The following is a 55865-nucleotide window of genomic DNA, read 5'->3' as shown; positions in this document are numbered from 1 at the left end:
GCCCGAACGCAAAGCCGATGCTGCCGCCGATCAGGAAGCCGACGCTGGCGCGCCAGAAACTGACCCAGATGTTGCGCACCAGTTCACCCGACAGCAGCAGCTTCCATCCCGCCAGCGCCACATCGCTCGGCGCCGGCAGCACCCGCGCCGAGACGAAGCCGGTGACGCAAGCCACCTGCCAGATCAGGATGATCGCAAGCGGCACGATCCATGGAATAAGGCCGTCGGCTCGCGGCAAATGCAGGCGTCGGACACGCGGAAGACTTTCGATCAGACTCATGATTGCGATGCCTTGACGAGGGGACGATGTTCGTTGGCGATGGTCTCGCCGAACGGGCCGGTATTGACGCGGATCGGCGTCACATTGTTGGGCTGCTTCAGCGACAGCAGCGGAAACACCAGTTCGGCGAAGCGATAGGCTTCCTCCAGATGCGGATAGCCCGACATGATGAAGGTATCGATGCCGACATCCTGGTATTCGCGGATCCGCGCCGCCACCGTCGCGGGATAGCCGACCAATGCCGTCCCTGCCCCGCCGCGCACCAGACCGACGCCGGCCCAGAGGTTCGGGCTGATCTCGAGCTTGTCACGCCTGCCGCCATGCAACTGCGCCATGCGCTGCTGGCCGACCGAATCCATCCGGGAAAATATCTTCTGCGCCGAGGCCACCGTCTCGTCGGTGACATGCTGGATCAACTCATCTGCCGCCTTCCAGGCCTCCGCGTTGGTCTCGCGGACGATCACGTGCAGGCGGATGCCGAACGAGAGTTTTCGCCCGCGCGCGTCCGCCACCGCTTTCACGCGGTTGATCTTCTCGGCCACCTGCGCCGGCGGTTCGCCCCAGGTCAGATATTTGTCGACGGTGTCGACGGCGACATCGATGCCGGCATCCGACGATCCGCCGAAATAGAGCGGCGGCCGCGGCGCCTGCACGGGTGGAAACAGCAGGCGGCCATCCTCGATGCGGATGTGCTTGCCTTCCACATTGACGGTCTTACCCGCGAGCAGGTCGCTATAGACGTTGAGGAACTCGCGCGTCACCGCATAGCGCGCGTCGTGATCGAGGAATATCCCGTCGCCCTTGTTCTCGACGGGATCGCCGCCGGTGACGACGTTGACCAGGAGGCGCCCGTTCGACAGCCGGTCCAGCGTCGCGGTCATGCGCGCGGCGACGCTCGGCGATTGCAGGCCGGGCCGTACCGCCACCAGATAACGCAGCCGCTCGGTCCAGGGCGCGACGGCCGACGCCACCACCCAGGAATCCTCGCAGCTTCGCCCGGTCGGCAGCAGCACGCCGTAATAGCCGAGCTGGTCCGCAGCCTGCGCGATCTGGCGCAAATAATTGAAGTTCACTTCACGGCCGCCGGTGGTGGTGCCGAGATAGCGGCCATCGCCATGGGTCGGCAGGAACCAGAGGATGTTGGCATTCGCCGATGTTTGGTTGCTCATGAGCCCGGCCTCCGCGCCGCGTCGGAAATCTTGATTTGCTTGGGAATAAGACCGAGCGCGAAGAATGCGTCGGCGACCTGTTGTTGATCGGCGATCACGCTGTCGGTGATCGGCTTGATGCCGTAGGACTGCCGCTTCAATGCCACTTCAACGACGGGCACCGGAAGCCCGATCGCCGGCGCCAGCTGTTCGGCAACGGCGCGGATGTCGCCCTTGGCCCAGTCATCGACCTCGCTGAGTTGCGCCAGCACGAGATCGACGATGTCAGGGTCGGCGCCAATGAACTTCTTCGAGGCGAAGTAGAATTGATAGTTCGAGACGATGCCGGTGCCGTCGGCGAGCGTCCGCGCGCCGGTGGCGGCTTCGGCGGCGGCCTGGAACGGATCCCAGATCACCCAGGCATCGACCGCGCCACGTTCGAACGCAGCCCGCGCATCGGCCGGCGCCAGAAACACCGGCTCGATCTCCGAGTATTTGACACCAGCTTTCTCCAGCGCCTTCACCAGCAGATAGTGGACGTTGGAGCCTTTGTTCAGCGCCACCTTCCTGCCTTTGAGATCCGCGACCGAAGCGATCTTGCTGTCCTTCGGCACCAGGATGGCTTCGCCCTTCGGCGCCGGGGGCTCATAGGCGACATACTGGATCGGGGCGCCCGCGGCCTGCGCGAAGATCGGCGGCGCTTCACCGGTGTTGCCGAAATCGATGGCGCCGACATTGAGCGCCTCGAGCAGCGGTGGCCCGGAGGGAAACTCGGTCCACACCACCTGATAACCCGCGGCCTTCAGCTTGCTCTCCAGCGTGCCCTTGCTCTTGAGCAGCACCAGCTTGCCGTATTTCTGGAAGCCAATGCGGACGACCTTGTCCTGCCCGTAGCTGAGGCCAACCGTCGAGCCGACGATGGCGAGAGACAGCATGGCACTCGCGATCATGCGCTTGATGAAACGCTTCATGATGAATTCCCCTGCGTTGATTGGAATGGCTTTTCTCGAAGTCAGGTCTGGGTATTGCGCCAGACGATGTCGCGAACCACGATCGGCTTCGGGATCAGCCCGAGCTTGAAGAAGCGATCGGCGACGGCCTGCTGGGTCTCAATAATCGCCTCCGTCACCGGTCCGATCGCAAACGAGGCCCGGTTGGCCGCGACGGCCTGAACTTCCAGCGGAATGCCGGTCACGGCGGCGAGCGCGCTTGCCACGGCGTCGCGATTTGCTTCCGCCCACCGGGCGGCTTCCGCCAGGCCCGCGATGATGTCGCGGGTGTGCTGAACGTTGGTGTTCGCGAAATCGCGGTTGGCGAGATAGAACGAATTGGTCTTGGCGACCTCAAAGGCGTTGATCAGGATCCGGCCGTTCTGCTTTTTCTCGCCGATCGCGAAGTACGGATCCCAGATCGCCCACGCCTCGATGCTGCCATTGGCGAATGCCGGCCCCGCATCAGGCGGCGACAAATAGACCGGCGTGATATCGGCGTAGGTGAGACCGGCCTTTTCCAGCGTCGCGATCAGAACGTTATGCGCGCTGGTGCCCTTGGCAAATCCGATCCGCTTGCCCTTCAGATCGGCAATCGTGCGAATGCTGGAGCTGGCGGGAACCAGGATGCCCTGCCCGTTGGTAATGGGCGATCCTGCCACATAGACGATGTTCGCGTTCGCAGCCTGGGCAAAGATCGGCGGCGTATCGCCAACCGCGCCGAGATCGACACTGCCGGTGCTCATCGCCTCCAGCAACGGCGGGCCCGACGTGAACTCGATCCATTTGATGACAATTTGTTTCGCGGCGAAGTGCTTTTCCAGAATAGCCTGCTGCCGTGCGATCACGAGCACCCCGGTCTTCTGATAGCCGATGCGGATTTCCTTGACCGGTGCTTGCGCGCGCGCACCTGGCGACAGCGCGACAACGGCACCGGCAACCGACAATCCGAGAAACTCGCGACGCTTCATCACATTCTCCTGAACGATCATGTTCGCGGCGATGCGCGATCATGCGATGCAAGAGATGATGGTGGCGCTTTGAAACGCTGTCGAGTGCTCCGCGAAAATAGCAATGACGGCACTGCTGGTCCGGCTCGCGACGACGCGTTTATTGCCGGAACACGATTTACAACGACGCATTTTTCTTGACGCTTGTCCGAAGCCAATTCGTTAATCTTGCATTAGGCAGTGACGAAACCTGTTCCACCCAGAGTCATAAGCGACCGCCGCTGGGATCGACGAGCGCCTATCAAATATGCGCTTGGAATTTCTCTCTGCGAATGCCGACCGGCGTAGCATCGTCATGCGGATCGCGTGACAACAAGAAAGAACGGTTCTATTGACCGCCGTTGCGCGGCCTCTAGCTTGTTTTGATCCCTTTAATGTCAGGCAGATCAAACTCCATGGGCAACCGCACCGCATCCATCATCAGAGCCATCGCAGCCATCGCGGTCGTTTCAGCCACATCCGTGGCCGCGCAGACGCCGCCATCCGATACGATTCGTATCGGCTATCAAAAATCCTCGACGCTGACGGCCATCCTGAAAACCAATGGCGAGTTGGAAAAGGCGCTCGCGCCGCTCGGCGTCCGCGTCTCCTGGCATGAATTCACCAGCGGCCTGCCGCTCTTGGAGGCGATCAACACCGGCAACATCGACTTCGGCGCTGACGTCGCCGATACCGTGCCGCTGTTCGCGCAAGCCGCAGGCGCCAGGCTTGCCTATATCGCGGAAGAAGCCGCTTCACCCTCGGCGCAGGCCATTCTGGTCGGCGCGGAATCGCCCATCAAGACGCTGGCCGACCTGAAGGGCAGGAAGGTTGCGGTGACAAAAGGCGCCGGCAGTCATTTCCTGCTGCTCGCCGCGCTCGCCAAATCGGGCCTGAGCTTCAAGGATATCTCGCCGGCCTACCTGACGCCGGCCGACGGCCGCGCCGCGTTCATCGGCGGCAATGTCGATGCGTGGGTGGCCTGGGATCCGTTCCTGACCAGCGCCCAGCGCCAGTCCAACGCGCGGGTGCTGACCGATGGCAGCAGAGGCCTTGCCAGCTACAAGCGCTACTATCTGTCGTCGGCTGCGTTTGCCGATCGGCGCGGCGACGTGCTGAATGCCATCTTCGGCAAGCTCGACGAGACCGGCAAATGGGTCAAGGCGAATCAGGACGACGCGGCCAAATTGCTATCGGGCCTCTGGGGCATCGACGCGGCGACGGTGAAGGAAGCCAACAGCCACCGTTCCTACAAGGTCGGAATTGTCACGGCGCCCGGCCTGTCCGAACAGCAGCGCATTGCGGATGCGTTCTTTGCGGAGGGATTGCTGCCGGTAAAGGTCAACGCGGGCGATGCGAAGATCTGGACGCCGAAGCGCGATTGAGCGAGGCGGCAGACTCGCTGCACCTCTCCCGCTTGCGGGGTCGAGACGAGCGAAGCTCGCTCTTAGGTCGGCGCGAAGCGCCGGGTGGGGGCTCTCTCCACACGGGGAGTGTCAATTGTGGAGACACCCCCACCCCAGCCCTCCCCCGCAAGCGCGGGAGAGGGAGCGCAGTTCCTTCGCGGCCGCTATGCCGCCTCGAACGCCGGAACCGGCAACGCAGTAACCGACTTGATCTTTTCCATCGCGAACCGCGACGTCACATTCTTCAGCGCGACCGCGCCGATCAGCTTCTTGTAGAAAAGATCATAGCTCCGCATGTCGGCGACGACCACGCGCAGCACATAGTCCACGTCACCAGCCATGCGATAGAACTCGATGACTTCAGGCATGGCGCTGACGGCGGCCGCGAATTTCTTCAGCCACGCATCGGAATGATCGTCGCTCTCCACCGACACGAATACCGACAGCCCGAGGCCGATCTTGTTCTGGTCGACCAATGCAACCTTGCCGGTGATGATGCCCTCGTTCTCCATGCGCTGGACGCGCTTCCAGCACGGCGTAGACGAAAGCCCGACGCGCTCCCCGATCTCGGCTACCGACAGCGATGCATCCTCCTGAAGCACCCGCAGGATCTTGCGGTCGATCGCGTCGATGCGGCGGGGAGGTTCCGAGGCGGTGACAACGTCGCTCATGTGTAAAACTTTCTTCCAAATGCATTGCTCTCAACAATGCTATTCAGAAAATAATTCCACACAAGCCGGTCGCCGTTTCGAAATTTGGCGTCGCCAGAGAAAGACTTGCTGCGCGGACCGCCTTCCAAGGTTTAAAGACCCGCGCCCTTGCCTATGGCTCCGGAAAACGAACGGTCGACGATGTCGGCGGCGTTGAGCTTCTGCTTGATCAGGCCGGAGCGGAAATAGAGATCGATGGTTTGCTGTTCGTCGGCCACAACGCCGTCATCGATTGGTGCAACACGAACCTTCGCCCGGCTCAGCCAGTTCAGCGGCACCGCGGGCGGAATGTTCATCAGTCTGCCCCACGTCTCGGCATAGGCACCGACATTGGTCTGCGACCACGCCCGCGCGGCCGTCAGCCGCCTGACAAAATCTTCCAGTTCCGGCCGCTTGTCGCGGATCGCGTTCGGTGTGGCGACCTGGAATCCCAAGCCGGGCGTAAGCCCCTCCGCCGTGATCACGCGCCGCGACTGGAACAGGACTTCTTCCTGGCTGACATAGGGCTCCCATGTCGACCAGGCATCGACGGAGCCTTGCGTGTACGCAACCTTGGCGTCCGACGGCGCGAGAAACACGATCTGGACGTCGCTGGTCGACCAACCCTTCGATTCAAGCGCGGCAAGAATCAATTGATGTCCGATCGAGCCACGGCCGGTGGCGATCTTCTTGCCTTTCAAGCTTTCGAAGTCAGGGATCGGCGAGTTTTTCGGGACGAGTACCGCGAGCCCTTCGCGCGTCTGCCGGATCGCGGCGATGGCTTTCACCGGAACGTTGGCCGCCGCAGCGAAGGTGAACGGCGCGTCGCCGACCAGGCCGGTTTCAATCGCGCCCGCGCTCAACGCTTCCAACAGCGGCGCCGCTGCCGCGAATTCCTTCCACTCGATCTTGTATGGAACATCCTTCAGCACGTCGGCCGCCTCCATTACGGCCTGCGAATTCCCCTTTTGATCGCCAACCCGCAACGTGGTCTGGGCATCCGCTGAGGCAATCGCACCCAGCAGGAGGCCCGCAATGAGAATATTGCGCATCATTCTGCGGCCACTCCCCGGGCAACACTGCGTCCGGCGATCAGCTGACGCGTCAGCGGGATCAGTTCGCGGCCGTAGTCGATGGCATCGGTCAGGGGATCGAAGCCGCGAATCAGGAAGTGGCTGATGCCGAGATCGTAGTAATCGCCGAACACTTCGGCGACCTGTTCGGGTGTGCCGACCAGCGCCGTGGTGTTGCTGTTGGCGCCGGTGAGCTTTGCGATTTCGGTCCACAGCCGCTTGTCGATTCTTGTCCCCTGCTCGGCCAGCGCCAGCAGCCGTTTCGCGCCGGCGGTGGCATGGCCGTCCGCCGGCTTGCGATATCCGGTCTTGTCCTGCAGCGCGGTGGCGCGGGCCAGGATTTCATCGGCCTTGACCCAGGCCTTCTCCTCGGTATCGGCGAGGATCGGGCGAACCGAGAGGCTGAAGCGCGGCGTCGGCCGGCCATGTTTCGCGGCAGCCGCGCGAACCCGCGACGTCACATCGCGCACCTGCGCATAGGATTCGCCCCACAACGCGAACGTATCGGCATGCTTGCCCGCGACCTCGATTGCCGCGTCCGAACCGCCGCCGACGAAGATCGGAATGCCTTCGCTGCGGTAAGGTTTCAGCTGCGAGAAACCGTTCTGCACCTGATAATATTTGCCCTCATAGTTGAACGGTTTTTCGCTGCTCCATTCGGCGCGAACTACGTCCAGAAATTCGCTGGTCCGGGCGTAGCGTTCGTCCTTGTCGTCAATGACATTGCCGTCCTGCCGCAGTTCGGTGGCGTTGCCGCCGGTGATGACGTGCAATGCGACGCGTCCACCGGACAGTTGATCGACGGTCGCAAGCTGCCGGGCAAGCAGCGTCGGCGCGGTGAAACCGGGCCGCTGCGCGATCAGGACGTTGAGCTTGTCGGTGACGCCGAGCACGTGCTGGCCGATCTGCAGACCATCCGGCGTGGTCGAGTGAAATGCCAGCAGGGCGCGATCAAAGCCTGCGTTCTCATGCGCCTTCGCAACGGTCTCGATGTAGTACCGGTCGAGAATCCCGCCGTTCCGCACGACGGTTTCGGAAGAGTAATTGCTGCCGATGTATCCGATGAATTCCACTGACATGGACTTGCTCCAGAGTTTGGGACTGGTTCGTTGATACTCAGACGCCGAGCACGAGGCGTCCGGCGTTGACTCGCGTGGCGTCGTCCTGCGGCGTGTGAACCCGTCCGCACAGGACATCGCGATAATGCCGCTCCAGCGGATTGGCACGGGTGAGACCATGATTGCTGGTCAGCGACAGCGCGTCTTCGAGAATGGCGACCGCATTGTTGGTGACCGTTAGCTTGACGATGCTGGATTCGGACGCGCTGAGCTGCACGCCATCGTCGAAATCGCCGGCGAAGCTGTCGATCAGGCGGGCATTGACGGCAAGACGCGTCTCGATGCCGCCGACGATCTCCTGCACTCTCGGCAGCGTTGCCAGGGATGCGTCGAGGTTGGACGGCTTCCGATTCCTCAGGAACTCGACCAGCCAGTCGCGAGCGGCACGGGCGACGCCGTCATAAATCGCGGCGACGAAGATCGCATGCACCACGGACTGGGTGAAATCCGGCACCCGCCAATCCTCGGGCGCGCGGACGTCGATCTCATGATCCAGCGGAAACACGACGTCTTCGAACACGATATCATGGCTGCCGCTGGCACGCAGGCCAAGATGGTCCCACGTTTCGATAATCCGCGTGCCCGGCAATCCCGCGGGCACCAGGAACAGGCCGACGCGCGTTTCCGACTCGTCGGTCTTCGCCCACACCGCATACCATTTCAGGATCGGCGCGCCGGTGGAATAGATCTTGCGGCCGCTGAGCCGCCACCCCGTCTCGGTCCTTCGCGCGGTTGTCGCCGGCAGCCCGCCACGCGCGGGCGAGCCCAGATCCGGCTCGACCCGCAGCGCATTGATCAGCGCCACGCCGTCGACCGCCTCGCGCGCCAGCTTGCGCGACAGACGCCCCGGCCAGCGCGTGCTGCGCGCCATCACCAGGTGCTGGATGTAATGCATCGACAGCACCAGCGCCGTCGATGGATCGGCCTTGCCGAAAATGCCGAGGATGCGCGCCGTGTCGAGCGCACCCGCGCCGTGGCCGCCCAGCGCGGTCGGTACGGTCAGCGCCAACAATCCCGCCTCGGCAAGCTCCTTGAAATTCTCGTGCGGAAAGCTGGCCTCCCGATCGTGCTGCGCGGCCCGGGCCGCAAACTCGGAAGCGAGCGCCCTCGCGCAATCATACGGCACCGGCGCGGCCTCCACCGGCGGCTCTTTACGTATCGAACTGTTGATAGCACTCACCATGTCGCGTCCAATCCGAGCAGGCCAAGGATGCTACGGCGAAGCTCCGCCAGCCTGGGATCGCCGCGGTGCCGCGGATACGGCCGATCGACCGCGATGTCGGCCTTGATGCGCGCCGGACGATCGCTGAACACGATGACGCGGTTGGCGAGGAACAAAGCTTCCTCGACGTCATGGGTCACCAGCAGCGTGGTGAATCCCTTGCGCTGCCACAGCGCCACGATTTCGGCCTGCATCGTAATGCGCGTCAGCGAATCCAGCTTGCCGAGCGGCTCATCGAGGATGAGGATCTTGGGATCGTTCACCAGCGCCCGCGCCAGCGCGACACGCTGCGCCATACCACCAGACAATTGATGCGGATAGGCGTTGCGAAACTGCGACAGCCCGACGAGGTCAAGCGCGGCGTCGACGCGCTGCCGCTGGCTCTTCAGGATGCCCTGCGCCTCGAGCCCGAGCGCGACGTTGTTCCAGACGGTTCGCCACGGAAACAGCGTCGGATCCTGAAACACCACCACGCGGGACGGAAACGGTCCGGTGACGGGATCGCCGTCCTCGCGCAGCACGCCCGACCGCGGCGCCTCCAGCCCCGCGACCAGCCGCAGCAAGGTCGACTTGCCGCAGCCGGACGGACCGAGCAGCGCGATAAACTCGCCGGGCTTGACGCTGAAATTGACGTCGTCGAGCACCGGCAAGACGCTGCCGTCGATATCGAAGGCGTGGCTGATGCGTTCGACATCGAGCGAGGCGCCGACGGCCGGATAGGTGACCGCTTCGGCCAAAGCATGGGCTACCATTTGACGACTCCCTTTTGCCAGATCAGCAGGCGGTCGCGCGTCCGGAACAGCAACGTGATCGCGCCCGAGCACAGCAGCGACATCACGATCAACGCGGCATACATGTTCGCGTACGCCGCCCAGCCCTGCGCCCATTGCAGATACCAGCCGAGCCCGGCCTTGACGCCGATCATTTCGGCGACGACCAGCACCGCAAACGAGGAGCCGAGGCCCATGAACAGGCCGACGAACACATGCGGCAGCGCGGCGGGAATAGCGACCTTCAGCACCAGGAACGACGGTTTCGCGCCGAGCGTCCGCGCCACGTCGTAATAGGCATTGCTGACGCTTGCTACGCCGGACCAGGTCAGCACCGTGACCGGAAACCCGGTCGCCAGCGCGATCAGGAACGTGCTCGCGCTCCAGCTCGACGGGAAGGTGAAGAACGCGATCGGCAACCACGCCGTCGCCGGCAGCGGGCCGATGAAGCGCAGCACCGGATGCACCCAGTAACCCACGCTGCGCGACCAGCCGATCGACACGCCGGTCAGGAAGCCGACGGTGGCGCCGATGACATATCCGCCGAGTTGAAGTTTTACAGAAGCAAGGATGCTGTCCAGCAATTTGGGCAGATCATCGGTGTAGACCTCGATGATGGATTGCGGCGGCGGGAAGAACGGCAGCGGCAGCCACCCGAACTTTGCGGTCGCGACTTCCCACAGCGTCAGGAACAACGCCGAGACCAGCAGCCACGGCGCACGCCGTTGCAGGCCGGCATTGAACCGCCCGAGCCGGCTGCCCGCCACCGTCGCCAGGAAAATGGCGCCTGACATGACGAAGGCAGCGGCGGCGAGCTGATGGGTGCGCGTCCAGTCGCCAATATCCGGCCACCACAGGCACGATATGCCAAACCCGACCCACGCCAGGCTTGCGAACACGCCAGTCCCGCCTGGCGGAAACGAGAACGCCAGCGACAATGGCCGCCCTGAAAGTGCTGCGCCTTCCTCCGCCGATTGCGCCAGTGCGACCGTCTTAGACGCCGAATACGTCGACATAGATCCGCTCCGCAAATTTCGCCGTATCGGTGCTGGCCTTGAAGACCGAAACGCTCTTCAGGTCGTCCGCATAAGCCTTCAGTTCCCGCTTCAACACTTCGCCGACCGGATGGTGATGATGGGTGTGGTAGCGGACCATGGCCTGCAGATCCTGCAGGCTCGCCGTCTTGGGGGCGTAAGGCTGGAACGAAGCCGCGGCGACATCGGGATTTTGCGCGGTGAACATCGCGGCATCGAGCAGCGCTTGCGTGATGGCGCGCGCGACCTGCGGCTCTTCGCGAACCAGGCTGCCGCGCAATCCGAGGATGCAGCAGGTCTTGTCCTTGTATTCACCGTCGAGGTTGGAAGCGACCTCCTTGTAGGCGGTGTCCTTCAGCCAGATATGGGCAATCGGATCGGAGGCGAGGAACGCCTGAACTTCGCCCTTCTCGACGGCGAGCTGCAGCAGATTGCCGGGATAGGCGCGCCAGTCGACATCCTTGTTGGGATCGATGCCCTGTTTGGCAAGCTGGATCGAAAAGAAATTCTTGTCCGGCCCGCCGAGATCGCCGACCGCAACGATCTTGCCCTTGAGGTCGGTCAGCTTGTCGACGCCCGAATTGACGCGCGACAGCACCCGCATGCAGCCGCCATGGGTGCCAGCCGCGATCTTGACGTCAAACCCCTGCTCCAGCGGCTTCAGCCACCGCAACGCCATGCCGAGCCCCGCGTCGCTCTTGCCGGTCGCGATCGCTTCCAGCAGTTGATCGGTCGAGCCGCTGTAGTTGATCAGTTCGACGTCGAGATTGTGCTTCCTGAAGATGCCCTGGTCGATCGCCACTGGCACCGGCACGAGGCAGACCGCACCGGCATTCCATGACAATTTCAGCTTTCGCGGCGCTCCGGTGAGAGCCGGCGCGTTGGAGGCGGTTCTGCAGATCGGGAACTCCGAGAAATCGATCCCGGGCGTCACCGCACGAAACGGAAAGGCCTGCGCGCCGAACACGCCGAGCGGCGCGGCGAGCGCCGCGGCGGCCCCGCCGCGCAGCAACGTTCGGCGATCCAGCCGCGTTGCGCTATTGTTTTCATCTCGTGACATCCTGCACTCCTGCTCTCAAACGGCATGACGCCGCCGTCGGCGCAGCACGTCGGTGCTGCGGCCCGTTATGTTCCACACTGGCGATCGGTTATTCGGTTCAATCCCCGCGAGACTCTCATCTCGCACCGTTGATTTGACGTTCAAATGATGCGCGGCAGCAACGCCATCGTCAATGAAATGGAATTTTGAATGTGAGAGCGAACGGAGAGATTATCTCCACACCGATATCGTCGTGCGATGAAACGGTTTTCGCGCGCTCGCAAAATATGCAGCGACCTCGCATCGATTCAATTCTGCTGATCGTGAACAATCAAGCCGCGCAGCAGACACCTTTCATTCGCGGGTGAGTAACGAGACGATCATTACCGGTGCATCAAAATATTCAGTCAGCCATTTCATTGACTGCGCGCCTTTCGCTCGTACGCTTGGCGCATCGCTGATTGCCTCATGCAATGCGGCGGATCATACCGGAAAGAACAAAGGCATGAACAAACTCGAATCAACGGCGCGCTCGCGCATCCGCAAATTCGGCGCCACGCTGTTTGGCGCGGCGCTGGGGCTGGCGATAACGGCTTCGGCCATGGCTGCCGACACCGTGACACTGCGCGTCGGCGACCAGAAGGGCGGCAACCGATCGCTGCTCGAAATCGCCGGATTGGCGAAGGATCTTCCCTACAAGATCGAGTGGTCGGAATTTCCTGCCGCCGCGCCCATTCTCGAAGCCTTAAACGCCGGCGCGCTCGATGTCGGCTACACCGGCGACCTGTCTTTCCTCACCGTCTATGCCACCGGCGCGCCGATCAAGGCGATCGGCGGCACGCGCTCCAACGCCAGCACGCAGGCAATTCTCGTTCGGCAGGATTCGCCGATCAAGACGGCCGCGGATCTGAAAGGCAAGCGGCTCGCGGGAACGCGCGGCGGCTGGGGCCAGTTCCTGATCGACGCGACGCTGGAAAAGGCCGGATACAAGGTCGACGACGCGACCTTTGCGCCACTCGGACCGGTCGATGCCAAGATCGCGCTGGTCGCCGGCTCGATCGACGGCTGGGCGGTGTGGGAGCCCTACGTGTCCTACGCGACGCTGAAGGATAAGGCGCGCATCGTCGCCAATGGTGAAGGCCTGACGCCGACCATCACCTTCATCGTGGCATCCGATTCCGCCATCGCCACCAAGCGGGCGGCCGTGCAGGATCTCGTGCAGCGGCTCAACAAGGCGCGGCTATGGTCGCTTGATCACCTGCCCGAATATGCAAAGAATACTTCCGAGCTGACCAGGCTGCCGGAAGACGTGCTGCTCAGTGCTTACACCGCACAGAAAACCAGCCCGATCGTGATCGATGCCGGTATTGTCAAGGAAGTGCAGGAAGCCTCCGACCGCGCCACCCGCTACGGCATCCTTTCCAGGACGCTCGATGTCGGCAAAGCCGTCGATCGCAGCTTTACGGCGGCGGCCGCCGGATCGAACTGACGCCAACGCATCGACTCGAACGAACGGGCCGGCATCGAATGCCGGCCCGTTGCACTTCGCCCGTCGAACTCGCTATCCCGCCGCGGCAACTTTCTGCGGCGCAACGCTGACCGCCAGTTTGCCGTAGCGGTCCTTGAACGCCTCGGTATCGATCTCCTCGAGCTGGATCGCGCCGCTCATCACGCCGGCCTTCCAGACCTCGTGCTCGGGATCGTGCTGGAATTCCGGCATCACTTCCCTGGCGAACAGCTCAAGCGAATCACAGATGTGCTCGTGGCTGTTCTTGCCGGCCTGGTTGAGCAGGATCACCTGGTCGATGTGTGAGGAACGGAAGCGCCGCAACTTCTTGCGGATGGTTTCCGGCGAGCCGATCAGGCCGCCACGAAGCGCCGCCTCCTGCGCCTCCGGATTTTCGCGCTTCCACTTGTTGTATTCGTCCCACATGTTGACGGTGCCGGGGTCGGGGCGCTGCCGGTTCTGCGACGCGCCGTAATAGCGCAGCGCGAACTGGAAGAAGGTGGCGCCATCGGCACGCGCCCGCGCCTCCTCGTCGGTCTTGGCGCACATGAAGAACGACACCAGCGCCATGTTCGGGTTGATCTCGTAATCGGCGAGTTTCTTCAGCCGCTTGGTGATCGCGTTGTAATAGGCGTGCACCCAGGCGTGGGCCGCTTCCGCGCTGACGAACTGAAAGCCCAGCGCGCCAAAGCCGTTCTCGCCGGCGCGTTCGATGGTCTGCAATTGCGAGCACGCCATCCACAGCGGCGGATGCGGCTTCTGCACCGGCTTCGGCACCACGTTGCGCAAGGGAATGTCGAAATATTTGCCGTGATGCTCGGTGCCGACCTTGGTGAACATCGGAAAGATCGCCGCGACAGCCTCCTCGAACACCTCGCGCTTGGTTTCCATGTCGCGGCCGAACGGCGTCAGCTCGGTGATCGAGGCGCTCTCGCCCATGCCGAATTCGCAGCGCCCGTTGCTGAGCAGATCGAGCACCGCGACACGTTCGGCGACACGGGCAGGATGGTTGGTGGTGAGCTGGAAAATGCCGTGGCCGAGCCGGATTTTCTTGGTGCGCTGGGAGGCGGCGGCCAGAAACGATTCCGGCGACGGCGAATGCGAATATTCTTCCAGGAAGTGATGCTCCACCACCCAAGCGTGGTCATAGCCGAGCCGGTCGGCGGTTTCGAGCTGCGTCAGGGCATTCTGATAGAGCCGAAGCTCATCGCCCTCTTCCCACGGGCGCGGCAGTTGCAGCTCATAAAAGATGCCGAACTTCATGACGTCGCTCCCGATTGTTGTTTTGCGGCAGTGTATTCGCGGCGGGGACCAAGTCCAGCCTCGGGCATGAAACTCCAATTCCGCGCCGCGGAAGCCGGCTTGCATGGAACGCGCAAATGATTAGCTTGAGTTTCCGTTGAGTCGTGGCCGATCACGGCCCGCTCGCCCCTCCGCCGAGACCACATGACCACGTTTACGCCGCATCAGGATTCCGCGCTGAAGGCCGTTGCCGACTGGATGAATGCAAAGCCCGGCAAGAACGGCACGCCACCGGTATTCCGGCTGTTCGGCTATGCCGGAACCGGCAAGACTACGCTGGCGCGGCACATCGCCGACGGCGTCGACGGCGAGGTGAAATTCGCGGCTTTCACCGGCAAGGCCGCGCTTGTCATGCGCAACAAGGGCTGCGACAACGCCTCTACCATCCACTCGCTGATTTACCGCGCCCGGGAGTCCGGCGTCGAGCAGCCGAGCTTTGAACTGTGGGACGACGCGCCGGCCTCGAAGGCGAAACTGATCGTGATCGACGAGTGTTCGATGGTCGATGCCGAGCTCGGCCGCGACCTGATGTCGTTCGACTGTCCGCTGCTGGTGCTCGGCGATCCCGCGCAGCTGCCGCCGATCCAGGGCGGCGGGTTCTTTACCGATTGCGAGCCCGACGCGATGCTGACCGAGGTGCATCGCCAGGCCCAGGACGATCCGATCGTGCGGATGTCGATGGATATCCGCGAGGGCCGCGAACTCGAAATCGGCCGCCATGGCGAGAGCGAGGTGGTGTCGCGGAGCGAACTCGACCCGGACCGGGTGATGAAGGCCGATCAGGTGCTGGTCGGACGCAACAATACCCGCCGCGCCTACAACATGCGGGTGCGGCAGAAGCAGAACATCGAGGATCCGTTGCCGGTTGCCGGCGACAAGCTGGTCTGCCTGCGCAACAACCGCAAGAAGGGCCTGTTCAACGGCGGCCTGTGGCGGGTCAAGTCGCGCGCGCAGTCGAAATCGAAAATCATCACGATGCGGTTGTCGCCCGATGAGGACTTCGGCCACAAGGTGACCAAGGTCTCCGTGCGCGGCGACTGCTTTGGCGGCGCCATCGAGACCATCCCGTGGGAGCAGCGCAAGCCCTATGACGAGTTCGACTATGGCTATGTGCTGACCGTGCACAAGTCGCAGGGCTCGCAATGGGACGACGTGGTGCTGTTCGACGAAAGCTTTGCGTTCCAGGACAGCCGCGCGCGCTGGCTCTACACCGGCATCACGCGCGCGGCGAAGCGGCTGAGCGTGGTGGTGTAGGCTACTAGATGCTGGCGTTCCCCGGACGCTGCGCAGCGCGAAGCGGTGCGCTGCAGAGCCGGGTCCATGCCGCACCGTCATTGGGTCGCGGCACTGCGGAGCAGCGCCAAGAGCGCTGCACCGCGTCCGGGACACGAGACCTACTTCTCCGCCACGAAATAAAAATCTTCCCTGCCCGGCGGCGAGCCGTAGGTGAAGGGCTGTTGCGCGCGCTTGGTCATCGTCCAGACGTCGTCGCGGACGATATCGAACAGTTTCCGCACCTCGACCTTGGGCGTCTTGAGTTCACGCGCCAGCACGGTCGCGAACGGGCTGTTGACGGAATCGCCGTCGAGCGCGGTCTCGCCGTGCTTGGCGGCGTAGACCACCATGAAGCCGGCCTCCGGCTCGATGTTGGAAAAGCCCTTGTTGACCAGCTTCAGCGCAATGGTCCGCTGCATGTTCTTTTCGAACGGATTGTCGCGGCAGGCATCGAGTATCACCAGCCGCAGCTTGCGCGCGCCGGAGACCGCAGCGATCAATTGCTCCAGCGCGACGGCTTGCGTCTCCGCATCGCGGTCGGCGGCGAGCTTGGCGTCGGTCGGGATCAGGTAGTTGACGCCACCGATCTCCATGCCGTGACCGGCATAATAGACCACCGCCCAATCGGCTTTTTCGGCTTGCGTCCCGAACTCATGCAGGGCCGCGAAAAATCTGTCGCGGGTGAGGTCCGGCGCCAACGTCACGGTCGCAAAGCCGAGGTCGCGAAGCGTGGACGCGATCAATTTGGCGTCGCGCGCCGGATTGGCGAGCGGCTGCACGTTCTTGTAGGCGCTGTTGCCGACGATCAAGGCGACCTTGCGCGGACCTGATGATGCAGGGGCTGCGGCCGTCAGCGCCGCCAGCCGCTCCTTGGCGAAGCGGCGGGCAATGGCGGCGTCGATATCATCGAACTTGGTCAGGGCCGCGCTCGCCGAGCGATATTCGCTGCGCGCGCCCACGAGGTCGCCGCGCTTTTCGAACACCTTGCCGCGGTTGGCACGGGCGCGGATATTGTTCGGGTTGATCTTGAGCGCCTCGTTGTAATCCTTCAGCGCCGCGTCGAGGTCACCCTTTGCCAGATAGACATTGCCGCGGCTGGTCATCGCATAGACCGAATTCGGCGTGTGGGCCAACGCCACGTTGCAATCCGCGATCGCTTCGTCGAACTTCCTGATCTCGGTGTAGGTGATGCAACGGTAGGCCGCGACCTGCGGGGCATCGGGATTGATCTTTTTCGCCTCGGCGAAATCGGCGAGCGCCGCATCATATTGCTTGCGGTACGTCTGCACGCGCCCCCGGTTGAAGCGGTGATTGTAACGGCTGGCGTCGTTGTTCGCGAGCCTGACGGCGGAATCGAGTTCGGTGAGGGCGCGCTGCAGGTCGCCCTGACGCATGAAAATAAGCGCGCGGTTGTTGTAGGGGCTCGAGAAATTCGGCTGCAGCTTCGAGCTCTGCGCGTAGTCGGCCAGGGCCCGTTCGTCCTCGCCCTTGCTGCTATAGGCGAGGCCGCGCATGTTGATGTATCCGGCGTTATCGGGAACCAGATCGATCGCCGCGGAATAGGCAGCGATCCCGCCGTCATAGTCGCGCTTCTTGATCAGCGCCTCGCCGCGAACGGCGAGAGCGCCCGCCCTGGCTTTGGCGGGCATTTTGTTGTCGGCAATGACGGTCTCGCAGGCGGCCAGTCTTGCGACCGGTTCCGCATCCTTATTCCGGCAGGTGTCGATTTCGCCCGCCGCCTGCGCGGAGCCGGCGGCGACAAGGGTGACGATGACCAGGAAAAAGGCGCGCAACATCAGTGAAACGCTCCGGCGCATGAATTTTGGTCGCCGGAGGCTGCCGGCGGTTCATTGTGGGAAGCTGCGCCGGATTCGGTCAAGCGTGGCCAAACATCGCGCCTAACGTGTTGCGCCGGCGCGGTTTTATTCACGAACTCGTGTGCCGCCGGCCGTAACAAAATGAGCCCTTGCCCGTATCTCGGCGTATCGGAGGGAGCTGCGCCGATTGCGAAACGCGGCTCCCGCTCTAAACTGCCTTCCAACAGCCCCAAGAGGAAACCATGTCCCCTCGCCGATTCAGCCGCCTTTCGCTGTGCGCCGCCGCCATCGGCGCGCTCGCCATTGCCGCGTTCGCCGTCACCCCCTCGCGCGCCGCGGAAGAAGCCGTGATCATCCCCCCGCCCGCCGCCGACGTGCAGCCGGCCGGCGGCCTGCAGACCGCGGTCCTTGCCGGCGGTTGCTTCTGGGGCGTCCAGGGCGTGTTCCAGCACACCGCGGGCGTGGTCAACGCCGTGTCCGGTTACGCCGGCGGCACCAAGGCGACCGCCGACTACAATCTGGTCTCGATGGGGACCACGGCGCATGCGGAAGTGGTCGAGGTCAAATACGACCCGAAGAAGATCAGCTACGGCAAGATCCTGCAGATCTTCTTCTCGGTCGTGCACGATCCGACCCAGCTGAACCGCCAGGGCCCGGACACCGGCACGCAATATCGCTCGGCGATCTTCACCACCAGCGACGAACAGAAAAAGGTCGCGGAGGCTTATATCGCCCAGCTCAACGCCGCCAAGGTCTACAAGAAGCCGATCGTGACCAAGGTCGGCCCGCTGGAGGCGTTTTATGCGGCTGAGGCCTATCACCAGGACTACATGACGCGGCACCCGAACCAGCCCTATATAGCCTTCAACGACATCCCGAAGGTCCATAACCTCAAGAAGATCTTTGCGAGCGACTATCTCGACAAGCCGACGCTGGTCAGCAGTGCGAAGGCCAGCAACTGAGGGACCAAATTCAAAGGAGACTCCATGTCCGACACCAAGACCAAGGTCGAGAAGAGCGAGGCCGAGTGGCGCCGCGAGCTGACGCCGATGCAGTATGCGGTGCTGCGCGAAAAGGCGACCGAGCGGCCGTTCTCCGGCGAATACGAGCATGAGCACCGCAAGGGCACCTATACCTGCGCCGGCTGCGGGCAGACGCTGTTCGAATCCGATGCCAAGTTCGATTCCGGCTGCGGCTGGCCGAGCTTTACCGCACCCGCTGTCGACAGCCATGTCGACGAGGAACGCGACATCAGCCACGGCATGATCCGCACCGAGGTTTTGTGCTCGAAATGCAATGGCCATCTCGGCCACGTCTTCGAGGACGGCCCCGGCCCGACCGGCCTGCGCTACTGCATCAATTCGGCCGCACTGAAGCTGCAGCCGAAGTAGCTTCAGTCGCCGTTGTCTCCTACTCGTCATGCCCGGCCTTGTGCCGGGCATCCATCGAGAAGAAGCATTTCTCAAGATGATGGATTGCCGGGTCAAGCCCGGCAATGACAGTGGTCGGTCTAAAGGCCTCTTTATCTTCAACTCCATTCGAACTCATTTCCCACCCCGTGCGACCAAGAGCTGGTCGCGCGGGGTTTTTCATTTTTCAGGGGGGCTTCTCCGGTTTGCCCGGCGCGCAAACAAGGAAAGTTCAGATGCAATTATCGAAACGTCTGCTGCTCGGTCTCGGCGCAGCCACCCTCATCATGGAGAGCGTTGTGATCCAGCCCGCTTTTGCCGCCGACAAGGTCTCCCTGTTCAAGGTCATTACCGCCAAGGATGAAATCGTCATCGGCATCGCCGAGGACGATCTGGCGCAGATGGACGGCAAGAACGCCGGCGGCATCGCCAAGATGCTGGTGGCCAAGGGCTCGATGAGCGTCTGGCGCTACGCCGTGCACAAATCGGCCTCGGGCAACCTCGAACAGGCGCCGCTGCACAAGATCGGCCTGCTCGCGTCGGACTCGCTGCGCGTCGAGCCCTATGCGACACCGCTGAAGGTGCTGCCGATCGACGAGACGAAGAAATGATCTCCTTCCTTCTCCCCCTGTCGGAGAAGGTGGCGCGAAGCGCCGGATGAGGGGTTTGCATCCGCGGAGACAGACCCCTCACCCGTCTCGAATGAGCTGGCGCTCATTCGATCCACCCTCTCCCACAAGGGGAGAGGGGAAGAAGCGCCAGCGGCAATGACACTCTCCCAAGGTTTCGGCGGAGCGGGGACTCGCGGCCTGGAGTATGCTTTGCTCCGGGCCGTGGGGCGTTTTCACCCGACGACGGCCACGCTTTCAGGAGGTCGCGATGTCGCTGGGCACGATCCTCATCATCATCCTGATTATTTTCCTCTTGGGCGGCTTCTCCGGCCGTTTTCGCGGCTATGGCTATGGTCTCGGCCATTCCGGCATGGGGCTTGTCGGGGTGATCCTGATCGTGCTGATCATCCTGGTGCTGCTCGGCAAACTTTAGGCGCCGTAACCAATTGAAATAACAGGGCTTATTTCGGTCCGAAACGGGCCCAAAGCCAGCCATGCGCGGATTCAGCATCACCCCCGATCTGCGCATCAGGAGTCGCATTTCTGTCAAACAGGCTTATATTGGGGGTCGAAATGACGTGCACGGCGCGCCGCCCGGGATAGCGGCCCACCGTCATCCAATCCCCACTCGCTCGACGAACGAGCCAAAAAGATTGAGGTCACAAACCATGCGTCCATTCAGCTACGATACCGCTGCCGAACTGTTTCCTGCCGCGATCCGCAAGAAGAAGCGGGCTGGCTTTGCATATCGGCGTTTTGGCACCGCGGCCGAAGCGGTTCGCTTCGCGATCGAGGAGCTGCCGGCGGACTCGCTGAACGGCGCGTATCTGCAGGTCGAGGAAGCGCGCTTCGACCAGAGCGGCATCCGCACGCTCTATGAGAGCGAGGCCTTCCCGCTGACGCGCCGTCCCCGCGCGCCCGCCGCGACCGAAACCAACGCCGACGCTGCGTAACAGCAAGCTTTCGAGCTGTCTGCCCTCGGACGATGTCCGGGGGCATTTTTTCGCGCGTGTGAAGTTGATTACCGCGGTTGCTTGTCGAGCCAGCGCTTGAGCATCCGCACGTTGCGAACGTTGGCGCGGAACATGACGTCGAAGGCGTCGCCCGCGACCGGCACCAGGCCGACCACGCCGTCGAGCGCGACATTGGCCAGCATCCGCGTCGTGATGTGCCAGGGCGCGCCGAGCGCGCGCGCCTCGCGCACCAGCCACAGCGAAATCGCGGTCGTGATGATGTCACCGACGACAGGGATCAGCCCGATCAGGCCGTCGATGCCGTAGCGGATATTGGTGCCCGGTACGATGAAGGCAACGTCGAGCAGTTTCGAAATCGCTTCCAGCCGCGCCAGCCGCTGCTCGCGGGTGAGATTGCCGAACGGGTTGGCGCTGGAATTGCCGAAGTCGATCCGGAAACCCTCGAACTGCCCGCGCAGGCTCTCGTCGGGGATTTCGCGCCCCTCCTGGTCGATCACCGGCCCACGGCCCTTCGCGCGCCCCTGCGAGGGACGTTCGCTGCGGGCGCGGTTGGGCACAAAAATATCGTCGTTTGACATGGCCATCAGATGGTAACGCAAAAGGCGTGCGCAAGTTGCGTCAAATTATCGCTTTCCCCTTGCGCCCTGTGGCATCTGAGGTCTGGGCCACATTCTCCGTCATTGCGAGCCACCGGGTCGCGCGAACGCGCGCCCGATGACAGGCTCCGCGAAGCAATCCCTGTGGCCGCACCGCAAGAATGGATTGCTTCGTCGCTACGCTCCCTTGCGCAAACGCTTCGCGTTTGTCGCAGGCAATGACGGCCGCCGCGAAAGAGCGGCCTCGAAACTGCTTGCCATTGCGCGCAACGTTCCATCTTCGCCGGCGCGTCCGGCAAAACACAGGGCTGACGGCAGTCCGTCCTGGCGCGTCACACCCGGCACTGATACCGCGCAAAGATCGAGTGGATTCACGAAATAGGTGTAAGTGCCCATGATGGTATTGCGTCCCATCGGTTCGGCCAGCATCTCCTCGATGGTGAAGATGGTCGGGATCGTCGGCACGACCAGCGCAGCGAACCCCGCAAGGCTGTTCGACGCCACGCGCTGCAGGCGCTTGACTTCATAGAGCGTCTGGAACGCGTCCTTGGCGCTAAACGCCAATCCGGGTTCTATCGCCGCCCAAACCGCCGGATGAATGGCATCGCGCCGGTTGGCGATGACGTCGCCATAATCACAAAGCCGCTCGGCCACCATCGCCGACTGGAACACCAGCCGCCCCGCTTCCTCAAACGGATCGAAATCGATCTCGGTCAGCGAGAACCCGAGCGCGACGAGCCGGTCGAGATTGGCCTCGAAGGTGTGCGCCGAATCCGCGTCACCAAAGAAACGCAACTGGCTCTTTCTTGGGGTCGCGAGCGCCTTTAGCGAAGGCGCTTTGGCCGTCACGTCGATCCGCCCGGCATCCGGACGGCTGAACGGGTCGCGGCTGTCATGAGCTGCGATCAGCTCCAGAACCTCGTAAGCGTCCGCAATGCTTCTCGCGAAGATCGGAACGCAATCGAGGAAGCGGTTGTTGTAGAGCAGTCCACGCGAACTCACGAGACCGATCGTGGGCTTCAGACCGACGATCCCGTTACAAGCTGCCGGCACGCGCCCCGATCCACCGGTGTCGCTCCCGAGCGAGAATGCGACGATATCGCGCGCCACCGCGACCGCAGATCCCGAGCTGGATCCGCCCGGGATGTAGTTCGGATGTATCGCGTTACGGCAGAGCGGCTCCGGACTGCGTGTGCCATTCAGTCCCGTTGCAAACTGATCCATCGTGTTCTTGCCGATGAGAACAGCTCCCGCCTGCTCGAGGAGTTGGACCGCGTGAGCCGTTTCCTCCGGCATGATGGAGAGGCCCGGGCAATTGCTCGTTGTGACCATGCCCGCGACGTGAATGTTGTCCTTGACCGCAAAGGGCACGCCGAGCAGCGGGAGACTCTCGCCGCCGTCGGCGCGCCGTTGCAGCGCATGAGCGCGCGCAACGGCATCTTCGGGCGGCACAAGCGCGGTGAAAATACCGTCCCCAACCACGGCCTGCGCGCGCCGGCAGGCTTCAGCGACCAGATCATCCGCACGCGCGCCCGCCCGGCGGGCCTCGCGAACAGACTTCAGGTTCAACGGAATTGCCGAAAGGTCCGACATGGTCGTCGCGGAACATGCCACGGTGAGTTTCCTCTAAAAAAGCAGGCGAGTTCGTTGGAAGGTCGGCGAAATCAACTCTTGCCTTCCCAGTGCACGATGCGCCGCGCGAGATAGGCAATGCCCCGGTCACTGATCAGACCGATGAGGCCGATCAGAATGATGCCCGCAAAAACATAGGTGGTACGGAAGAAGCTGCTCGCATCGAGGATCACAAAACCAAGCCCGCGATCGCCGCCGAGAAGTTCGGAGGCGACCAGGATCGTCAGCGCCGTGCCCATGGAGATGCGCAGGCCAGTCATGATCTGCGGGAAAGCGGAAGGCAGCACGACAAAGCGAAATGTCTGCCAGCGGCTGGCGCCCATCGATTGCGCCGCCCGGAGCGCGTCGAGCGCGCAGGAGCGCGAGCCGGCTTGTGCGTTCACCATCATGATCAGAAAGACCGAAAGGAAGATCAACAATATCTTGGATAGTTCCCCGATGCCGAACCACAGGATGAACAGCGGAATGAGGCCGAGCGGCGGAATCGGCCGCACCAGTTCGGACGGCACGATGAAAAGCGCATCGATGGCCGGAACACGTCCGCGCAGCAGCCCCAGCGTAATACCGAGCACCGAGCCGGCCACAAACGCGATACCAACCCGCCAAAGGCTGGCGCCGATATGCGTCCAGATTCCGACGCCGGAATAACCGCGCTGAATCATGTCGAGGAAGCTTGTCGCGACCGCTGCCGGCGACGGCAGGATGGTCGGCGGCACGGCGCCCTGCATCGTAACAAAGGTCCAGAGCAAGAAAATCGCGAGCGGCGAGAGGATCGCGAGCGCCACATACTGGCGCCGTGCCTTGAGCGCGGTGGAATTCATGCAAAACCCTCACGGCGTATGAAAACGGTCAATGGCGCATCTTCCGGTAGATCATCTCGCGCAGCCGAATGAACGACGGATGCAAACGGTTCTCGCCGGTATCACGCGGCGACGGCAGATCGACTGCGAACTCGTCGAATGAACCGTCCTTCAGATCGGTGAGCAGAAAAATCCGGTCGCCGAGGAATACCGCCTCGTCGATGCTGTGGGTGACGAAGAGAATCGTGCAACCGGTGCGCTCGCGAATGCGCAGCACCTCCTCCTGCAACACTTCCCGTGTCTGCACGTCGAGGGCGGAGAACGGCTCGTCCATCAGCATGACTTTTGGCTTCGCGGCGAGCACGCGGGCAAGCCCGACCCGCTGCCGCATGCCACCTGAGAGCTGGTAGGGATAGGAATTCTCGAAGCCGGAGAGGCCGACCAGCGCCGCCATTTCTTCCGCGACCTGCTGGCGCTCCGCCTTCGGGCGGCCGGCGCAGCGCAGGCTGAAGGAAATATTGTCCGCAACTGTCATCCAGTTGAACAGTGCGGCAGCCTGAAATACCACGCCGCGATCCGGACCCGGCCCGGCGATCTCGCGGTTGTCGATGAACGCGACACCTTCGGTCGGCTGGAGGAAACCCGCCACCAGGTTGAGTATCGTCGTCTTGCCGCAACCGGATGGCCCGAGCAACGCGACGAGTTCACCGGGGCGGATAGCGAAGGAGACGTTGCTCATGATCGAGCGGCGGTCATACTCGAAACCGACGCGCTCGAATTTGAGCATCGGCTTGACCGCAGCGGACGCGCCGGTTTCGTCCGCCGCCAATCCCACGGTCTTGTCAGGTACGATGCTCAAGACGCGGGCGCCCGTGTTCATTTGAGGCTCGCACGATAGGCCTGAACCGGCTTGGTATAAAGCAATCCCGACCAGTCGGTGGGGGCGGCCTGGATGCGTTTCTCCTCGACAAGAAAGGCCGCAATGCCCTGCAGATGCTTGCCGAGCCGCGAGTTCGCTTCCTGGCCCGGAGGTCCCATGAAATCGGCCGTCAGAATTTGCTCGAAGGTTGGATGGGCTGCACCCTGCCCCTCGATGAGCTTGTCGAACTGTTCCGGAGCCATGTCGACCCGCTTGGCCTCATACTGACGCACCTCGGCCGGCTTGGCCTTGTAGTCCTTCTGGGCCTGGTCCCAGATCTTCAGGAAAAGCTGCACGGTTTCCGGGCTGCCGTCGGTGAACGCTTTCCGCGCGGCCCAAACACCGCCGGTAATCATGCCGAGACTTTTTGTCGTCGCGATCGGCTTTGCGCCGGCACGCTCGATGGCACCGACATTCGGCTCCCACACGAAGGCGGCATCGATCTGCCCGGCCACATAGGCCGGCGGCATGTTCGCCGGCGTGAGGTTGATGAGGGTGACGTCGGTTGCTTTCAGGCCGGCTTTCTCGAGCGCCCGCAGCAAATGGTAGTGGCTCGTCGATCCCGTGGCGACGCCAATGCGCTTGCCCTTGAGGTCGGTCAGTTCCTTGATGCCCGAAGCGGGATTGGCCGCAAGGCGCACGTTGGTGGCGTCGATCCGCTCCATGAACAGGATCTGGATCGCAAGACCGTTGGAGTAGCCGGTGACCGCGGGGAATTCCCCCATCCATGCCAGATCGACCTCGCCTGCCGCAAAGGCTGGAAGCATGGCCGGGCCGGCCGGGAACTGCGCGGTCTTCACGTCGAGGCCGCCAGCCTTGAACAGTCCGGAGCCCAACGCGTAGGAAAGGATGACGTTGATCTCACCGGTCTGGAATCCGATTCTGATCGGCTTCAGATCCTGGGCTGATGCCGCGCCAAGCGGGGCGAAGGCGATACTGGCGAAAAGCGCCAACCACCGGGTCAGGCGGGTCATGGGTCGTCTCCTTTGCTGAGCGGAATGCGTGAGCGGGCGGGCAGTCATGCGACGGCGCCGACGAGGTCGAGAACCGTGAGCGCGAGGATTTTCGTCGCCGCGACCGACTTGCCGATGTGGATGTATTCGTTGATCGGCGGCCAACCGTCCTCACCAGGACCGAAGGTGATGGCGGCACGTCCCCGCTCCGCGAACCGGATGGTGTCGTTGAAGGCGTTCTTGCGATAGATCGCCGGCGCTTCGCCGTAAATCCGCTTGTAAGCGCGCCCGAGCGAGGCAGTGGGATTCATATTCTCGTCCTGCTCCAGCGTGCCGTCGACGAACAGCGCACCGGGATAGGGCCGCGCCGTCGCCTTCAGCTCCGGATCGCTGGCCGTCTCGGCAGCGATCACGGCCTGCACGTCCGCCATCACGCTGTCGGGCGTCATGCCGGGCAGGATGCCGACGACTGCGATCACCGCACGGGCGATGTCGGGCGTGAACTGCATCTCCCGCTTCACGCCGCCCTGCACCCGGACCAGCGCCGTCATCGGCCGCGTGCCTCCCGCAATTCTCGCGGGCGTATGGGTGAACGTCATGGTCTCCAGCGCCGTGAGCAGCCGCACCATCTTGGCGACGGCGTTGACCCCGGTGTCAGGCCTCCAGATGTGAGTCTTGACGCCGTGGGTTTCGATCTCGACCAGGAAATTTCCGCCGTTGGCGACCGCAATGCCCATGCCCGATCGGCCGTCAGGTTTGGTCCAGCCGGTCGGCTCGCAGACGATGGTGTAATCGGCATCGAGCCCGCATTCGTCCAGCAGAAAGATCGAACCGTCGGGGCCGTTCTTTTCTTCATCCGCGGTGTAGACGCATTTGAGCGTACCGCGCAGCTTCACGCCGGCTTCGCGGATGGCGCGCGCGGCCAGCAACGTGCATGCAAGGTTGCCTCGCGTGTCGGATGTGCCCCGTGCGTAAAGCCTGTCGCCATGGCGGGTCGGACGAAACGGATGGCCGCCGGTCATCGTCCAGGCATTCCAGTCGCCGGCCGGATAAGTATCGAGATGATCGTTGAGGATCAGGGACGGGCCGCCGCCGGTGCCTTCAAGGATTCCAACAACGTTCGGCCGGCCCGCGCGCTTGGTCGGGAACGTGACCGCAAATCCCATCTCCTGCAGCTTGCCGGCGATGAAGAGAGCCGCGCCCTCTTCCCGCGCCGGCGCCTCGTCCGGATCGAGCGGGTTCTCGGCTTCCGGCTGGCCGGCGGGAACGAGTTCGCAGGTCAGATCGAGCCAGGCTTTTTCGGTGATGCGATCGAGCACAAGCCGCTCAATCTCGGTAAGGCCGTCCTGCTCAATCACATCCACCGTCGTCTGCATGGCTGTCCCCTGGCTTCTTCACCAGGTGCAATAGCAAGGCATGTGCCAGCGGCTCTGTCGCTGCGTGCGAAGCGGTGGGCGAGCGGTAGCCCCCTATGATTCCAGCATAAAATGTCTTTGGGGCGTGGCCTCTTTGCTCTGTCAGAAAATTTCCTACGGTGTTCCGATGCGGGGTCGCTGGGCAGCGGACCCGTCCAGATGACGTCGGACGCGCCGTCGCTGAAGAGCGCTAGTCGTCGTCGGCGGATGCTGCTGCTGTAAGCAGATCAAGACGCTGGATCACGAGCATGCCCCGCTTCTGCCGAAGCACGCCCTCTTTCTGCATCCGGTTGAGGCTGATGGTGACCCATTGCCGCGTCGCACCAATGAGATTCGCGATTTCGGCATGGGTAAAGGCGGCTGCGATCACGATGCCGCCGTCACTGGATTCTTCGTCAAAGCCATAGGTTTTGGCGAGATGCAGCAGGACCTGCGCCAGGCGTTGCGACAGCGAGCGCGTGCCGAGCATCTGCGCCAGCGAGGAATAGCAGCGCGCCTTGAAGCTGAGCGCCTCGATGATTTCGATCGCCAAATCCGGCACGTCGCGGGCCAGATCGCGCAAGCCTGCGCCCGGAAGATGCGTGACCGTGCTGTTCTTCGCCGCAACGGCGGACCAGACATGAACGCCGCCGTCAAAGATTTCGGGACCGCCGACGAAGTTGCCAGGCAACCAGTAGGCCAGGGTGATCTCCTTTCCCGAAGGCGCGGTGTAGTAGCTGCGAACAAGGCCGCTTTCGATGATCACGATACCATCGTGCACATCGCCCTGAAGGAACAATGTCTCGCCGCGCTGGTAGGATTGTTTCCTGCCATGGCGCTCGACGCGCTCGCGCGCCGCCGGCGGAAGGCGGCCGATCAGACTCTGTTGACGGGTGACCGCCTCGTCAGCCTCGGTGAGAAGAATGCCGGCGGTCTTATCCCCAATGTCTGACATTGCATCCCCTGGACCGAGGCCTTCGCTGGACCCGGAAACGGACGGCGACCGGTGCCCACGCCGACACGGTCCTGCCCTGGATTACGTCGAATGCACCGGCGCCTGTTCGTCGGCATATCTGTGCGCCAGCCACGACGACAGCACCGCGGGCACGCCGCCGACCAGTCCGTAAAGGATGAACTGAACAACGCCAGTGTCCGGGCCGCGCGAGCCGTAGAGCAGTTCCGTGACCGTGAACCCGATCACGCCCACGATGCCGATCCGCACCCACGGAGGGATGCGCCGCACGTGATACAGGATGTCGTCGATGGCGCCGATCATCAGCGCCGGCACGACGCCGAACAGATAGCTGTATTGCAGCGTCTTGACGAAAGTGCCGAAGAATTTCCCGACCTCCTTCCAATCGGTCTGGGCCCAGTAGCCGGAAGCCATCGTGATCGCGAACAGCATCAAGAGCCCGCCGACGAACGGGCCGATAGCTCCGAAGATCAGATAGCGTTTCATGGACCGTCCTCTTCCAATCGCGGGATCAGATGCGGTCTCAGTCTTACGATGATCTTGCGAAAAATTCGACAGGCTTGACGGAAGCGTTGCGAAACAATCCGCCGCCGCCCGCTACTCGCCCCAGGCCGCGAACGCCTCGTTGAACGCCCGCTCGCCCGGCGCGCCCTTTTCGATCGCGATGATGGCGCGGCGCTGGTTGACGTAGACCAGCGGCACGTCGAACCAGGAACGCTCCTTCAGGAGCTGCAGATTGCGGGCGCGGTCGGCGTCGACGTTGGAGAGGCCAACCAGGAAGAAGCCGTCGGTGACCTTCACGGCGAGCCCGGCCAGCGGCGTGCCGCGCGCCTGCTCGTTGGATTTCATCAAGATGCCCGGCACGTTGCCGACGCCGCCGCCGGAGAAATCCTGCGGCAGGATGAAGGTGAGCTCCGCGGTGTGGCTTGCGGGGAGCGAGGTGTCGGTGTTGCGGCGGAACGACATCGTCATCTTGAACTTGCGGTCGGGAATTTCGATGTCGGCGCGCACGCTGATGTCAGGCTTCTGGTTGCCGCTCGCCTTGATCGGTTCGGTACGCCAGATCACCGAGCCGACATATTGCTTGCCCTTGGGATCGGACGGGTCCTCGTCATACAGCACCACGCGCTGCGCCACCGGCGCCACCTGCTCCGACGACGGCTGGCCGACGCGATCGGGGATCTTCGGCTTCGACTGCGGCGCCGACGGATCCTTCGGCGCTTCGACGACCGGCGACGACTTGAACAGGCCAGAGACGATGGTCAGCGCCTGCTTGCCCCAGACGATACCGGCGCCGACCAAAATCAGCACGATGCCGACCGCGATCGCGCTCTTGAACGGGAAAGCCGCGCCGACCCGGCGTGGCTTTTTCGGCTCGCGGTCGCGATCCTGCGACAGCCGCGAACGCTGCGGCGGCGGCGGCATCGGGGAAGCCTGCGGCGAATAGCGGTCGGCCTCCTCGAGCGACTCCTCATAGGAATACGGCGCTTCCGGATCGGCGCCGCGGTTCTCCATGCTCGGCTCGAGCCGGTCGAACTCCGGCGAGGGCGAGGGCACGTTGGCGTAGGTCTTGCGCGCCGAGCGGTTGGCCTGGGCCGCGGCGCGGCCGAGATCGTCGGCGTCGGCGGCGATGTCGCGGAAGCCGCGCATGCCAGGGGGCTGCGGCATCTGCGGCGCTGAATTATCGGGACCGCGGCGTGCCGCGCCTGACCGTTCACGGGTCGGCGGCAGCGGCGGTTCCTGCCCCGGCGGCAGCTGCGGCGGGCGTGGTGGCGGCGGGGGTGGCGCATCGGGCCGCAGGTTGCGCGGCGGGCGCTGCTGGTCGCCGTCACCAGACGGCGGACGGGGTTCGCGCGCGGGCGGCGGCGAAGCCGGGCGCGGACGGGGTGGGTTGGCAGCTGGCGCGCCGGATTCCGGCGGGCGCGCATTGGCGCGGCGGAAGGCGTCGCCGCCACGCGCAGCCCCGGCGCCGCCGGGCCGCGAGGCGTCGCGGGCGCGCTGGGCGGCCTCGGACTCGACCTTGCGGACGGCCTCTTCCAGCGACAGCCGCTCCCGAGTGATTTCCGATTCGCTCAAAGGCGGCTGCACGCTGCGCAGCTGCGCGATCAGCGCCGAGCGGGCCCGCTCATAGAGCGCACGGCGGCTCTCGCCGGGAGCACTGGGGTCCAGTCCGGCAATGGCGCGGGCGATCAGCGGATAGTAGTCAGCCATAACGACTCAACAATGCGGACTTATGGGTAACAACTCGTTAAGCCTCGAACGGGTTTTGAACGAGAATAGTATCCTCGCGTTCCGGGCTGGTGGAAAGCAAGGCGATCGGACAGCCCACCAATTCCTCGACCCGGCGGACATATTTAATGGCCTGGGCCGGCAGATCCGCCCAGGAACGGGCATTGGCGGTCGGCTCCTTCCAGCCCTCGATGGTCTCGTAGATCGGCACCACCCGGGCCTGGGCGCCCTCGCCGGCCGGCAGATGGTCGATTTCCTTGCCGTCCAGCATGTAGCCGGTGCAGACCTCGATCGTGTCGAAGCCGTCGAGAATATCGAGCTTGGTCAAGGCGAGGCCGGTGATGCCGCAGGTTCTTGCGGCCTGCCTTACCAATACGGCGTCGAACCAGCCGCAACGCCGCGGCCGGCCGGTATTGGTGCCGAACTCGCGGCCCCGCTCGCCGATCTTGCGGCCGATCTCGTTGTCCAGTTCGGTCGGGAACGGGCCCTGGCCGACCCGCGTCGTATAGGCCTTGCAGATGCCGAGCACATAGCCGACCGCGCTCGGCCCCAGGCCGCTGCCGGTCGCGGCCTGCGCCGCCACCGTGTTGGACGAGGTGACATAGGGGTAGGTGCCGTGGTCGACGTCGAGCAGCGCGCCCTGCGCGCCCTCGAACAGGATGCGCTTGCCCTCGCGGCGCTTGAGATCGAGCAGCCGCCACACGGTCTCGGTGTAGGGCAACAATTGCGGCGCCAGCGCGGTGAGGTCCTTCAGGATGACGCCGCCGTCGAACTCCTCCAGCCCGAGGCCGCGGCGCAGCGCGTTGTGGTGCGCCAGCAGGCGGTCGATCTTGTGCGGCAGGGCGTCGAGGTCGGCCAGGTCCATCAGGCGGATGGCGCGGCGGCCGACCTTGTCCTCATAGGCCGGACCGATGCCGCGGCGGGTGGTGCCGATCGCGGTGCCGGCGTTGGATGATTCGCGCAAGGCGTCGAGCTCGCGGTGCAGCGGCAGGATCAGCGTGACGTTCTCCGCGATACGGAGATTTTCCGGGCTGATGGCGACGCCCTGGCCCTTCAGCCGGGTGACCTCGTCGAGAAAGGCCTGCGGATCGAACACCACGCCGTTGCCGATGACGCCCAGTTTCGATGGCCGCAGCACGCCCGACGGCAGCAGCGCCAGCTTGTACGTCTCGCCATTGATGACGAGCGTGTGGCCGGCATTGTGGCCGCCCTGGAAGCGCACGACGATGTCAGCCTGCTCCGACAACCAGTCGACGATCTTGCCCTTCCCCTCGTCACCCCATTGGGCGCCGACGACGACAACATTGGCCATTTCTAAGCGTTTCCCTGCGACTCACGTGGTTTCAGCATGACCTCCCCGGAAAACTACTGCCCGACTTTCCGGATCATGCTCTCCGGCATGGTTCAGGTTGAACCATGCCGTCGAATGTTTCTTTAGTTCGGGCATGATCTTCTCGGAAAACCGGTATCCACTTTTCCGGATCATGCCCGTAGCTTGCCCAGCCCAAATCACGGCCTTAAGGCCGTTCGCATGCGAGGCAGCTCAACCGGATAAAGGAAGCAGCCCGTCTAGGCAAGCAAGAAGCAAGCTTCGGGGGTCGTCAAAAAGGAGGACAACCCTTTGATATCCCCCAAAAATTTGTGGCGGCGCGAAGGCGGCGGCATGAACGCGGAGTAATCTGGCAAATGTCTAAAACCACTCCTGCGACAAAGGCGCTGGAAAAGCTCGGCGTGAAGTTTGTGCTGCACAGCTATGTCTATGATTCCAACGCCGACAGCATCGGCCTGCAGGCGGCCGAGGCGCTCGGCGTCGCGCCCTCCCGCATGCTGAAGACGCTGATGGCCGAGGTCGACGGCAAGCCGGTCTGCGTGGTGGTGCCGTCGGACGGCGAAGTCAGCATGAAGAAGCTCGCCTCTGCGTTCGGCGGCAAGGCCGCGAAGATGATGCGCCCGGCGGATGCCGAGCGGCTCACCGGCTATCATGTCGGCGGCATCTCGCCGTTCGGGCAGAAGAAGCGCGTGCCGGTCGCGATCGAGGCCGCCGCGCTCGGCCACGCGACCGTGTTCCTCAATGGCGGGCAGCGCGGATTGCAGGTCGAGCTCGATCCTGATGACGCGGTGCAGGCGCTCGGCGCGATCGCGCAGGCCCTGACGGTGTGAGGGTTCAAGACGCCGCGCGCAGTTTTGCTTTGGGGCTCGGCTGCGCGAAATCGCAGCGCTTTGCGACGACCAGGAACAACAGGACCAGCGGCACCATCGATGCCAGCAGCGCGGCGCTGGCGACCAGTGCTGCCGCCGGCGATCCCCAGGCGTCCTGCAGGCTTCCGGCGGCGGTGGGTCCGGCCGCCATCAGCACGTAGAAGCAGGTATAGAACAGGCCGAAGCCCATCGACCGGTCGGCCGGCTCCAGCACCCTGGCAGGCATCGACAGGATCGCACCCGACATCGGACCGATCGCGACGCCAAAAATCAGGCATGCGATCGTCGAATGAAAATTCTCCACGAACAGCATCAGCGCACAGGCCGCGATCAGGCTGCAGGCAATGATCGCGGTGATCGGCCGGCCGGCGCGGTGCACGAGATAGCCGCCGGCCGGAATGGCGAGAATGGTGAACCAGATCGACAGGCTCGTCAGCGACGCCGCAACCGTCGGCGAAGATCCCTGCGCCACCATCAACAGCGGTGCGTAGCTGAAGAACAAAACGCAGGCGAGATTCATCGCGCCCCAGATGGCGCCCGATATCACCACCGGCATCAGCGCCGCACGCGGAAGCCGTCCGCGGCCGGCGGCCTCCGCCTGGGCCAGCTGCGCCGCGCGCGGAATCATCGCAAACGCCAGCAGCACTGCCACCGAACAGATCGCGGCCGACAGCATCACCGCCTGCCAGCCGAGCGAATGGGCGATCCAGGTCTGGATCGGCAGCGCGATCATGGCGCCGAACGGCCAACTCATCTGCAGGAACGACATCGCCAGCACCATCTCGCGGGCGTCGAACCAGTCCGCCACCATCTTGGTCGCGACCAGACCCACGACCGTGCCCCCGACCCCGCCAACCGTGCGCGCCGCCAGCGCGAGGGCGAGATCGCCGGAATAACTCAATGCCAGGCCGGAAACCGCCATCAGCACCAGGCCCACGATCCCGAGCGTCTTTTCGCGGCCCCGGCTTCCGAGCAATCCGGCCGGGAACGCGACGAGGACGCCCGGCAGCATATAGGCGCCGAGCAGCATGCCGACTTCCGAATAGCCGATGCCGAGATCGGCCATCAGAAGATTGGCCGCCGACCCGATCGATTGAAACTGGAATCCGATGGCCGCGCGCGTCGCGAACAACACCGCAAGGATGATCCACCTGCGTCCGGGCATACGGATACTCCCGGGGTTCAATCGCTGCGTTCGCCGCTGAGCACGTTGGAGAACTCGGATAATTCGTCCTCGGAGACCTCGTGCAGCGAGAGGCGCAGCTGCATGATCGCAAGATCGACCAGATGGCCGGCAAAGGAGACGCCGCCCGAAACCAGCAAATTGCGCTGCTCTACCAGCACCGGAAGCACATTACGCAAACGACGCGCACTTAACTCATCCATAGCAATGCCCTTTGAGAGGTCGCTGCGACGTCGCGACCAGCCACTGGCCGGTGGTGGCGACGTCGGCGAAAAGTTCGATCGCCCTTGTGGCGAGCACATGCACGGCGGCGGCGTCGGTATTGGGCCGCGACCGGCTCACGGATGCATCGCTCAGGAAGGTGACGCTGTGCTCCCTGCGCGCGGCATCCATCGCCGTCGCAAGGCAGGTTTCCTCGGCGACGAGACCGGCAATGGCGAAGCTTCCGGCCTGCGAGACCACGCTTTCGAACAAATGATTGCTGTAGCAGGACGGTTGCTGGCGCTCGAACACCATGTCCGACCGCCGCGGCTCGAGACCGGAAATCCACGCCGACTGGCTCGAGCGTTCGAGTATGCCCGGGCCATCGCCCCGACCCTCGGCTTGCCGCGTGAACGCGATCGGTATGGCAAACTCGCGCGCATGCCGGATCGCGGCCAAGCAATTGTTCAGCGACCGCTGGATGTCTCGCGCGTTGTCCCTGGCCAATGCGGCGTAGTTTTTCTCCTGCAGGTCGACCATGATCAGCAGGCGGCCACGCGATGCGCCGACATAGGTTCGCAAATCAATGACCGAACTCATTGGACATCCGCCGCTTGGCAAATTCCCCGGCTGGTGGATTTTTCGAGGATGCCCGGTCTATCCCAGCGGCCTTCGGGACGAATCAGCACGTAGGGATCGTCGTTGAGGGTGATGCATTGCGGATGCTTCTCGGTCTCGAGTTTGACCTCGACATAGTCAAAGTCGGAAAACACGAACTTGCGGCCGGGCGAGCGCTTGAAGCCACGTTGCTGCCAGAAGCCGAGCAGCCGGGCCTGCGCATGCGCGTACAGCACGCGGTAGCCCTTCTTCCGGCACAGCTCGATGGCCGTGTCCACGATCTGGCCGGCCAGGCCGGCGTTGCGGCTTTCGTTGCGGACGGCCAGCCGTTCGAGCTTGGCGAAATCCGCAAAATAGCGGATCCGCATGCAGCCGACCGGCTCGCCATCCTTGTGGCAGATCAGATGGGTGGCGGAGAAATCATTGCCGTCGAATTCCTCTTCGAACGGGCAATGCTGTTCGCCCATGTAGACCGCTCCGCGGATCGCAATGACGCGCGCCATCTCGTCCATCGAGCGGACGACCTCGACGGTGACCGGCTCGGGCGGCATTGCCTTGACCCGCGGAAGATCCTTCGAGCGGTCGAACATCTGCAGATGCGGAACGAACAATTCCTCGTAACTTGCGCCCGGTTGGAAGCCGAGCGGCTCCAGCACCCGCAGGCCGCCCTTGGTGATGGGACGCGAATAGAGGTTGACGCCCTGGTAGAGCGGCGAGGAGATTTTCTGCAGCACCAGCGGGATCGCCGCCGCGAGCGTACCCTTGGCATGGATCGCCCAGACATAGATGCCGGCCGGACGCTCCGATTGCCGCGCGACGTAGCGCAGCTCGGGATCCTTGGTGTTGAGCCGGCCGTCGAGCAGCCGGCGCATGCCCTCATGGGTCAGCGGCAACACTGCAAGGAAGCCCTCGCCCTTGGGGTCGCCGATATCGAACCGGTCGCTTCGCGCGATTGCCCAGAAAATATCGGGGTTGTGGCGTGCCGCCGCCTGCAGGATTTCGTTCTTGGTTAATCCCGGTATGTCGGCGCGGGCCCTGTCAACCAGCGAGGCGATGCCGGCGGCCCCGACGGTGAAAATCACCGTGCGTCTGGCCACTTGAAGATTGGTCATTCTCTCGAGAGAATGGGCCGTGGACCGGCTGGCGGGAACCGACCGGCTGGCGCGAGCGTGCTCCCGGGCGGATTTTCTGATCAGATCGATGTCGAGCGCGTTCATTGATCGTCTCTTGATTGTGTAAGGCTTGGTTTTCTGCCAAGAATAGAAATATCGATCCCTTAAATTAGAAGGCGATAAACGAGGCGATTTGTATGCACTCAGGTGAGCGCAGGGGCGCGCACAACGGCGCGCACATGCCGGGACGAATGGCGAACTGGGATCTGGTGCGGATTTTCCTGGCGGTCGCCCGAACCGGGAGCTTCCGCGCCGCGGCTGCGCAGCTGAACATGTCCGCCAATTTCCTCAGCAAGCGAATTTCAGTCCTGGAGAATGCCTACAAGACGCCCCTGATGACCCGCCACGTCGACGGGATCAGGCTGACGCCGGAAGGCGAGGCGGTTCTGGACGCCGCCAAACGGATGGAAGAGGCGTCCTTCGGGCTCGACCGCGCGCTAAGCCGGGCGACGCCGGCGCTCACCGGAGAGGTCCGGCTTGCCGTGACCGAAGGGCTCGGCACTTTCTGGCTGGCGCCCCGGCTGGTCGAATTCCAGCGGGTCTATTCCGGCCTCTTGGTCGATCTGAAATGCGAGATGCGATCGGCGGACGTGCTCCGGCTCGAAGCCGATGTCGCGGTGCAACTCGAGGAGCCCGCCAATCCCAACCTGAAGCGGGTCAAGATCGGCCGGCTTCACATCATGCCGTTCGTCAGTCCATCCTATGTCGAAATCTACGGCATGCCGACGGACCTGAAGGACCTGCAGCAAAACCATCGCATGGTGATTCAGGACGCAGAGCAGACCAAAGGCAGGGAGATGTACGAACGGCATGCCGCACGCGAACAGCTCGGCTTTGTCGCGATGCGCAACAACGTCTCCAGCGCGCATGTCTGGGCCGTTTCAAAAGGCGCCGGCATCGGCTGGTTGCCGACCTACATACCGGCGATCGCCGGGCCCTTGATTCCGCTCGATCTCGGCGTCCAGTTTCCACTCGATATCTGGCTCACCTACCATCCCGATGCGAAGCGGATTCCACGCGTCAAGCAATTGATCGACTGGACCATCCAGGCGTTCGACGGCCGCAAATATCCGTGGTTTCGCGATGAGTTTGTCCATCCCAATGATTTGCAGAAAACCTACAAGGGTGAGCCGCTGGTGAATCTGTTCGCGGGTTTCATGAAAGAATCACGGTCAAAGATTGGCTGAGCGAGGCACATGAGCAAGTCGACCGACGGGCAAATCGATCAACTGGTGAAGGCGCGATGGCTCGCGCTCGGGCTTTCGCAGAACGATCTTGCGGAAGTACTCGCTGGCCAGCCGACGCCGAAAGCCAACAACGGGTCGGGCCGCGTTAGCGTCGGCCGCCTGATGCAGGTGGCGGACGCGCTCGGCGTCTCCCACGATCTGTTCGAGGGCCTGTCGCCGTCGACCAAGCCGCAAAAGCCGCAATCCGGTAACGCCAATGCCGATACCATGCAGGCGCTGCTCGAACTGCGCTTGCTGCGCGTGTTCCGCGAGCTGCAGGACAACAATACCAAGCGGATGCTGATCCAGCTCGCCGAACAGATCGTCAAGCGTCAGGCCGCAGGCCCCGACGAAGCGGGTTAACCGGAACGCCGCGCATCTCCCTCCGCGCATGGTCGCGATGCATCTGCCCCATTGATGAACCCGGCAAATCGGTGTCTGTGACACAGGCCGGGCGACCTTCTCCGGCCCGGCTTCCGTCGCCGGGCGGGCCGCGGCGTCATGAACCGGGCCTTGTCTTTGCGAATGTCTGCTTCCGAACCCAACGCGCCCGTGCAGCCCGCGACCTGGATCGCCAACCAGCCATATTTGTTGCTCAGCATCACCGCGCTGTGCTGGGCCGGCAACGCCATCGTCGGCCGCCTCGCCGCGGGGCATATCCCGCCGGTGACGCTGTCGTTCCTGCGCTGGTCGTTCGCGTTCCTCATCATTCTTCCCTTTGCCTGGAAACATCTGGTGCGCGACTGGGCCGCGATCCGCGGCCGCCTCGGCACTATGATCGTGCTCTCGATCACCGGCATCGGCGCCTTCAACACCCTGCAATATTGGGCGCTCGAACACACCCAGGCGCTGAACACGCTGCTGCTGCAGTCGGCGGCGCCGCTGATCGTCGCAGTGTGGTCGCTGGTCCTGTTCGGCGTGCGGCTGACACTGGACCAGGCCGGCGGGGTTCTGCTGTCGCTGGCCGGCGTGCTGGTGATCCTGCTGCACGGCGATCTCACCACGCTCGAGAACATCGAGTTCAACAAAGGCGACCTCATCTTCACCGTGGCGCTGGCGATCTTCGGGCTTTATTCGGTGCTGTCGCTGAAACGCCCCGCCATCCATGGCCTGTCGTTCGTCGCCTTCACCTTCGGCGCAGGTGCTGCGTGCCTGATCCCGCTGTTCATCTGGGAACTGTTCGCGCGGCCCCTGATGCGGATCGACACCGCCAACCTGTTGACGCTGTTTTATGTGGCGCTGTTTCCCTCGACGCTGGCCTATCTGTGCTTCAATCGCGGGGTGCAGCTGATCGGCGCCAACCGCGCCGCGCCCTTCTTCCACGTGGTGCCGGTGTTCGGAACCGTGATGTCGATCGCCTTCCTCGGCGAGCACCCGCAGCCGTTCCATTTCCTGGGGTTCGCGCTGGTCCTGACGGGGGTGTTTGTCGCGTCGCGAAAGCAGCCCAGCTAGCTTTGGACAGCCCGGTTGCGGTGACTTGCAGCGGCAAATCCGCTATCTACTGGGCCTGCTTCGCAGGATTTCGCTGATGGCGCGCGCCAGCAATCTGATGATCGGGACCTTGACCCTGGCGTTGATCGCCGGGTCGCTCGGCTCGTTCCTTGGCTATCAGAAATTCGCCGGCAATAAGCAGAAGACGCCGTTCCGGGTGATCTTCGAGGGCTCCGCTTCCGGCCTGCGCCAGGGCGGCAGCGTGAATTTCGCCGGCGTGCGGGTCGGCGAAGTGGTGTCGATGAAACTGGATAATCCCCGCCGCGTCGTCGTGCTCACCATGATCGACGGCAACACCCCGGTACGCCGGGACACCCAGGTTGGCCTCGAATTCCAGGGCCTGACCGGCATCGCCGCGATCTCCTTTACCGGCGGCACGGTCGATCCGCCGCCACTCGGCGCCGACGGCATTCCCGAACTGACCGCGGATCCGGAAGGACTGCTGGACATGCAGGCACGAATCCGCGTGGCGCTGCGCAACGTCGACAAGATCATCGCCGACAATGAAGTCGCGGTGAAAGACACGCTGAGCAATTTCGAAACGTTCACGGCCTCGCTGTCCGGCAGTGGCGAGCGGATCAGCAACATCATCGGCACCGCCGACGACGGCATCAACGCGGTCGACGGAGCGCTGACCAAGACCCGGGATTTCCTCGGCGGGCTCGGCAGCGACAAATATGGCGGCGACCTGTTGCCGACCGTGATTTCGATGCGCGAACTGATCGTAAGCTTCGACAAGAAGTCCGACACGGCGCTGAAAGAAGCCCGGAAAATGCTGATCGATCTCAGCCAGTCCATCAACAACAGCAAGTTTGCTGCGCCCCCCGCCAGACGATAGCGTCTTGCTCCGAAAATAACCAAGAACAGGGACTGCTCCGCCGTGCTCGATAAATCCGCTGGCCTGACCGCTCCGCCCGCAACAGTGACCCGGGCCACGAGCGCGGTTCCACGTCACTTGAAACGCTATCTCTCGCTCGACGATTTCGAAGCCACCGCGCGGCGGCGGATTCCGAAATTCCTCTACGGCTATATCGCCGGCGGCGCCGAGACCGACGCCGCGGTCCGCGACAACCGCGCGGCCTTTGACGAATACGGTTTCCTGCCGCGCGTGCTCAACGACGTCTCCGGCCGCGACCAGACCACGACGCTGTTCGGCAAGACCTACGCCTCGCCGTTCGGCATTCCGCCGATGGGCTCCTCGGCGCTGTGCGCCTATCGCGGCGACATCGTGCTGACGCGGGCGGCGGCCGCCGAAAACGTGCCGATGATTCTCTCCGCCTCCTCGCTGATCACGCTGGAGGACGTGCGCCGGGAAAATCCGGCCGCCTGGTACCAGGCCTATCTGGCGGGCCTACCCGCCCGTATCGAGCCCTTGGTCGACCGGGTCGCCACGGCAGGCTACGACACGTTCGTCGTCACCGCCGACGTGCCGGTGCCGCCCAACCGCGAGAACAACATCCGCAACGGCTTTCAGGTGCCGCTGGCGATCACGCCACGCGTCGCCTGGGATACGGTGACCCATCCACACTGGCTGCTCGGCACCTGGCTGCGCACCGTGAAGAATTACGGCATGCCGCATTTCGAGAACATGGACGCGCAGCGCGGCCCGCCGGTGCTGGCCAAGAATTTGATGCGCAACATCGGCGCCCGCGACCAGCTCGCCTGGAAGCATGTCGAACTGATCCGCAAGCGCTGGAAGGGCAAGCTCGTCCTCAAGGGACTGGTCTCGCCCACCGACGCCCGGATCGCGCGCGAGAGCGGCGTCGATGGCGTGATGCTCTCCAACCATGGCGGCCGCCAGCTCGACTACACGATGTCGGGCCTGCGCACGCTGCCGGAGATTGCGGCCGAGGCGAAAGGCATGACCGTCATGGTCGACGGCGGCATCCGCCGCGGCACCGACGTGATCAAGGCGCTGGCGCTCGGCGCCCATTTCGTCTGGGTCGGCCGCCCCTTCCTCTATGCTGCGATCGCCGGCGGCGAGGCCGGCGTGCAGCGCGCCATCAGCCTGCTCCATGCCGAAATCGACCGCGACCTCGCGCTGCTGGGTATCCGCAGCATCAGCGAGATCACACCGGATCTGGTACGAAAGTTCTAGGGCCGGGGGCGCTCGGCGGCCCGCAGCGCATTGCAGGCATGGACGGCTCGCGCCGGCGGGTCAGGGGGCCCTATTGTATTGCCCAACCCTGTGCAGGCTGGGTATCCTCGGCCCCCTCAAAGGCGAGGGGAGAAGGCCGATGACCGCTTTCAATACGGTGCGTTTCCGAGTGAAGCCAGGACGCGATCAGGAGTTTCTGGATGCCCACACGAACGTTGCAGCGACGTGGCCGGGCCTGACGCACGCCAACATCATCAAGACCGGCGACCGCTCCTACTGCATTATCGCCGAGTGGAAAGACATGGACGCGTGCGTCGCGGCGCGGCCGAACATGATCGCGACCCTCAATTCTTTTCGCGATACGCTCGAAGACCTCGGCGGCGGCCTCGGCGTCACGGATCCGGCGGCGGGTGAGGTCGTCCTGGCGCTGAAATAGTTCGTGTCTTCTTCGGCATCCGCAGAACGTCCCATTGACGGTTCTGAACAACTCGGAAACCCTGCCCGCTTTTCGGGATTGACTTCAGTCGCCCGTTTCGAGCACGGCTGACGGGCATTTCCGGCCAGGGACGGTTGGCTGAAGTGGTACGTCCATTGCTTCCGGGCAGTCTGCGCGTGAGGGGAAAGAACACACGATGATCCGCCTGTTTCTCGATCGGCTCTATTTGTTCTCCGGCTATCTCGCCGGACTTTTCCTGATTGTGATTTTCGTGCTGATGATGCTGCTTTCGGCCGGCCGGCCGCTCGGCATCAACATTCCGGCGGGCGACGATTTCATCTCCTGGTGCATGGCGGCCACCGCCTTCCTCGGGCTCGCCCATACGTTCAAGCACGGCGAAATGATCCGTGTCGGTCTTTTGATCGACCGCCTCAGCGACGCCGTCCGCCACTATGTGGAGATCGCCGCGCTTCTGGTCGGCACCGGCTTCATCGGCTTTTTCGCCTGGCACGCCTCGGTCATGACCTGGCAGTCCTGGAAGTTTTTCGACATTTCGCAAGGCGTCATCGCGGTGCCGCTGTGGATCCCGCAGCTCGGCTACAGCGGCGGCCTCGTAATTCTCTTCATCGCCTTTGTCGATGAGCTGATCCACGTGCTGCGCGGTTTTCCGCCGCGCTACGAATTGCCGAAACCAAAGAGCGCCGAGGAAATCGTCGAGCGCGCCATGCAGAGCGGGGTCTGACATGGAGCTGCTCTCGATCGCCGCCATCCTGCTGGGATTTCTTGCGCTGCTGCTCGGTGCCGGCGTCTGGATCGGCGTCGCCTTGATGGCGACGGGATGGGCCGGCATGCAATTCGCCGGCGGCGCCATTCCGGCGGGCAGCGTGCTGGCGACGACGGTGTGGGGCAACAGTGCGTCGTGGTCGCTCGCAGCCTTGCCGCTCTTCATCTGGATGGGCGAAATTCTGTTTCGCACGCGGCTCTCGGAAGAAATGTTTCGCGGATTTGCGCCGTGGCTGAACTGGCTGCCGGGCCGGCTTATGCACGTCAACGTGCTTGCCTGCGGCGTGTTCGGCTCGGTGTCGGGATCTTCGGCCGCGACCTGCGCCACGGTGGCCAAGATCGCCCTGCCCGAACTGAAGAAGCGCGGCTATGACGAAGGCCTGAGCCTCGGCTCGCTGGCCGGCGCTGGCACGCTCGGCATTCTGATCCCGCCGTCGATCACCATGGTGGTCTACGCCGTGCAGGCCAACGTCTCCATCATTCAGGTCTTCCTCGCGGGCTTTCTGCCGGGCTTGCTGGTGATGGCGCTTTACTCCGGCTACATCGCCGTCTGGTCGCTTGCCAATCCGAAGCGCACGCCGCCGGCCGACCCGCCGATGAGCTTTCGCAAACGCGTCTCGGAATCGCTCAATCTGCTCCCCTGTCTGCTGCTGATCGCTTTCGTCTTTCTGTCGTTGCTGATGGGCTGGGCGACGGCGACGGAATGCGCGGCCTGGGGCGTTTTGGGATCGCTCGCGATCGCATGGTGGCAAGGCGCGCTGACCTGGCAGGCGTTCTGGGCCAGCGTCATGGGCGCAACGCGGGTCAATTGCATGATCCTGCTGATCCTGGCGGGCGCATCCTACATGGGCACGTCGATGGCCTATACCGGCATCCCGCTGGCGCTCGCGAACTGGGTGAACGGTCTTCACCTCAGCCCCTATGCGCTGATCGCGGCGCTCACCGTCATGTACATCGTACTCGGCACGGCCCTCGACGGCATTTCCATGATCGTGCTAACCACGGCCATCGTCATTCCGATGGTGAAGCAGGCCGGATTCGATCTCGTCTGGTTCGGTATTTTCCTGGTGCTGGTGGTGGAAATGGCTGAAGTCTCTCCGCCCGTCGGCTTCAACCTGTTCGTGTTGCAGACCATGAGCGGCAAGGATTCCAACACCGTCGCCAAGGCGGCCCTGCCGTTCTTCTTTTTGCTCGTTCTGGCGGTTGCCATCATCACGGTGTTTCCTGATATCGTGATGCTGCTGCCGCGGATAGCGTTCCCTGGCTAGAGAAAGGTATTGTCATGTTGAGGCTTGTTAAAACGTGCGCAATGGCTGCCGGCGTCGCGGCGCTTGCGATTTCCGCAACTGTCGCCCCCGCGACTGCGCAGACAAAATGGAATCTTCCGGCGGCCTATCCGGCTGATAATCCGCATTCGGTCAATCTGATCGCGTTTGCCAAGGACGTCGGCGATGCCACCGGCGGCAAGCTGCAGATCACCGTGCATGCGGCGGCGTCGCTGTTCAAGGCCCCTGAAATCAAGCGCGCGGTCGCAACCGGTCAGGCGCAGGCGGGCGAGGTTCTGATCTCGCTGCATGAGAACGAGGACCCGCTGTTCGGCGTCGATGTTATTCCGTTCCTGGCGACGAGCTATCCGGCGGCCAAGAAATTGTGGATCGCGTCAAAGCCCGCCGTCGAAAAGAAGCTCGCATCGCAGGGGCTGATGCTGCTGTTCGCAGTGCCGTGGGGTCCGCAGGGCATCTATGCCAAGAAGGACCTCAACACCATCGACGATATGAAAGGCCTGAAGTGGCGCGCCTATAACGTCGGCACCTCGCGCATCGCCGAACTGGTCGGCGCGCAGCCCATCACCATCCAGGCGGCGGAATTGCCGCAGGCGCTGGCGACCGGCGTCGTCAACGCGTTCATGACCTCGGGCTCGACCGGCTACGACAGCAAGGCCTGGGAAACCATGACGCACTTCTACGACACGCAGGCCTGGATTCCGAAGAACGTCACCTTCGTGAACAAGGCGGCTTTCGACGCGCTCGACAAGCCGACGCAGGAAGCGATCCTCAAGGCGGCCGTTGTCGCCGAGGAACGCGGCTGGAAGCTCGCGGAAGAAAAGGCGAAGTGGTATCTCGATCAACTCAAAGCCAACAAGATGCAGGTGTTGCCGCCGCCTGCCGCGCTGAAGTCCGGGCTCGAGAAAATCGGCGAGCAGCTGACGGCCGACTGGTCGAAGAAGGCCGGCGCCGACGGTGAAGCCGTGGTCGCCGCCTATAAGAAGTAGGACGAATAGCGCTTCATAGCGAACGCCGTCATGCCCGGCCGTAGCAGTCTGCTTTGCGCAGACTGCGCAAACTTGTCTGCGATGCCGGAGCAAGAAAGACGTGGATGGCCGGGACAAGCCCGGCCATGACGACAGACGCCCATGACTTGCTCCCGGCCGGTTCAGACCAATCAGAACATTAGCATTGCAGCCATAGTAGCATTGCAGACTCGGGACTTGTCGCGCGGCGAAAATCCGGCACAACTCCCGCGAGACGATGACCAGCCCCGCGCCACTGCCGCCCGCCCGCGATCCGGTCGGCTGGCTCAACAACCAGCCTTACGTCCTGCTGACCCTGACTTCGCTGTTCTGGGCCGGTAACATCGTGCTGGCCCGGCATGTCGGCGACCACGTGCCGCCGATCACGCTGACCACAATCCGCTGGTTCGGCGTCTTCCTGATCCTGCTGCCGTTCGCCTGGCCGCATCTCAAGCGCGACTGGCCGACGCTGCGCGCCCATCTGCCGCTGATGCTGTTCCTCTCGCTGATCGGCTTTGCCTACAACAACGCGATCTCCTTCTGGGCGATGCAATACACCCAGGCGCTGAACGCGCTGCTGATCCAGTCATCCGGCCCGCTGTTCGTGGCGATGTGGTCGCTGGTCCTGTTCGGCGTGCGGCTGACCGGCGCGCAGCTGGCCGGCATTGCCCTTTCGCTGATCGGCGTCCTGACCATCATCCTGCGCGGCGATTTCTCGGCGCTCGCCAGCATCAGCTTCAACAAGGGCGACGTGATGTTCGGCTCCTCGCTGGTGTCGTTCGGGCTTTACTCGGCGCTGATGCTGCGCCGCCCGGTGACGCATCAATTGTCGCTGATCTCCTTCACTACCTGTTGCGGCGCGCTGATGCTGGTGCCGTTCTCGGTCTGGGAGTTTTCGACCGGTGCCGTGCTGAAGTTCGATTTCCTGACGCTGGCTACATTGGCCTATGTCCTGATCTTTCCCTCGACGCTGGCCTACACGTTCTTCAACCGCGGCCTGGCGCTGATCGGACCGAACCGCGCCGCGCCGTTTTTCCATCTGGTGCCGGTGTTCGGCTCGGCGATGGCGATCCTGCTGCTCGGCGAGCAATTGCGGCTGTTTCACCTGGTCGGCTATGCGCTGGTGCTGGCCGGCGTCGTGATCGCGTCGCGGCGGGCCTCGGCGAGGCCATGAATTCCGTGTCCCGGACGTGCTGCGCATCAGCCGGGGAACGCAATCGATATGCGGCGCTGTACCGCTTCCGCTTTCCCTCCGGGCAGGCTAGCTTGCCCGCCAACCCCTCAAAAAACCAACGGGAGAAACGACCCTATGATCGCGTCCTTGAAACGATACCGGCGCATGGCGGCGGCAACATCCTTGCTGTTCGCGCTGGCATCGACGGCGTCCGCGCAGGCTCCGTATCCGAACCGCAACATCACGCTGGTGCTGCCATTCGCCGCCGGCAGCGGCACCGACACCACGACGCGGATCATCTCCAAGGAACTCGGCACCGCGCTCGGCGTGGGCATGGTGATCGAGAACAAGGCGGGCGCCAATGGCTCGATCGCGGCGAGCTATGTCGCGCGTTCGGCGCCGGACGGCTACACGCTGTTCGTGACGACCAACACCACGCATTCGGCCAATCCGTATCTGCTCAAGACCATGAACTACGATCCGATCAAGGATTTCACGCCGATCGCGCGGACCGGCGACCTGCCCTTCATGCTGGTGATCCACCCCGACATTCCCGCCAATTCGGTCGCCGAGCTGATCGCGCTGGCGAAGAAGGAGCCGGGCAAATACTCCTACGCCAGCGGCAGTTCGTCGGCGATCGTCTCCGGCGCGACCTTTGCCCGCCTCGCCGGCATCGACCTGCTGCACGTCCCCTACAAGAGTTCGCCGCCGGCGCTGACCGACGTGATCGCCGGCCGCGTCTCGATGATGTTCATCGACGTCCTGACCGGATTACCGCACGTCAACGGCAAGGCGCTCAAGTCGCTGGCCGTCACCACCAAAAAGCCCTCCGCCCTGCTGCCGCATCTGCCCACCATGGACTCCACGGTGAAGGGTTTCGACATCAGCTCATGGCAGGGCTATTTCGGCCCGGCCAATATGCCGAAGGACATGGTCACCAGGCTGAACGCGGAAATCCGCAAGATCGTCGAGCGGCCGGACACCAAGAGCCAGCTCGCCGAGCGCGGCATGGAGGCCTTCTCGAGCACGCCGGAAGAGTTCGACGCGTTCCTGAAGGAGCAGCTGGTGCTGTGGGAAAAGCTGATCGCGGATGCTGGGATCGAGAAGCAGTAGAGGGTAGTGCGTAGGGTGGGTTAACCACCGGGTCGCGCGAATGCGCGCCCGATGATAAACTCCGCGTAACCCACCATCTTTGTCTTCACATCGGCGGTGGGTTACGGCTTCGCCTAACCCACCCTACGACCCGCGTCTTACGCCGCCCGCACCTTGACGAGGAATTCGTCGACCGCGTTGCGCAGCATACCGGACTGATTGTCGAGCTCGCGCGCGTTCGAGAGCACGTCGGACGCCGCCTTGCCGGTGGCTGCCGCCGCCGTGGTGACGCCGCCGATATGGGCGCTGATCTCGCTCGATCCCGCCGCCACCGACTGGATGTTGCGCGCGATCTCGCGCGTCGCGTCGCCCTGCTGTTCGATCGAGGTCGAGATGCTCACGGTGATCTCGCTCATTTGCGCGATGGTTTCGGTGATGCCGCCGATCGAGGAGACCGCCTCGCTGGTGGAAGCCTGCATCGCCGCGACCTGGGCCGAGATTTCCTCGGTCGCCTTCGCGGTCTGGTTGGCCAAAGCCTTCACTTCGGAGGCGACGACGGCAAAGCCGCGGCCGGATTCGCCGGCACGCGCCGCTTCGATCGTCGCATTGAGCGCCAACAGATTGGTCTGAGCGGCGATCGAGTGAATCAGTTTGACGACCTCGCCGATCTTCTCTGCACCGGTGGAGAGCGCCTGGACGGTGGAGTTGGTGCGCTCGGCATCGCCCACCGCCTTGCTGGCGATTTCGCTCGAGCGCGCCACCTGGCGGGAGATCTCGGCCACCGAGCTCGACAGCTCTTCGGCTGCGGCTGCGACCGTGCCGACATTGTTCGACGAGCTTTCCGATGCCGCGCCAACCGTGGCGGCGCGCGCGCTGGCGTCGCTGGCGGTCGCCGTCATCGATTGCGCCGTGGTCTGCATGCCGGCGGCGGCCGTCGACACCGAGCGGACGATGCCGTTGACGCTGCGCTCGAAATCGCTGGCGATGTTCTCCATCGCGGTCCGCCGTTCGGCTGCCGCACGCGCCTGCGTCGCCGCTTCGGCCTGTTCGAGGCCGCGGATCCGCACCGCATTGTCCTTGAAGATCTGCACGGTTGCCGCCATCGCGCCGACCTCATCGCCGCGCCCGAGACCGGGAATTTCACCGTCGATCTTGCCATCGGCCAGCGTCTGCATGCGGGCGCCGAGTTCGCCGAGCGGCTTTGAGATGCTGCGGCCGATCATCCAGGCGATGCTGCCCGCGATCACGGCGATGCCGAGAATGGCAAGCCCCAGCAGCCACGCGATCGGCTTCATCTTGGCGTCGAGATCGTCTAGATAGGCGCCGGTGCCGACGAACATGTTCCAGCCGGGGATTCCGACCGCGTAGGAAACCTTGCGGATCAATGTCTCCTGGCCGGGTTTCATGTATTCGTAGGGCAAGGTCACTTCGCCCTTGGCCGCGACGCCATCGCGCAACTCGCGCGCGAGTTTTCTGCCGTTGGTCTCGACGTCGAGGCGGTTCTGACCGATCTGCTTGGGATCCGGCGTCACCACCGCGACGCCATCCATCGTATAGGCGAACACGTAACCTGAGCCCTTGTCGAAGGTCAGCGTAACGCCGCGGCGGCCGAATTCGGCGATCGCCGCTTCCTTGGTGAGCTGGCCCGCTTCAACCTGCTTTTGCAGCCCCAGCGCCATGTTGCGCGCCATTTCGACGATCGCCCTGGTCTGGTCGATGCGCGCGTTCAGCATCTCGCGCTGCATCAGGTGGCCCGCGAGCACGCCGGCCGCGCACAGGCCGAGCAGCGTCACCCCCACCAAGATACCGAGCTTGGGGGTGATCTTCAGATTTGACAGCTTCACAGGGGAATCTCCGGGGAATGCACGCGGGACGCGATTGGCGAATTGATTCGCCGCACGTTATCGTGCGAGCCTTTAGCGCTTTGTTACGATGCCGCTCCGTAGAAGCCCGGACATGCAAAAAGCATTGGTCTCTATGCTGCGGGATTGTGCGAGAAGCTGATCAGGACGTTTATAATTCGGGGGCCGCGGCACGCCGCCGCAGCCATAATCAACACCGAAGAGTCAAATCGGGAGCAGGAAATGCCGAAATTCAGGATATTGACGCCGAAAGGCGCGAGTTTCACGGTCGCCGGCGGCGGCTACGACTATGAAATGGAGGCGCTCGAGCCGATCGGAGCCGAGATCATCGAGGCGCCGGCCAACGAGGCGGAATTCATCGCCGCCGCCCGCACTGCCGATGCCATCTACGCCAAGGGCATGCGGATCTCGAAAACGGTCATCGACGCGCTCGATAATTGCAAGGTCATCACGCTCGGCAGCGTCGGGGTCGACAGCGTCGACGTCAAAGCCGCTACCGCCCGCGGCATCCCCGTCACCAACATCCCCGACACCTTCATCGAGGAGGTCGCCGACCACGCCATGATGCTGCTGCTCTCGGGCTTCCGCCGCCTGGTCGAGCAGGACAAGATGGTCCGCACCGGCCGCTGGTCCGAGGGCCGGCCACAGCTCTTGAAGATTCCGCGGCTGATGGGGCAGACGCTCGGCTTCATCTCGTTCGGCCGGGTGGCACGCGCGGTCGCCAAGCGCGCAGCCCCGTTCGGCCTGCGGATGATCGCCTATGACCCCTTCATCCAGGAAACCCTGATTTCCGACCATGGCGTGCTCCCGGCGACCCTGTCGGAGGTGCTGTCGCAGTCGGATTTCCTCTCGATGCACGCCCCGGCGCGGCCGGAGGTGCATCACATGCTCGGCGAGAAGCACTTCAAGCAGATGAAGAAGAGCGCAATCTTCATCAATACCGGCCGCGGCGCCACCGTGGACGAGGAAGCGCTGATCAAGGCGCTGCAGGAGGGCTGGATCGCGCACGCCGCCCTCGACGTGCTGGAAACCGAACCGCCGTCGCACAACAACCCGATGCTCTCGATGGAAAACGTCACGCTAACAGCGCATGTCGCCTCGGCATCGGCACGTTTCGACGAAGCGCGCAAGCGCCGTGTGGGCTACGAATTGTCACTGGTATTGTCCGGTATGTGGCCGGTAAGCTGCGTCAATCCGTCGGTGCTGCAAAACACCTCGCTTCGTCGCTGGCAACCTGTCAGCATGGATCGCGGTCCCAACAGCTAGGACGGCCGAACGCGTTGTCGGGCGAAGCGGAGAGCGGTCCGCGCCCGGGAAAGCGCACCAGGAAGAAAACAATACCCTTCGGTTCCGCTGGGAACCGGAGGCCGCGAGTTCATCGGCGATCAACGCCGGGAGCAGGAAAAACAGGGAGACGATTATAATGAAGAACGACATTACCCGCCGCGAGGCGCTGGCACTGGGTGTTTCCGCCGCCGCGCTCGCCGCCACCGGCGCATCGGCGCAATCACCCATCAAGGCCGCCGATGTTCCGGCGCCGAAGTTTGCGATCGAGAAAGGCGCATCCTTGCGCATGCTGCGCCCGGTGCGATTCGTGCAGGCCGACGAGGACGTGTTCCGCGCCAATGCCGCCAAGTTCACCAAGGAGACCGGCGTCGAGGTCAAGGTCGACTTCGTCGGCTGGGAAGACATCAACCAGCAGACCGCGGTGACCTCGAACTCCGGCGCCGGCCCGGACATGATCATCGGCTTCTCCGACGCGCCGCACATCTACGCCGACAAGCTGGTCGAACTGAGCGACGTCGCCGATTACCTCGGCAAGCGCTACGGCGGCTGGCTGCCGCTGGCGCAGACCTACGGCAAGCGCAGCAAGGGCAACGCCTGGATCGGATTGCCGTTCGGCGCGACCGCCGGCCCCCTGATCTACCGCAAGTCGATCCTGAAGTCGGTCGGGTACGACTCGGTCCCGGAAGATCACGCCGGATTTCTCGGGCTGTGCCAGAAGCTGCAGAAAGCCGGCAAGCCGGCCGGCTTCGCGCTCGGCAACGCCAAGGGCGACGGCAACGGTTTTGCCAACTGGGCGCTGTGGTCGCACAATGCCGCCCTGCTCGATGAATCCGGCAACATCGTCATCAACAGCAAGGAGACCATCGCCGCGCTGAAATGGGTCAAGGAACTGTACCCGACCTTCATCGCCGGCACGCCGTCGTGGAACGACGTCAGCAACAACCGCGCCTACTCCGCGCAGGAAATCTCGCTGACCGCCAACGGCGTCTCGCTGTATTTCTCGCTGAAGAACGACCCGGCGACCAAGGCGATCGCCGAGGACAGCGAGCATCAGTTGCTGCCGAAGGGCAATGCCAAGATTTCGCCGATGGCGGGCCTGACGCTGAACGCGATGCTGTTCAAGCACAGCCAGTACCCCAACGCCGCCAAGGCCTTCCTGACATTCATGCTGGAAAAGGACCAGTACGAGCCGTGGCTCAACGCCAACTCCGGCTACTGGTCGCAGCCGCTGGCCGCCTACGCCGAAGCCAAGGTCTGGTCCGAGGATCCCAAGGTCGCGATCTTCAAGAACACCATGCAGAGCACGTATTACGACGGCTACAAGGGTCCGATCTCGACCGCAACGGGTGCTGTCAGCGCCGATTACGTGCTGGTGCAGATGTGCGCAGCGGTTGCGACCGGCGCCTCGACGCCGGAGGCCGCCGCCGCGGAAGCGGAGCAGCGTGCGAAGCGTTACTTCCGGCGCCAGGAACGGTAACGCCGAACAGAGCGACCGTCATTGCGAGAAGCGTAGCGACGAAGCAATCCATTTCTTTCCTTCCATGGAGACATGGATTGCTTCCGCCTTCGCTAAAGCTTCGGCGGACAAGTCGCTTCGCTCGCAATGACGGCCTCACATAGCTCGCATCGGGATAATATTAATGTCTGTGACGACCCTACCTTCTCGACCTCGACGCATCATTGAGCAGCGGCAACCGGGCTGGATCGTGCGCCTGTTCGACTACAAGCCGTTCCTGATCGTGATGTGCCTTGCGCCGGCGATCGGCCTCTTGGCGGTGTTCCTCACCTACCCGCTCGGCCTCGGCGTCTGGCTCGCCTTCACCGACACCACCATCGGCCAGCGCGGCGTCTTCATCGGCCTGGAGAACTTCCAGTACCTGCTGAAGGATCCGTTGTGGTGGAACGCGGTGTTCTACAGCGTGTTCTACACCGCGATCGCGACCATCGGGAAATTTGCGCTCGGCTTCTGGCTGGCGCTGCTGCTCAACAACCACTTCCCGCTCAAGAGCCTGCTCCGCGCCATCATCCTGTTGCCGTGGATCGTACCGACGGTGCTGTCGGCGCTGGCGTTCTGGTGGATCTACGATCCGCAATTCTCGATCATTTCCTATCTTTTGGTCGACGTGCTGCACGTCCGCACCACCAACATCGACTTCCTGGGCACGCCGTGGCCGGCGCGGTTCTCGCTGATCGTCGCCAATATCTGGCGCGGCATTCCGTTCGTGGCGATCTCGCTGCTGGCGGGCCTGCAGACCATCTCGCCCTCGCTCTATGAGGCGGCGATGCTGGACGGCGCCACCGCCTGGCAACGCTTCCGCTTTATCACGCTGCCGATGATGATGCCGATCCTCGCCATCGTGATGACGTTCTCGATCATCTTCACCTTCACCGACTTCCAGCTGGTCTACGCCATTACCCGCGGTGGGCCGGTCAACTCGACGCATCTCCTGGCAACGCTGGCGTTCCAGCGCGGCATCGCCGGCGGCGAGCTCGGCGAGGGTGCGGCGATCGCGGTGTCGATGATCCCGTTCCTGGTATTCGCGACATTGTTCAGCTACTTCGGCCTCGCGCGCCGTAAATGGCAGCAAGGAGAAGCCAATGACTGACGTAGCCGCCTCACCGGGCAACAGCAATGTCGCCAGCGCCACGCCGGACACCATGTCGTGGGATTCCCGCGCGCGGCGGGTGATGATGATCTACCTGCCGCTGTCGTGTTTCGTGCTGATCCTGCTGTTCCCGTTCTACTGGATGGCGATCACCTCGTTCAAACCGAACGCGGAGCTTCTGAACTACAAGGAGCACAACCCGTTCTGGATCTCTTCGCCGACCATCGCCCACATCAAGCATCTGCTGTTCAACACGGCGTATCCGACCTGGCTGAAGACCACGATGTTCGTGGCGGTTGGTTCGACCTTCCTGTCGCTGTTCGCCTCGACGCTGGCCGCCTACGCGATCGAGCGGCTGCGCTTCCGCGGCAGCCCCTATGTCGGCCTCGGGATCTACCTCGCCTATCTGGTGCCGCCCTCGATCCTGTTCATTCCGCTGGCCACCGTGATCGTGCAATTCGGCCTGTTCGACTCGCCGATGGCGCTGATCCTGGTGTATCCGACCTTCCTGGTGCCGTTCTGCACCTGGCTGCTGATCGGTTACTTCAAGTCGATTCCCTATGAGCTGGAGGAATGCGCGCTGGTCGACGGCGCGACGCGGCTGCAGATCCTGCGGCGTATCACGCTGCCGCTGGCGGTGCCCGGCCTGATCTCGGCCGGCATCTTCTCGTTCACGCTGTCGTGGAACGAGTTCATCTACGCGCTCGCCTTTATCCAGAGCGGCGCCAACAAGACCGTTCCGGTCGCCATCCTGACCGAACTCGTCACCGGTGACGTGTACCAGTGGGGCGCGCTGATGGCGGGCTCGCTGCTCGGCTCGCTGCCGGTCGCGCTGTTCTACTCGCTGTTCGTCGACTATTACGTCTCGTCGCTGACCGGCGCGGTGAAGGAATAGACGACCGATTATCTGACCGTAAACGCCACAGGGATCGTAAAGCTGATCGATCCCTGCGGGATTTCGGACGGGATCGGCGGAAAGGGTGAAGCCTGGCGGATCATCGCCGAGGCCTGCGCGTCGAGCGCGGCGACGCCAGACGATCCGCTGAGGCGGCCTCCGCTGACCTGTCCACCGCGGCTCACCGTGAAGGACAGCCGCGCGACGCCGCGCTGGCCGTTGGCTGCCGACGGGTACTGGTGGAAACGCATCAGATGGGCGCGGACGCGCTGATTATAGGATGCGAGCGCCGAGGCCGATGCACCGGCGCTGGCCGCGGAGGCGGCCTGGGCCTGGCGTTCAACACGCGGCGGCGCCGCGGTGCGTGGCGCGGGTGTCGCCTGGTTCGGCTTCTTCGCGTCGGGCCGGACGACCTTTGGCTTGACCGGTGTCGGCGTGGCGGTCGGGACGGGCTTGGCGGGCTCGGCCGCCGGCTTCATCTCGACCTTCTGCTCGGGCGGCGCCACCACCTCGGGCTTCTCCTGCGGCGGCGTCGGCGCGATCTGCTCCTCGACCACCTCCTGCTGCTTGACCGGCTCCGGCGGCGAGGCGTCGGCCTGTTCCATCAACTGGTCAGGGGCGCGCTCCAGCTCAGTCGATTGCGGCGCCGCCGAGACCGGCGACATGTCTACCATGATCGCCGGCAAGGTGGCGCCCCGCGGCGGCCGCGGCGTGTACCAATTCATGAACAGCGCAATCAGCGCGGCATGCGCGGCGAGTATCGCAATGCTCGACGCGCTCCAGCGCCGCACCCCGGCGTGGTCGGTGGCATCATGCAGCGCGAACGCGTTCATCGCGGTCAGCTTCGCCCGTCGAGGCCGACCAGTGCGACCTTGAGATAGCCGGCGTTGCGCAAGAGGTTCATCACCTCCATCAGCTCGCCATAGCTGACGGCCTTGTCGGCGCGCAGATAGATCCGCTCGTCCTTGCGGCCCTTGGTGGCGCCATCAAGCGTCGCGGTCAGTGTGTCGCGCGCGATGATGTCCTCGCCGACCGCGACCGACAGGTCCGGCTTCACCGTGACGAACACCGGCTTGTCCGGACGCGGCGCGGGTTCGACCGCGCTGGCCGGCAAATCGACGCCGAGATCGACGGTGGCAAGCGGCGCAGCGACCATGAAGATGATGAGCAGCACCAGCATCACGTCGATGAACGGCGTGACGTTGATCTCGTGGTTCTCGGCGAGATCGTCGTCGCCGCCGCGCGACCGGCCGCCGAAGCTTGCGCGTGTGCCCAATCTAGCGCCCATGATTCACTCCGCGGCGCGCGCCAGCCGGAACGAGCCGCGATCGCCCTCGCGGCTGATCAGCAGCATCACCATGACAGAGGCGTCGCCGAGCAGCGCGCGGTGGGCCGAAATCGTGCGCGTCAGGTGGTTGTAGATCACCACCGCCGGGATCGCGGCCACCAGCCCCAGCGCGGTCGCCAGCAGCGCCTCGGCGATGCCGGGCGCGACCACCGCGAGATTGGTGGTGTGGGCTTCCGAAATGCCGATAAAGGCATTCATGATGCCCCACACCGTGCCGAACAGGCCGACGAACGGCGCGGTGGCGCCGATGGTCGCCAGCACGCCGGTGCCGCGCGCGATCTGCCGCGACATCGCGGCCTCGACCCGCTCCAGCCGCAGCGCGATCCGCTCCTTGAAACCGTCATCATTGATGCCGCCGGAAAGACTGGTTTCGCGCGCGGCAGACTGCACGATCTGCGCCACCGCGTCGCCGCCGTTGCGGCACTGCTTTTCGACGTCGGCGAGCACCGTATCAGTCTCGAGCAGGGAGATCCGCCGCCTGGCGGTCGCAGTCTTGCGCCTGATCTCGAGCGTTTTCGCGAGCCAGATCGTCCAGGTCACCAGCGAGGCAAATGCCAATCCGACCATCACGGCTTGCACCACGATGTCGGCATTGACGAACATGTTCCATGGCGAGAGATTGCGCGGCAGCAACGCGGTGTCGGTGGCGGCAAGCGCCGCCCCCGGAATTACTGCCACGCAAGCGGCCATCGAGGCCGCCAGCTTTCTCGATCCCGACTTGCGCACATTCTGCTGCATGGTCACCTCCCGGCGGACAACACTGCGGATGGTCAGGCCGCTTTTGCCGAAGCAAGGCTGTCCGCGAGCGACTGAAAACGCTTCAACTGGTCGCCGCGCAACGCGCGGGTCTCGTCACGGCCGACGAACACCTTGAACATGATGCCGCCATCGACATTGATGAAGGCGACGAAGGCCGACGATTTGCCCATGAAGGGACGCTCGACAAAGGCGATCGCGTCGCAGCGTTCATGCCTGAGATGACCGTGCAATCCCTTGTTAGAGCCCTTGGGCTGCATCAGGTTGAAATAGCCGCGGCCAACCTCGCCCGCCGGGATCGCGCCGGTGAACTCGAAAATCGCATCAACGGTATGGACGATCAGCGTCACCTCGCCCCATTGGGCGATGTCCTGCATCGCGGCGGCGAACTGGCTGCCGGCACCGATACGCACCATCGTCGGGGGCATCGCCTCGATCACCGCGCGCGGCGTGACGTTGCGCTCGCGCGCAACGTCCTCGATCACCGCGCCCGGATTGTCCGCCATATACGCCTTGAGATCGGCGCTCTGCGTGCTCGACATGCAGGCCTCCCGTCAGGCGGCGGCGCTGGTTTTGCGCTCGGACTGGATCACCTCAAAGCCTTCGAACTTGGGATGGCCGAGGTAGAGGCTTTCGCCGGTCTTGTTGTCGGCGCGCGCGTGGGCGCGGCGGAACTCTTCCGAGCGGGTCCAGGCCTCGAACGCGGCCTTGTCGACCCAGGTGGTGTGCGACGAATACAGCGTGTGGTCGTCGGCGACCGGCCCCTTGAGCAGATGGAATTCGACGAAGCCGGCCATGGAGCCGAGATAGGATTCCCGCGTCGCCCACACCGTCTCGAAAGCCTGCTCCTGGCCCAACTTCACCTGAAACCTGTTCATCGCGATAAACATGGAAATCTCCTTGTTGCGGTCCGTCTCTGTTGCGAGCGAACCAGTTGAATTTGACGAAAACACGAACGCACCGCAGCCGCGCTGGAGCATCAACGCGGCCCGGTGGAGAT

General features: G+C 63.6%; 57 protein-coding genes (1 of these 57 only partly in view). 24 read left to right on the top strand and 33 right to left on the bottom strand.

The genetic code is table 11. From position 1 onward, the window contains the following. The 4 genes in view from JQ558_RS23295 to JQ558_RS23280 are tightly spaced (at most 41 nt apart) and all read right to left on the bottom strand, a layout consistent with a single transcriptional unit that may run on beyond the window. Nucleotides 1-280 carry the 5' end (the start) of an ABC transporter permease subunit gene (locus tag JQ558_RS23295; protein WP_212273871.1) on the bottom strand. Its footprint begins 527 nt before the window's first position, so the window shows 280 of its 807 coding nt (coding positions 1-280); the start codon lies at nucleotides 278-280; its stop codon lies off the left edge, out of view. After that, nucleotides 277-1449 (bottom strand): FMNH2-dependent alkanesulfonate monooxygenase, encoded by a 1173-nt coding sequence (gene ssuD, locus JQ558_RS23290; protein ID WP_212295328.1) that lies wholly within the window; start codon nucleotides 1447-1449, stop codon nucleotides 277-279. The genes JQ558_RS23295 and ssuD overlap by 4 nt, the downstream gene beginning before the upstream one ends. After that, nucleotides 1446-2399, bottom strand: a complete 954-nt coding sequence (locus JQ558_RS23285; RefSeq protein ID WP_212273872.1) for a sulfonate ABC transporter substrate-binding protein — start codon at nucleotides 2397-2399, stop codon at nucleotides 1446-1448. Before JQ558_RS23285 ends, ssuD begins: the two co-directional genes overlap by 4 nt. A gap of 41 nt (nucleotides 2400-2440) precedes the next feature. Further along, on the bottom strand, nucleotides 2441-3388 hold the full coding sequence (locus tag JQ558_RS23280; protein WP_212273873.1) for a sulfonate ABC transporter substrate-binding protein: 948 nt from the start codon (nucleotides 3386-3388) through the stop codon (nucleotides 2441-2443). Nucleotides 3389-3822: 434 nt separating this feature from the next. Between JQ558_RS23280 and JQ558_RS23275 the strand changes: the two genes are divergently transcribed. Next, nucleotides 3823-4791 carry an aliphatic sulfonate ABC transporter substrate-binding protein gene (locus JQ558_RS23275; RefSeq protein ID WP_212295327.1) on the top strand — a complete coding sequence of 323 codons (969 nt, stop codon included), beginning with the start codon at nucleotides 3823-3825 and terminating at the stop codon, nucleotides 4789-4791. Nucleotides 4792-4976: 185 nt separating this feature from the next. Here the strand turns inward: JQ558_RS23275 and JQ558_RS23270 are convergent, their stop codons facing one another. From JQ558_RS23270 to JQ558_RS23240, 7 genes are all read right to left on the bottom strand, one after another. After that, the gene (locus tag JQ558_RS23270) at nucleotides 4977-5483 is read right to left on the bottom strand and encodes an Lrp/AsnC family transcriptional regulator (protein WP_212273875.1); all 507 of its coding nucleotides are present in this window, start codon (nucleotides 5481-5483) and stop codon (nucleotides 4977-4979) included. A 131-nt stretch (nucleotides 5484-5614) separates the two neighbouring features. Continuing rightward, a complete protein-coding gene (locus JQ558_RS23265) occupies nucleotides 5615-6556 on the bottom strand; it encodes an ABC transporter substrate-binding protein (RefSeq protein WP_212295326.1) in 942 nt (313 codons plus the stop codon). Further along, nucleotides 6553-7653, bottom strand: a complete 1101-nt coding sequence (locus tag JQ558_RS23260; RefSeq protein ID WP_212207291.1) for an LLM class flavin-dependent oxidoreductase — start codon at nucleotides 7651-7653, stop codon at nucleotides 6553-6555. Before JQ558_RS23260 ends, JQ558_RS23265 begins: the two co-directional genes overlap by 4 nt. A 37-nt stretch (nucleotides 7654-7690) precedes the next feature. Beyond that, a complete protein-coding gene (locus JQ558_RS23255; RefSeq protein WP_212295325.1) occupies nucleotides 7691-8875 on the bottom strand; it encodes an acyl-CoA dehydrogenase family protein in 1185 nt (394 codons plus the stop codon). Beyond that, the gene (locus JQ558_RS23250; protein ID WP_212295324.1) at nucleotides 8869-9666 is read right to left on the bottom strand and encodes an ABC transporter ATP-binding protein; all 798 of its coding nucleotides are present in this window, start codon (nucleotides 9664-9666) and stop codon (nucleotides 8869-8871) included. The genes JQ558_RS23255 and JQ558_RS23250 overlap by 7 nt, the downstream gene beginning before the upstream one ends. Continuing rightward, nucleotides 9660-10700, bottom strand: a complete 1041-nt coding sequence (locus JQ558_RS23245) for an ABC transporter permease (RefSeq protein WP_212295323.1) — start codon at nucleotides 10698-10700, stop codon at nucleotides 9660-9662. The genes JQ558_RS23250 and JQ558_RS23245 overlap by 7 nt, the downstream gene beginning before the upstream one ends. Further along, nucleotides 10678-11778: an ABC transporter substrate-binding protein gene (locus JQ558_RS23240; RefSeq protein WP_212295322.1), complete on the bottom strand. Its 1101-nt coding sequence runs from the start codon at nucleotides 11776-11778 to the stop codon at nucleotides 10678-10680. Before JQ558_RS23240 ends, JQ558_RS23245 begins: the two co-directional genes overlap by 23 nt. Before the next feature lie 484 nt (nucleotides 11779-12262). On the opposite strand from JQ558_RS23240, the gene JQ558_RS23235 reads away from it, so the two are divergent. After that, complete coding sequence (locus tag JQ558_RS23235) at nucleotides 12263-13246, top strand: ABC transporter substrate-binding protein (protein ID WP_212295321.1); 984 nt, start codon at nucleotides 12263-12265, stop codon at nucleotides 13244-13246. Between the two features lie 72 nt (nucleotides 13247-13318). Here JQ558_RS23235 and JQ558_RS23230 read toward each other — a convergent pair whose 3' ends face one another. Further along, the gene (locus JQ558_RS23230; RefSeq protein WP_212295320.1) at nucleotides 13319-14527 is read right to left on the bottom strand and encodes an LLM class flavin-dependent oxidoreductase; all 1209 of its coding nucleotides are present in this window, start codon (nucleotides 14525-14527) and stop codon (nucleotides 13319-13321) included. 183 nt (nucleotides 14528-14710) lie between these two features. Here JQ558_RS23230 and JQ558_RS23225 point away from each other — a divergent pair, with 183 nt between their 5' ends. Beyond that, nucleotides 14711-15820 (top strand): ATP-dependent RecD-like DNA helicase, encoded by a 1110-nt coding sequence (locus tag JQ558_RS23225; protein WP_212295319.1) that lies wholly within the window; start codon nucleotides 14711-14713, stop codon nucleotides 15818-15820. A gap of 140 nt (nucleotides 15821-15960) precedes the next feature. Here the strand turns inward: JQ558_RS23225 and JQ558_RS23220 are convergent, their stop codons facing one another. Further along, entirely contained in the window at nucleotides 15961-17637 is a 1677-nt protein-coding gene (locus tag JQ558_RS23220) for a caspase family protein (RefSeq protein WP_212295318.1), read from the bottom strand. Between the two features lie 263 nt (nucleotides 17638-17900). Between JQ558_RS23220 and msrA the strand changes: the two genes are divergently transcribed. From msrA to JQ558_RS23195, 5 genes are all read left to right on the top strand, one after another. After that, nucleotides 17901-18620, top strand: coding sequence for a peptide-methionine (S)-S-oxide reductase MsrA (gene msrA / locus JQ558_RS23215; RefSeq protein ID WP_212273884.1), 720 nt, complete (start codon nucleotides 17901-17903; stop codon nucleotides 18618-18620). 24 nt (nucleotides 18621-18644) lie between these two features. Next, complete coding sequence (msrB, locus tag JQ558_RS23210) at nucleotides 18645-19049, top strand: peptide-methionine (R)-S-oxide reductase MsrB (RefSeq protein ID WP_212207280.1); 405 nt, start codon at nucleotides 18645-18647, stop codon at nucleotides 19047-19049. Between the two features lie 254 nt (nucleotides 19050-19303). Beyond that, nucleotides 19304-19678, top strand: coding sequence for a hypothetical protein (locus tag JQ558_RS23205; RefSeq protein ID WP_249127984.1), 375 nt, complete (start codon nucleotides 19304-19306; stop codon nucleotides 19676-19678). Between the two features lie 268 nt (nucleotides 19679-19946). Then, on the top strand, nucleotides 19947-20111 hold the full coding sequence (locus JQ558_RS23200) for a DUF3309 family protein (protein WP_212207279.1): 165 nt from the start codon (nucleotides 19947-19949) through the stop codon (nucleotides 20109-20111). 235 nt (nucleotides 20112-20346) lie between these two features. Further along, nucleotides 20347-20631 carry a hypothetical protein gene (locus tag JQ558_RS23195; protein ID WP_192737574.1) on the top strand — a complete coding sequence of 95 codons (285 nt, stop codon included), beginning with the start codon at nucleotides 20347-20349 and terminating at the stop codon, nucleotides 20629-20631. A gap of 68 nt (nucleotides 20632-20699) precedes the next feature. Here JQ558_RS23195 and JQ558_RS23190 read toward each other — a convergent pair whose 3' ends face one another. The 10 genes from JQ558_RS23190 to JQ558_RS23145 all read right to left on the bottom strand — a co-directional run bounded on the left by JQ558_RS23190 (nucleotide 20700) and on the right by JQ558_RS23145 (nucleotide 31460). Further along, nucleotides 20700-21236, bottom strand: coding sequence for a DUF4112 domain-containing protein (locus JQ558_RS23190; RefSeq protein WP_212295317.1), 537 nt, complete (start codon nucleotides 21234-21236; stop codon nucleotides 20700-20702). A gap of 189 nt (nucleotides 21237-21425) precedes the next feature. Beyond that, the gene (locus JQ558_RS23185; RefSeq protein WP_312015014.1) at nucleotides 21426-22862 is read right to left on the bottom strand and encodes an allophanate hydrolase; all 1437 of its coding nucleotides are present in this window, start codon (nucleotides 22860-22862) and stop codon (nucleotides 21426-21428) included. A gap of 50 nt (nucleotides 22863-22912) precedes the next feature. Continuing rightward, nucleotides 22913-23701, bottom strand: a complete 789-nt coding sequence (locus JQ558_RS23180) for an ABC transporter permease (RefSeq protein ID WP_212273886.1) — start codon at nucleotides 23699-23701, stop codon at nucleotides 22913-22915. Between the two features lie 28 nt (nucleotides 23702-23729). Beyond that, entirely contained in the window at nucleotides 23730-24560 is an 831-nt protein-coding gene (locus JQ558_RS23175; RefSeq protein ID WP_212207276.1) for an ABC transporter ATP-binding protein, read from the bottom strand. Next, entirely contained in the window at nucleotides 24557-25573 is a 1017-nt protein-coding gene (locus tag JQ558_RS23170; protein WP_212295316.1) for an NrtA/SsuA/CpmA family ABC transporter substrate-binding protein, read from the bottom strand. The genes JQ558_RS23175 and JQ558_RS23170 overlap by 4 nt, the downstream gene beginning before the upstream one ends. 44 nt (nucleotides 25574-25617) lie before the next feature. Further along, nucleotides 25618-26928 carry a M20 family metallopeptidase gene (locus JQ558_RS23165; RefSeq protein WP_212295315.1) on the bottom strand — a complete coding sequence of 437 codons (1311 nt, stop codon included), beginning with the start codon at nucleotides 26926-26928 and terminating at the stop codon, nucleotides 25618-25620. A 229-nt stretch (nucleotides 26929-27157) separates the two neighbouring features. Further along, nucleotides 27158-27901, bottom strand: coding sequence for a Crp/Fnr family transcriptional regulator (locus JQ558_RS23160; protein WP_212273889.1), 744 nt, complete (start codon nucleotides 27899-27901; stop codon nucleotides 27158-27160). A gap of 81 nt (nucleotides 27902-27982) precedes the next feature. Next, on the bottom strand, nucleotides 27983-28405 hold the full coding sequence (locus JQ558_RS23155) for a DUF5413 family protein (protein WP_212295314.1): 423 nt from the start codon (nucleotides 28403-28405) through the stop codon (nucleotides 27983-27985). 111 nt (nucleotides 28406-28516) lie between these two features. Continuing rightward, nucleotides 28517-30130, bottom strand: a complete 1614-nt coding sequence (locus JQ558_RS23150; RefSeq protein WP_212295313.1) for a hypothetical protein — start codon at nucleotides 30128-30130, stop codon at nucleotides 28517-28519. 37 nt (nucleotides 30131-30167) lie between these two features. Next, nucleotides 30168-31460 (bottom strand): adenylosuccinate synthase, encoded by a 1293-nt coding sequence (locus tag JQ558_RS23145; RefSeq protein WP_212295311.1) that lies wholly within the window; start codon nucleotides 31458-31460, stop codon nucleotides 30168-30170. Between the two features lie 374 nt (nucleotides 31461-31834). On the opposite strand from JQ558_RS23145, the gene ybaK reads away from it, so the two are divergent. Then, nucleotides 31835-32308 carry a Cys-tRNA(Pro) deacylase gene (gene ybaK / locus JQ558_RS23140; RefSeq protein ID WP_212295309.1) on the top strand — a complete coding sequence of 158 codons (474 nt, stop codon included), beginning with the start codon at nucleotides 31835-31837 and terminating at the stop codon, nucleotides 32306-32308. A 4-nt stretch (nucleotides 32309-32312) separates the two neighbouring features. Here the strand turns inward: ybaK and JQ558_RS23135 are convergent, their stop codons facing one another. From JQ558_RS23135 to JQ558_RS37350, 4 genes are read right to left on the bottom strand one after another with little or no spacing between them, the layout of a single operon-like run. Continuing rightward, nucleotides 32313-33512, bottom strand: a complete 1200-nt coding sequence (locus JQ558_RS23135; protein WP_212273892.1) for an MFS transporter — start codon at nucleotides 33510-33512, stop codon at nucleotides 32313-32315. A 17-nt stretch (nucleotides 33513-33529) separates the two neighbouring features. Then, nucleotides 33530-33709: a hypothetical protein gene (locus tag JQ558_RS23130; protein ID WP_212207267.1), complete on the bottom strand. Its 180-nt coding sequence runs from the start codon at nucleotides 33707-33709 to the stop codon at nucleotides 33530-33532. A 16-nt stretch (nucleotides 33710-33725) separates the two neighbouring features. After that, the gene (locus JQ558_RS23125) at nucleotides 33726-34331 is read right to left on the bottom strand and encodes an isochorismatase family protein (RefSeq protein ID WP_212207266.1); all 606 of its coding nucleotides are present in this window, start codon (nucleotides 34329-34331) and stop codon (nucleotides 33726-33728) included. Then, nucleotides 34328-35461 carry a GNAT family N-acetyltransferase gene (locus JQ558_RS37350; RefSeq protein WP_249142594.1) on the bottom strand — a complete coding sequence of 378 codons (1134 nt, stop codon included), beginning with the start codon at nucleotides 35459-35461 and terminating at the stop codon, nucleotides 34328-34330. Before JQ558_RS37350 ends, JQ558_RS23125 begins: the two co-directional genes overlap by 4 nt. A 197-nt stretch (nucleotides 35462-35658) precedes the next feature. On the opposite strand from JQ558_RS37350, the gene JQ558_RS23115 reads away from it, so the two are divergent. From JQ558_RS23115 to JQ558_RS23065, 11 genes are all read left to right on the top strand, one after another. Continuing rightward, the gene (locus JQ558_RS23115; protein ID WP_212207265.1) at nucleotides 35659-36708 is read left to right on the top strand and encodes a LysR family transcriptional regulator; all 1050 of its coding nucleotides are present in this window, start codon (nucleotides 35659-35661) and stop codon (nucleotides 36706-36708) included. Nucleotides 36709-36717: 9 nt separating this feature from the next. After that, nucleotides 36718-37110 carry a helix-turn-helix transcriptional regulator gene (locus JQ558_RS23110; RefSeq protein ID WP_212295307.1) on the top strand — a complete coding sequence of 131 codons (393 nt, stop codon included), beginning with the start codon at nucleotides 36718-36720 and terminating at the stop codon, nucleotides 37108-37110. A 162-nt stretch (nucleotides 37111-37272) separates the two neighbouring features. Beyond that, complete coding sequence (locus JQ558_RS23105; RefSeq protein WP_212295306.1) at nucleotides 37273-38199, top strand: DMT family transporter; 927 nt, start codon at nucleotides 37273-37275, stop codon at nucleotides 38197-38199. Between the two features lie 76 nt (nucleotides 38200-38275). Continuing rightward, entirely contained in the window at nucleotides 38276-39076 is an 801-nt protein-coding gene (locus JQ558_RS23100; RefSeq protein WP_212295304.1) for an MlaD family protein, read from the top strand. Between the two features lie 117 nt (nucleotides 39077-39193). Then, entirely contained in the window at nucleotides 39194-40336 is a 1143-nt protein-coding gene (locus JQ558_RS23095) for an alpha-hydroxy acid oxidase (RefSeq protein WP_249142593.1), read from the top strand. Nucleotides 40337-40475: 139 nt separating this feature from the next. Continuing rightward, nucleotides 40476-40772 (top strand): antibiotic biosynthesis monooxygenase, encoded by a 297-nt coding sequence (locus JQ558_RS23090; RefSeq protein ID WP_212295302.1) that lies wholly within the window; start codon nucleotides 40476-40478, stop codon nucleotides 40770-40772. Between the two features lie 196 nt (nucleotides 40773-40968). Then, nucleotides 40969-41514: a TRAP transporter small permease gene (locus JQ558_RS23085; protein WP_212273896.1), complete on the top strand. Its 546-nt coding sequence runs from the start codon at nucleotides 40969-40971 to the stop codon at nucleotides 41512-41514. Nucleotide 41515: 1 nt separating this feature from the next. After that, nucleotides 41516-42823 (top strand): TRAP transporter large permease, encoded by a 1308-nt coding sequence (locus JQ558_RS23080; RefSeq protein ID WP_212207260.1) that lies wholly within the window; start codon nucleotides 41516-41518, stop codon nucleotides 42821-42823. Between the two features lie 41 nt (nucleotides 42824-42864). After that, the gene (locus JQ558_RS23075; protein ID WP_249119328.1) at nucleotides 42865-43827 is read left to right on the top strand and encodes a TRAP transporter substrate-binding protein; all 963 of its coding nucleotides are present in this window, start codon (nucleotides 42865-42867) and stop codon (nucleotides 43825-43827) included. Between the two features lie 256 nt (nucleotides 43828-44083). Then, complete coding sequence (locus JQ558_RS23070) at nucleotides 44084-45019, top strand: DMT family transporter (protein ID WP_212207258.1); 936 nt, start codon at nucleotides 44084-44086, stop codon at nucleotides 45017-45019. A 135-nt stretch (nucleotides 45020-45154) separates the two neighbouring features. Beyond that, nucleotides 45155-46132: a tripartite tricarboxylate transporter substrate binding protein gene (locus JQ558_RS23065; RefSeq protein WP_212207257.1), complete on the top strand. Its 978-nt coding sequence runs from the start codon at nucleotides 45155-45157 to the stop codon at nucleotides 46130-46132. Between the two features lie 137 nt (nucleotides 46133-46269). On the opposite strand, the gene JQ558_RS23060 is transcribed toward JQ558_RS23065, so the two are convergent. After that, a complete protein-coding gene (locus JQ558_RS23060) occupies nucleotides 46270-47955 on the bottom strand; it encodes a methyl-accepting chemotaxis protein (RefSeq protein WP_212295301.1) in 1686 nt (561 codons plus the stop codon). A 240-nt stretch (nucleotides 47956-48195) separates the two neighbouring features. Here JQ558_RS23060 and JQ558_RS23055 point away from each other — a divergent pair, with 240 nt between their 5' ends. From JQ558_RS23055 to JQ558_RS23040, 4 genes are all read left to right on the top strand, one after another. Then, the gene (locus tag JQ558_RS23055; RefSeq protein WP_212207255.1) at nucleotides 48196-49239 is read left to right on the top strand and encodes a C-terminal binding protein; all 1044 of its coding nucleotides are present in this window, start codon (nucleotides 48196-48198) and stop codon (nucleotides 49237-49239) included. A 157-nt stretch (nucleotides 49240-49396) separates the two neighbouring features. Beyond that, nucleotides 49397-50737: an ABC transporter substrate-binding protein gene (locus JQ558_RS23050; protein ID WP_212295299.1), complete on the top strand. Its 1341-nt coding sequence runs from the start codon at nucleotides 49397-49399 to the stop codon at nucleotides 50735-50737. 163 nt (nucleotides 50738-50900) lie between these two features. Further along, nucleotides 50901-51866, top strand: coding sequence for a carbohydrate ABC transporter permease (locus JQ558_RS23045; RefSeq protein ID WP_212295297.1), 966 nt, complete (start codon nucleotides 50901-50903; stop codon nucleotides 51864-51866). Further along, nucleotides 51859-52761, top strand: coding sequence for a carbohydrate ABC transporter permease (locus tag JQ558_RS23040; protein ID WP_212295295.1), 903 nt, complete (start codon nucleotides 51859-51861; stop codon nucleotides 52759-52761). The genes JQ558_RS23045 and JQ558_RS23040 overlap by 8 nt, the downstream gene beginning before the upstream one ends. 8 nt (nucleotides 52762-52769) lie before the next feature. Here JQ558_RS23040 and JQ558_RS23035 read toward each other — a convergent pair whose 3' ends face one another. The 5 genes from JQ558_RS23035 to JQ558_RS23015 all read right to left on the bottom strand — a co-directional run bounded on the left by JQ558_RS23035 (nucleotide 52770) and on the right by JQ558_RS23015 (nucleotide 55755). Beyond that, complete coding sequence (locus JQ558_RS23035) at nucleotides 52770-53594, bottom strand: energy transducer TonB (RefSeq protein WP_212295293.1); 825 nt, start codon at nucleotides 53592-53594, stop codon at nucleotides 52770-52772. Between the two features lie 5 nt (nucleotides 53595-53599). Beyond that, nucleotides 53600-54049, bottom strand: a complete 450-nt coding sequence (gene exbD / locus JQ558_RS23030) for a TonB system transport protein ExbD (RefSeq protein WP_192737601.1) — start codon at nucleotides 54047-54049, stop codon at nucleotides 53600-53602. 3 nt (nucleotides 54050-54052) lie between these two features. After that, entirely contained in the window at nucleotides 54053-54799 is a 747-nt protein-coding gene (exbB, locus tag JQ558_RS23025; RefSeq protein ID WP_212295366.1) for a tonB-system energizer ExbB, read from the bottom strand. A gap of 80 nt (nucleotides 54800-54879) precedes the next feature. After that, the gene (hutX, locus tag JQ558_RS23020; RefSeq protein ID WP_212295291.1) at nucleotides 54880-55407 is read right to left on the bottom strand and encodes a heme utilization cystosolic carrier protein HutX; all 528 of its coding nucleotides are present in this window, start codon (nucleotides 55405-55407) and stop codon (nucleotides 54880-54882) included. A 12-nt stretch (nucleotides 55408-55419) separates the two neighbouring features. Further along, nucleotides 55420-55755 carry an antibiotic biosynthesis monooxygenase gene (locus JQ558_RS23015; protein WP_212273902.1) on the bottom strand — a complete coding sequence of 112 codons (336 nt, stop codon included), beginning with the start codon at nucleotides 55753-55755 and terminating at the stop codon, nucleotides 55420-55422. Nucleotides 55756-55865: the final 110 nt, after the last annotated feature.

Origin of the sequence: Bradyrhizobium sp. AUGA SZCCT0160 (genome assembly GCF_018130105.1) — a bacterium.
In the GTDB taxonomy this organism is placed as follows: domain Bacteria; phylum Pseudomonadota; class Alphaproteobacteria; order Rhizobiales; family Xanthobacteraceae; genus Bradyrhizobium.
This window is presented reverse-complemented; position numbering and strand designations above follow the sequence as displayed.

Coding starts and splice junctions, on each gene's coding strand:
- ssuD (WP_212295328.1), bottom strand. CDS start 1,449: ATGAGCAACCAAACATCGGCGAATGCCAACATCCTCTGGTTCCTGCCG.
- JQ558_RS23285 (WP_212273872.1), bottom strand. CDS start 2,399: ATGAAGCGTTTCATCAAGCGCATGATCGCGAGTGCCATGCTGTCTCTC.
- JQ558_RS23280 (WP_212273873.1), bottom strand. CDS start 3,388: ATGAAGCGTCGCGAGTTTCTCGGATTGTCGGTTGCCGGTGCCGTTGTC.
- JQ558_RS23275 (WP_212295327.1), top strand. CDS start 3,823: ATGGGCAACCGCACCGCATCCATCATCAGAGCCATCGCAGCCATCGCG.
- JQ558_RS23270 (WP_212273875.1), bottom strand. CDS start 5,483: ATGAGCGACGTTGTCACCGCCTCGGAACCTCCCCGCCGCATCGACGCG.
- JQ558_RS23265 (WP_212295326.1), bottom strand. CDS start 6,556: ATGATGCGCAATATTCTCATTGCGGGCCTCCTGCTGGGTGCGATTGCC.
- JQ558_RS23260 (WP_212207291.1), bottom strand. CDS start 7,653: ATGTCAGTGGAATTCATCGGATACATCGGCAGCAATTACTCTTCCGAA.
- JQ558_RS23255 (WP_212295325.1), bottom strand. CDS start 8,875: ATGGTGAGTGCTATCAACAGTTCGATACGTAAAGAGCCGCCGGTGGAG.
- JQ558_RS23250 (WP_212295324.1), bottom strand. CDS start 9,666: ATGGTAGCCCATGCTTTGGCCGAAGCGGTCACCTATCCGGCCGTCGGC.
- JQ558_RS23245 (WP_212295323.1), bottom strand. CDS start 10,700: ATGTCGACGTATTCGGCGTCTAAGACGGTCGCACTGGCGCAATCGGCG.
- JQ558_RS23240 (WP_212295322.1), bottom strand. CDS start 11,778: ATGTCACGAGATGAAAACAATAGCGCAACGCGGCTGGATCGCCGAACG.
- JQ558_RS23235 (WP_212295321.1), top strand. CDS start 12,263: ATGAACAAACTCGAATCAACGGCGCGCTCGCGCATCCGCAAATTCGGC.
- JQ558_RS23230 (WP_212295320.1), bottom strand. CDS start 14,527: ATGAAGTTCGGCATCTTTTATGAGCTGCAACTGCCGCGCCCGTGGGAA.
- JQ558_RS23225 (WP_212295319.1), top strand. CDS start 14,711: ATGACCACGTTTACGCCGCATCAGGATTCCGCGCTGAAGGCCGTTGCC.
- JQ558_RS23220 (WP_212295318.1), bottom strand. CDS start 17,637: ATGTTGCGCGCCTTTTTCCTGGTCATCGTCACCCTTGTCGCCGCCGGC.
- msrA (WP_212273884.1), top strand. CDS start 17,901: ATGTCCCCTCGCCGATTCAGCCGCCTTTCGCTGTGCGCCGCCGCCATC.
- msrB (WP_212207280.1), top strand. CDS start 18,645: ATGTCCGACACCAAGACCAAGGTCGAGAAGAGCGAGGCCGAGTGGCGC.
- JQ558_RS23205 (WP_249127984.1), top strand. CDS start 19,304: ATGCAATTATCGAAACGTCTGCTGCTCGGTCTCGGCGCAGCCACCCTC.
- JQ558_RS23200 (WP_212207279.1), top strand. CDS start 19,947: ATGTCGCTGGGCACGATCCTCATCATCATCCTGATTATTTTCCTCTTG.
- JQ558_RS23195 (WP_192737574.1), top strand. CDS start 20,347: ATGCGTCCATTCAGCTACGATACCGCTGCCGAACTGTTTCCTGCCGCG.
- JQ558_RS23190 (WP_212295317.1), bottom strand. CDS start 21,236: ATGGCCATGTCAAACGACGATATTTTTGTGCCCAACCGCGCCCGCAGC.
- JQ558_RS23180 (WP_212273886.1), bottom strand. CDS start 23,701: ATGAATTCCACCGCGCTCAAGGCACGGCGCCAGTATGTGGCGCTCGCG.
- JQ558_RS23175 (WP_212207276.1), bottom strand. CDS start 24,560: ATGAACACGGGCGCCCGCGTCTTGAGCATCGTACCTGACAAGACCGTG.
- JQ558_RS23170 (WP_212295316.1), bottom strand. CDS start 25,573: ATGACCCGCCTGACCCGGTGGTTGGCGCTTTTCGCCAGTATCGCCTTC.
- JQ558_RS23165 (WP_212295315.1), bottom strand. CDS start 26,928: ATGCAGACGACGGTGGATGTGATTGAGCAGGACGGCCTTACCGAGATT.
- JQ558_RS23160 (WP_212273889.1), bottom strand. CDS start 27,901: ATGTCAGACATTGGGGATAAGACCGCCGGCATTCTTCTCACCGAGGCT.
- JQ558_RS23155 (WP_212295314.1), bottom strand. CDS start 28,405: ATGAAACGCTATCTGATCTTCGGAGCTATCGGCCCGTTCGTCGGCGGG.
- JQ558_RS23150 (WP_212295313.1), bottom strand. CDS start 30,130: ATGGCTGACTACTATCCGCTGATCGCCCGCGCCATTGCCGGACTGGAC.
- JQ558_RS23145 (WP_212295311.1), bottom strand. CDS start 31,460: ATGGCCAATGTTGTCGTCGTCGGCGCCCAATGGGGTGACGAGGGGAAG.
- ybaK (WP_212295309.1), top strand. CDS start 31,835: ATGTCTAAAACCACTCCTGCGACAAAGGCGCTGGAAAAGCTCGGCGTG.
- JQ558_RS23135 (WP_212273892.1), bottom strand. CDS start 33,512: ATGCCCGGACGCAGGTGGATCATCCTTGCGGTGTTGTTCGCGACGCGC.
- JQ558_RS23125 (WP_212207266.1), bottom strand. CDS start 34,331: ATGAGTTCGGTCATTGATTTGCGAACCTATGTCGGCGCATCGCGTGGC.
- JQ558_RS37350 (WP_249142594.1), bottom strand. CDS start 35,461: ATGACCAATCTTCAAGTGGCCAGACGCACGGTGATTTTCACCGTCGGG.
- JQ558_RS23115 (WP_212207265.1), top strand. CDS start 35,659: ATGCACTCAGGTGAGCGCAGGGGCGCGCACAACGGCGCGCACATGCCG.
- JQ558_RS23110 (WP_212295307.1), top strand. CDS start 36,718: ATGAGCAAGTCGACCGACGGGCAAATCGATCAACTGGTGAAGGCGCGA.
- JQ558_RS23105 (WP_212295306.1), top strand. CDS start 37,273: ATGTCTGCTTCCGAACCCAACGCGCCCGTGCAGCCCGCGACCTGGATC.
- JQ558_RS23100 (WP_212295304.1), top strand. CDS start 38,276: ATGGCGCGCGCCAGCAATCTGATGATCGGGACCTTGACCCTGGCGTTG.
- JQ558_RS23090 (WP_212295302.1), top strand. CDS start 40,476: ATGACCGCTTTCAATACGGTGCGTTTCCGAGTGAAGCCAGGACGCGAT.
- JQ558_RS23085 (WP_212273896.1), top strand. CDS start 40,969: ATGATCCGCCTGTTTCTCGATCGGCTCTATTTGTTCTCCGGCTATCTC.
- JQ558_RS23080 (WP_212207260.1), top strand. CDS start 41,516: ATGGAGCTGCTCTCGATCGCCGCCATCCTGCTGGGATTTCTTGCGCTG.
- JQ558_RS23075 (WP_249119328.1), top strand. CDS start 42,865: ATGGCTGCCGGCGTCGCGGCGCTTGCGATTTCCGCAACTGTCGCCCCC.
- JQ558_RS23070 (WP_212207258.1), top strand. CDS start 44,084: ATGACCAGCCCCGCGCCACTGCCGCCCGCCCGCGATCCGGTCGGCTGG.
- JQ558_RS23065 (WP_212207257.1), top strand. CDS start 45,155: ATGATCGCGTCCTTGAAACGATACCGGCGCATGGCGGCGGCAACATCC.
- JQ558_RS23055 (WP_212207255.1), top strand. CDS start 48,196: ATGCCGAAATTCAGGATATTGACGCCGAAAGGCGCGAGTTTCACGGTC.
- JQ558_RS23050 (WP_212295299.1), top strand. CDS start 49,397: ATGAAGAACGACATTACCCGCCGCGAGGCGCTGGCACTGGGTGTTTCC.
- JQ558_RS23045 (WP_212295297.1), top strand. CDS start 50,901: ATGTCTGTGACGACCCTACCTTCTCGACCTCGACGCATCATTGAGCAG.
- JQ558_RS23040 (WP_212295295.1), top strand. CDS start 51,859: ATGACTGACGTAGCCGCCTCACCGGGCAACAGCAATGTCGCCAGCGCC.
- JQ558_RS23035 (WP_212295293.1), bottom strand. CDS start 53,594: ATGAACGCGTTCGCGCTGCATGATGCCACCGACCACGCCGGGGTGCGG.
- exbD (WP_192737601.1), bottom strand. CDS start 54,049: ATGGGCGCTAGATTGGGCACACGCGCAAGCTTCGGCGGCCGGTCGCGC.
- exbB (WP_212295366.1), bottom strand. CDS start 54,799: ATGGCCGCTTGCGTGGCAGTAATTCCGGGGGCGGCGCTTGCCGCCACC.
- hutX (WP_212295291.1), bottom strand. CDS start 55,407: ATGTCGAGCACGCAGAGCGCCGATCTCAAGGCGTATATGGCGGACAAT.
- JQ558_RS23015 (WP_212273902.1), bottom strand. CDS start 55,755: ATGTTTATCGCGATGAACAGGTTTCAGGTGAAGTTGGGCCAGGAGCAG.